The organism is Pseudomonas sp. V98_8, assembly GCF_029967975.1.
In the GTDB taxonomy this organism is placed as follows: domain Bacteria; phylum Pseudomonadota; class Gammaproteobacteria; order Pseudomonadales; family Pseudomonadaceae; genus Aquipseudomonas; species Aquipseudomonas umsongensis.
Genome location: NZ_JASCAE010000005.1, coordinates 114791 through 172461, shown reverse-complemented (window position 1 = coordinate 172461; position 57671 = coordinate 114791). Strand labels below are relative to the sequence as shown.

General features: G+C 60.0%; 51 protein-coding genes and 2 tRNA genes (2 of these 53 running past the window's edge). 36 read left to right on the top strand and 17 right to left on the bottom strand.

All coding sequences use genetic code 11. The features are described 5' to 3' along the window. The 3 genes from QLG10_RS05560 to QLG10_RS05550 form a co-directional block, all read left to right on the top strand. Positions 1–2033: the 3' portion of a methyl-accepting chemotaxis protein gene (locus tag QLG10_RS05560; RefSeq protein ID WP_282486006.1), read on the top strand. The gene continues 106 nt to the left of window position 1, outside the view; 2033 of the gene's 2139 nt are visible here — the last part of the coding sequence; its start codon lies beyond the left edge, outside the window; it ends in the stop codon at positions 2031–2033. Positions 2034–2079: 46 nt separating this feature from the next. Continuing rightward, positions 2080–3426 (top strand): CoA transferase, encoded by a 1347-nt coding sequence (locus QLG10_RS05555; RefSeq protein ID WP_282486004.1) that lies wholly within the window; start codon positions 2080–2082, stop codon positions 3424–3426. Positions 3427–3556: 130 nt separating this feature from the next. Continuing rightward, positions 3557–3874 (top strand): XRE family transcriptional regulator, encoded by a 318-nt coding sequence (locus QLG10_RS05550; RefSeq protein WP_188264686.1) that lies wholly within the window; start codon positions 3557–3559, stop codon positions 3872–3874. A gap of 70 nt (positions 3875–3944) precedes the next feature. On the opposite strand, the gene QLG10_RS05545 is transcribed toward QLG10_RS05550, so the two are convergent. Further along, entirely contained in the window at positions 3945–5003 is a 1059-nt protein-coding gene (locus tag QLG10_RS05545) for an MBL fold metallo-hydrolase (protein WP_282486001.1), read from the bottom strand. Between the two features lie 214 nt (positions 5004–5217). Here QLG10_RS05545 and QLG10_RS05540 point away from each other — a divergent pair, with 214 nt between their 5' ends. The 6 genes from QLG10_RS05540 (at position 5218) to QLG10_RS05515 (ending at position 11137) form a co-directional block, all read left to right on the top strand. Further along, entirely contained in the window at positions 5218–5829 is a 612-nt protein-coding gene (locus QLG10_RS05540; RefSeq protein ID WP_282485999.1) for a TetR/AcrR family transcriptional regulator, read from the top strand. Positions 5830–5952: 123 nt separating this feature from the next. After that, positions 5953–6486, top strand: a complete 534-nt coding sequence (locus QLG10_RS05535) for a DUF1003 domain-containing protein (RefSeq protein ID WP_188264683.1) — start codon at positions 5953–5955, stop codon at positions 6484–6486. A 207-nt stretch (positions 6487–6693) separates the two neighbouring features. Further along, a complete protein-coding gene (locus tag QLG10_RS05530; RefSeq protein ID WP_282485996.1) occupies positions 6694–7821 on the top strand; it encodes a glycerophosphodiester phosphodiesterase in 1128 nt (375 codons plus the stop codon). An 88-nt stretch (positions 7822–7909) separates the two neighbouring features. Then, the gene (locus QLG10_RS05525) at positions 7910–8218 is read left to right on the top strand and encodes a PepSY domain-containing protein (RefSeq protein WP_020797061.1); all 309 of its coding nucleotides are present in this window, start codon (positions 7910–7912) and stop codon (positions 8216–8218) included. Between the two features lie 159 nt (positions 8219–8377). Further along, positions 8378–9400 carry a transporter gene (locus tag QLG10_RS05520; protein ID WP_110749056.1) on the top strand — a complete coding sequence of 341 codons (1023 nt, stop codon included), beginning with the start codon at positions 8378–8380 and terminating at the stop codon, positions 9398–9400. Between the two features lie 123 nt (positions 9401–9523). After that, positions 9524–11137, top strand: coding sequence for an inorganic phosphate transporter (locus QLG10_RS05515; RefSeq protein WP_282485994.1), 1614 nt, complete (start codon positions 9524–9526; stop codon positions 11135–11137). A 132-nt stretch (positions 11138–11269) separates the two neighbouring features. Here the strand turns inward: QLG10_RS05515 and QLG10_RS05510 are convergent, their stop codons facing one another. Continuing rightward, entirely contained in the window at positions 11270–11707 is a 438-nt protein-coding gene (locus QLG10_RS05510; RefSeq protein ID WP_282485992.1) for a multidrug/biocide efflux PACE transporter, read from the bottom strand. An 89-nt stretch (positions 11708–11796) separates the two neighbouring features. Between QLG10_RS05510 and QLG10_RS05505 the strand changes: the two genes are divergently transcribed. Beyond that, positions 11797–12651 carry a LysR family transcriptional regulator gene (locus QLG10_RS05505; protein ID WP_110748806.1) on the top strand — a complete coding sequence of 285 codons (855 nt, stop codon included), beginning with the start codon at positions 11797–11799 and terminating at the stop codon, positions 12649–12651. Positions 12652–12762: 111 nt separating this feature from the next. Here QLG10_RS05505 and QLG10_RS05500 read toward each other — a convergent pair whose 3' ends face one another. The 3 genes from QLG10_RS05500 to QLG10_RS05490 form a co-directional block, all read right to left on the bottom strand. Beyond that, on the bottom strand, positions 12763–13998 hold the full coding sequence (locus tag QLG10_RS05500) for an RNA polymerase sigma factor (RefSeq protein ID WP_282485989.1): 1236 nt from the start codon (positions 13996–13998) through the stop codon (positions 12763–12765). 1 nt (position 13999) lies between these two features. Further along, positions 14000–14344, bottom strand: coding sequence for a YciI family protein (locus tag QLG10_RS05495; protein ID WP_188264677.1), 345 nt, complete (start codon positions 14342–14344; stop codon positions 14000–14002). 66 nt (positions 14345–14410) lie between these two features. Continuing rightward, positions 14411–14836, bottom strand: coding sequence for a nuclear transport factor 2 family protein (locus QLG10_RS05490; RefSeq protein ID WP_110748800.1), 426 nt, complete (start codon positions 14834–14836; stop codon positions 14411–14413). A gap of 141 nt (positions 14837–14977) precedes the next feature. Here QLG10_RS05490 and QLG10_RS05485 point away from each other — a divergent pair, with 141 nt between their 5' ends. Next, positions 14978–15463, top strand: coding sequence for a GNAT family N-acetyltransferase (locus QLG10_RS05485; protein ID WP_110748798.1), 486 nt, complete (start codon positions 14978–14980; stop codon positions 15461–15463). 135 nt (positions 15464–15598) lie between these two features. On the opposite strand, the gene QLG10_RS05480 is transcribed toward QLG10_RS05485, so the two are convergent. From QLG10_RS05480 to QLG10_RS05470, 3 genes are all read right to left on the bottom strand, one after another. After that, on the bottom strand, positions 15599–16087 hold the full coding sequence (locus QLG10_RS05480; protein WP_110748796.1) for an N-acetyltransferase: 489 nt from the start codon (positions 16085–16087) through the stop codon (positions 15599–15601). 99 nt (positions 16088–16186) lie between these two features. Further along, positions 16187–16672 carry a GyrI-like domain-containing protein gene (locus QLG10_RS05475; protein ID WP_110748794.1) on the bottom strand — a complete coding sequence of 162 codons (486 nt, stop codon included), beginning with the start codon at positions 16670–16672 and terminating at the stop codon, positions 16187–16189. A gap of 67 nt (positions 16673–16739) precedes the next feature. After that, positions 16740–17402 carry a LysE family translocator gene (locus tag QLG10_RS05470; RefSeq protein ID WP_282485985.1) on the bottom strand — a complete coding sequence of 221 codons (663 nt, stop codon included), beginning with the start codon at positions 17400–17402 and terminating at the stop codon, positions 16740–16742. Between the two features lie 139 nt (positions 17403–17541). On the opposite strand from QLG10_RS05470, the gene alaC reads away from it, so the two are divergent. Continuing rightward, on the top strand, positions 17542–18759 hold the full coding sequence (gene alaC, locus QLG10_RS05465; RefSeq protein WP_110748790.1) for an alanine transaminase: 1218 nt from the start codon (positions 17542–17544) through the stop codon (positions 18757–18759). Between the two features lie 212 nt (positions 18760–18971). After that, on the top strand, positions 18972–19793 hold the full coding sequence (locus QLG10_RS05460) for an RHS repeat-associated core domain-containing protein (RefSeq protein ID WP_158539236.1): 822 nt from the start codon (positions 18972–18974) through the stop codon (positions 19791–19793). A gap of 150 nt (positions 19794–19943) precedes the next feature. Here QLG10_RS05460 and QLG10_RS05455 read toward each other — a convergent pair whose 3' ends face one another. Then, positions 19944–21296 (bottom strand): GntP family permease, encoded by a 1353-nt coding sequence (locus QLG10_RS05455; protein WP_110748786.1) that lies wholly within the window; start codon positions 21294–21296, stop codon positions 19944–19946. Between the two features lie 83 nt (positions 21297–21379). Next, positions 21380–21913 carry a gluconokinase gene (locus QLG10_RS05450; protein ID WP_110748784.1) on the bottom strand — a complete coding sequence of 178 codons (534 nt, stop codon included), beginning with the start codon at positions 21911–21913 and terminating at the stop codon, positions 21380–21382. Between the two features lie 214 nt (positions 21914–22127). On the opposite strand from QLG10_RS05450, the gene QLG10_RS05445 reads away from it, so the two are divergent. From QLG10_RS05445 to QLG10_RS05435, 3 genes are all read left to right on the top strand, one after another. Beyond that, positions 22128–23159 carry a LacI family DNA-binding transcriptional regulator gene (locus tag QLG10_RS05445; RefSeq protein WP_020797076.1) on the top strand — a complete coding sequence of 344 codons (1032 nt, stop codon included), beginning with the start codon at positions 22128–22130 and terminating at the stop codon, positions 23157–23159. Positions 23160–23511: 352 nt separating this feature from the next. Beyond that, positions 23512–24150, top strand: a complete 639-nt coding sequence (locus tag QLG10_RS05440; RefSeq protein WP_110748780.1) for a glutathione S-transferase — start codon at positions 23512–23514, stop codon at positions 24148–24150. Positions 24151–24322: 172 nt separating this feature from the next. After that, positions 24323–24883: a hypothetical protein gene (locus QLG10_RS05435; protein WP_110748779.1), complete on the top strand. Its 561-nt coding sequence runs from the start codon at positions 24323–24325 to the stop codon at positions 24881–24883. A 126-nt stretch (positions 24884–25009) separates the two neighbouring features. On the opposite strand, the gene QLG10_RS05430 is transcribed toward QLG10_RS05435, so the two are convergent. Continuing rightward, positions 25010–26329 carry a PAS domain-containing methyl-accepting chemotaxis protein gene (locus tag QLG10_RS05430; protein ID WP_110748777.1) on the bottom strand — a complete coding sequence of 440 codons (1320 nt, stop codon included), beginning with the start codon at positions 26327–26329 and terminating at the stop codon, positions 25010–25012. A 671-nt stretch (positions 26330–27000) separates the two neighbouring features. Between QLG10_RS05430 and QLG10_RS05425 the strand changes: the two genes are divergently transcribed. From QLG10_RS05425 to QLG10_RS05390, 8 genes are all read left to right on the top strand, one after another. Continuing rightward, a complete protein-coding gene (locus QLG10_RS05425) occupies positions 27001–29451 on the top strand; it encodes a penicillin acylase family protein (RefSeq protein ID WP_282485971.1) in 2451 nt (816 codons plus the stop codon). A gap of 188 nt (positions 29452–29639) precedes the next feature. Further along, the gene (locus QLG10_RS05420) at positions 29640–30671 is read left to right on the top strand and encodes a ligase-associated DNA damage response exonuclease (RefSeq protein WP_282485969.1); all 1032 of its coding nucleotides are present in this window, start codon (positions 29640–29642) and stop codon (positions 30669–30671) included. Further along, positions 30668–32353: an ATP-dependent DNA ligase gene (locus tag QLG10_RS05415; protein WP_282485967.1), complete on the top strand. Its 1686-nt coding sequence runs from the start codon at positions 30668–30670 to the stop codon at positions 32351–32353. Before QLG10_RS05420 ends, QLG10_RS05415 begins: the two co-directional genes overlap by 4 nt. Positions 32354–32586: 233 nt before the next feature. Next, on the top strand, positions 32587–33369 hold the full coding sequence (locus QLG10_RS05410; RefSeq protein ID WP_008060714.1) for a transporter substrate-binding domain-containing protein: 783 nt from the start codon (positions 32587–32589) through the stop codon (positions 33367–33369). Between the two features lie 56 nt (positions 33370–33425). Continuing rightward, on the top strand, positions 33426–34154 hold the full coding sequence (locus QLG10_RS05405; protein ID WP_110748769.1) for an ABC transporter permease: 729 nt from the start codon (positions 33426–33428) through the stop codon (positions 34152–34154). Then, a complete protein-coding gene (locus tag QLG10_RS05400) occupies positions 34151–34861 on the top strand; it encodes an ABC transporter permease (protein ID WP_020797087.1) in 711 nt (236 codons plus the stop codon). Before QLG10_RS05405 ends, QLG10_RS05400 begins: the two co-directional genes overlap by 4 nt. A gap of 25 nt (positions 34862–34886) precedes the next feature. After that, on the top strand, positions 34887–36005 hold the full coding sequence (locus QLG10_RS05395) for a succinylglutamate desuccinylase/aspartoacylase family protein (RefSeq protein ID WP_110748767.1): 1119 nt from the start codon (positions 34887–34889) through the stop codon (positions 36003–36005). Positions 36006–36018: 13 nt separating this feature from the next. Further along, positions 36019–36783: an ATP-binding cassette domain-containing protein gene (locus tag QLG10_RS05390; RefSeq protein WP_020797089.1), complete on the top strand. Its 765-nt coding sequence runs from the start codon at positions 36019–36021 to the stop codon at positions 36781–36783. A 4-nt stretch (positions 36784–36787) separates the two neighbouring features. Here the strand turns inward: QLG10_RS05390 and QLG10_RS05385 are convergent, their stop codons facing one another. After that, entirely contained in the window at positions 36788–37210 is a 423-nt protein-coding gene (locus QLG10_RS05385) for a hypothetical protein (protein ID WP_223194168.1), read from the bottom strand. A gap of 235 nt (positions 37211–37445) precedes the next feature. Here QLG10_RS05385 and QLG10_RS05380 point away from each other — a divergent pair, with 235 nt between their 5' ends. After that, a complete protein-coding gene (locus QLG10_RS05380) occupies positions 37446–39932 on the top strand; it encodes a ligase-associated DNA damage response DEXH box helicase (protein WP_188264671.1) in 2487 nt (828 codons plus the stop codon). Beyond that, on the top strand, positions 39932–40591 hold the full coding sequence (gene pdeM, locus QLG10_RS05375) for a ligase-associated DNA damage response endonuclease PdeM (RefSeq protein WP_282485958.1): 660 nt from the start codon (positions 39932–39934) through the stop codon (positions 40589–40591). Before QLG10_RS05380 ends, pdeM begins: the two co-directional genes overlap by 1 nt. Positions 40592–40703: 112 nt before the next feature. Here pdeM and QLG10_RS05370 read toward each other — a convergent pair whose 3' ends face one another. Together QLG10_RS05370 and dcd are read right to left on the bottom strand one after the other, a co-directional pair. Beyond that, positions 40704–40913, bottom strand: a complete 210-nt coding sequence (locus tag QLG10_RS05370) for a hypothetical protein (protein WP_008060697.1) — start codon at positions 40911–40913, stop codon at positions 40704–40706. A 107-nt stretch (positions 40914–41020) separates the two neighbouring features. Then, the gene (gene dcd, locus QLG10_RS05365) at positions 41021–41587 is read right to left on the bottom strand and encodes a dCTP deaminase (RefSeq protein WP_007940589.1); all 567 of its coding nucleotides are present in this window, start codon (positions 41585–41587) and stop codon (positions 41021–41023) included. Between the two features lie 353 nt (positions 41588–41940). On the opposite strand from dcd, the gene QLG10_RS05360 reads away from it, so the two are divergent. After that, positions 41941–42150: a cold-shock protein gene (locus QLG10_RS05360; RefSeq protein ID WP_002554837.1), complete on the top strand. Its 210-nt coding sequence runs from the start codon at positions 41941–41943 to the stop codon at positions 42148–42150. 159 nt (positions 42151–42309) lie between these two features. Here the strand turns inward: QLG10_RS05360 and QLG10_RS05355 are convergent, their stop codons facing one another. Next, on the bottom strand, positions 42310–43317 hold the full coding sequence (locus QLG10_RS05355) for a DUF481 domain-containing protein (protein ID WP_110748760.1): 1008 nt from the start codon (positions 43315–43317) through the stop codon (positions 42310–42312). Between the two features lie 142 nt (positions 43318–43459). On the opposite strand from QLG10_RS05355, the gene QLG10_RS05350 reads away from it, so the two are divergent. The 4 genes from QLG10_RS05350 to QLG10_RS05335 all read left to right on the top strand — a co-directional run bounded on the left by QLG10_RS05350 (position 43460) and on the right by QLG10_RS05335 (position 48267). Beyond that, positions 43460–43834, top strand: a complete 375-nt coding sequence (locus QLG10_RS05350; protein WP_223194167.1) for an MGMT family protein — start codon at positions 43460–43462, stop codon at positions 43832–43834. A gap of 44 nt (positions 43835–43878) precedes the next feature. Further along, positions 43879–45438, top strand: a complete 1560-nt coding sequence (locus tag QLG10_RS05345; protein WP_110748756.1) for an AmpG family muropeptide MFS transporter — start codon at positions 43879–43881, stop codon at positions 45436–45438. Positions 45439–45580: 142 nt separating this feature from the next. After that, positions 45581–47296: a proline--tRNA ligase gene (locus tag QLG10_RS05340; RefSeq protein WP_110748754.1), complete on the top strand. Its 1716-nt coding sequence runs from the start codon at positions 45581–45583 to the stop codon at positions 47294–47296. Between the two features lie 17 nt (positions 47297–47313). Then, complete coding sequence (locus QLG10_RS05335; protein ID WP_110748752.1) at positions 47314–48267, top strand: hypothetical protein; 954 nt, start codon at positions 47314–47316, stop codon at positions 48265–48267. 97 nt (positions 48268–48364) lie between these two features. Here the strand turns inward: QLG10_RS05335 and dinB are convergent, their stop codons facing one another. Further along, the gene (gene dinB / locus QLG10_RS05330) at positions 48365–49426 is read right to left on the bottom strand and encodes a DNA polymerase IV (protein ID WP_110748750.1); all 1062 of its coding nucleotides are present in this window, start codon (positions 49424–49426) and stop codon (positions 48365–48367) included. A 297-nt stretch (positions 49427–49723) separates the two neighbouring features. Between dinB and QLG10_RS05325 the strand changes: the two genes are divergently transcribed. From QLG10_RS05325 to QLG10_RS05310, 4 genes are all read left to right on the top strand, one after another. Next, positions 49724–49800, top strand: a tRNA-Met gene (locus QLG10_RS05325). A gap of 232 nt (positions 49801–50032) precedes the next feature. Next, a tRNA-Met gene (locus QLG10_RS05320) sits at positions 50033–50109 on the top strand. A 277-nt stretch (positions 50110–50386) separates the two neighbouring features. Continuing rightward, complete coding sequence (gene mprF / locus QLG10_RS05315) at positions 50387–53029, top strand: bifunctional lysylphosphatidylglycerol flippase/synthetase MprF (RefSeq protein ID WP_110748748.1); 2643 nt, start codon at positions 50387–50389, stop codon at positions 53027–53029. After that, entirely contained in the window at positions 53029–54324 is a 1296-nt protein-coding gene (locus tag QLG10_RS05310) for an AcvB/VirJ family lysyl-phosphatidylglycerol hydrolase (protein WP_282485949.1), read from the top strand. The genes mprF and QLG10_RS05310 overlap by 1 nt, the downstream gene beginning before the upstream one ends. 199 nt (positions 54325–54523) lie before the next feature. On the opposite strand, the gene QLG10_RS05305 is transcribed toward QLG10_RS05310, so the two are convergent. After that, positions 54524–56425, bottom strand: coding sequence for a potassium transporter Kup (locus tag QLG10_RS05305; protein WP_282485947.1), 1902 nt, complete (start codon positions 56423–56425; stop codon positions 54524–54526). Positions 56426–56717: 292 nt separating this feature from the next. Between QLG10_RS05305 and rimO the strand changes: the two genes are divergently transcribed. Continuing rightward, positions 56718–57671 carry the 5' portion of a 30S ribosomal protein S12 methylthiotransferase RimO gene (rimO, locus tag QLG10_RS05300; RefSeq protein ID WP_020796014.1) on the top strand. Its footprint extends 384 nt past the window's final position, so the window shows 954 of its 1338 coding nt (coding positions 1–954); the start codon lies at positions 56718–56720; its stop codon lies off the right edge, out of view.

Sequence of the window (57671 nt, the reverse complement as noted above, 5' to 3'; positions counted from 1 at the left end):
AGAACGATGAACTGGTCAGCGCTTCCAGTAGCAGGATGCTCACCGAGAGCGTGCAGAACCTGCTGCAGGCCAAGGCCGCCGAGCAAGGGGTGCGGGTGCAGAAGACTTTTGCTGAAACCCAGACCGTGGTGACCGCCCTGGCGGACCAGATCAAGGACATGCGCAACATGGCCGCCAAGCGGTCGCTTGAACCCGGCGCCCTGCGTGAGGAGTTGAACCAGAGCCTGAAAACCGCCTTCGAGCGCAACGGCAAAGTGCTGGGCATCTGGCTGGCATTCGAACCCAATGGCCTGGACGGCAAGGACAGTGAGTTCGTCAATGACGCGGCCCGCCAATCCAACGAAGCCGGACGCTTCGCCACTTACTGGAGCCGTGCCGGGGGAGAAGCGCTGAACACGATCATGGTCGAGGAGGACATGACCAAGACCACCCTGAACCTCAGCGGCACGCCCTACAACGTCTGGTACACCTGCCCTCGGGACAGCAAGCGCACCTGCCTGCTCGACCCTTATGCCGATACCGTTGGCGGCAAGGAAGTGTTGATGACCACCATTTCCGTGCCGCTGCTGGTGGATGGCAAGTCCATCGGCGTAGTCGGTATCGACATCGCCCTCGACGCGCTGCAAGCAGCGGCGGTCGACTCCCAGCGTGAGTTGTTCAACAACGCCGGCCACATGCTGATCGTTTCCGGCACCGGTGTGGTGGCGGCGTACAGCGTCGATCCGACGAAGGTAGGCAAGAGCATCGGTGACACCCTCGGTGCGGACGGCAAGGACATCTTGCAATTGCTTGCCAGCGGTGCGCCGAAGATTCTCCAACAAGGCGACCTGATTCGGGCGGTGTACCCGGTCAGTCCGATTGCCGACGCCAAGGCGTGGGCCGTGGTGATCGACCTGCCCAGGCAAGTGCTGCTGGCCGATTCGGTAAAACTGCAAGCGGTACTCGATGACGCCCAGCAGAGCGGCACGATCAAAGCCGTGGGCGTGGCGATCATTGCCGGCCTGATTGGCCTGCTGCTGATGTGGCTGACCGCCTCGGGCGTGACCCGACCGATCAACAGCGTGGCGCAAATGCTCAAGGCGATAGCCAGTGGCGACGGCGACCTGACCCAGCGGCTGAACTACGGCAAGCGGGATGAGCTGGGCGAACTGGTCAACTGGTTCAATCGTTTCCTCGACAAGCTGCAGCCGACCATCGCGCAGATCAAGCAGAGCATCACCGATGCCCGCGGCACCGCCGACCAGTCTTCGGAAATCGCCCGCCAGACCAGCGAAGGCATGCAGGTGCAATTTCGCGAAATCGACCAGGTCGCCACCGCGTCCAATGAAATGAGCGCCACCGCCCACGACGTCGCCAACAGCGCATCGAACGCCGCCAACGCGGCCAAGGGTGCCGATCAGTCGGCCCGCGATGGCATGCAGATCATCGAGCGCAGCACCCGTGACATCAATCAACTGGCCGACGAGGTCAGCAAGGCCGTGACTGAAGTCGAGGCATTGGCGGTCAACAGCGAGCAGATCGGTTCGGTATTGGAAGTCATCCGCAGCATCGCCGAACAAACCAACCTGCTGGCGCTCAACGCAGCGATCGAAGCCGCCCGTGCCGGCGAGAGCGGGCGCGGTTTTGCAGTGGTCGCCGACGAAGTGCGCAACCTGGCCAAGCGCACCCAGGACTCGGTGGAAGAAATTCGCCTGGTGATCGAACGCATCCAGAGCGGCACCCGCGGCGTGGTCGCCACCATGCACTCGAGCCAGACCCAGGCCCACAGCAACGCCGGGCAGATCCAGCAAGCGGTCAAGGCCCTGGGTAAAATCAGCGACGCGGTCACGGTGATCAGCGACATGAACCTGCAGATCGCCAGCGCCGCCGAACAGCAAAGCGCCGTGGCTGAAGAGGTCAACCGCAACGTTTCGGCGATTCGTACCGTCACCGAAACCCTGACCGGACAAGCCACCGAATCGGCGCAGATCAGCAGCCAGCTCAATGCCCTGACCACCCAGCAGATGAAACTGATGGATCAGTTCAGGGTGTAAAGGTTTTTTGATTTATGCTCGGGCTCTCGTTCCGGAGGGCCCGTCGATGACTGATCTGCTCACGTCCATTCAAGCCGAACTCGGCATGCCGCACACCCCTGTTGCGTTCACTTCCAGCGGCGCCCTGCCTTCGGTGTTTGCCGCCACCGACCTGGCTTGCGCCAGCATCGCGGCCGCCGGCCAGGCTGTCAGCGAATTGTTGCACCAGCAAACCGGTCGCTTGCCCGGCCTGGAAGTCGACCGGCGCCTGGCGTCATTCTGGTTCTCCAGTTCGATCCGCCCGCTAGGCTGGAACGTACCACCGCTGTGGGACCCGATCGCCGGTGACTACGCCACCAAAGATGGCTGGATCCGCCTGCACACCAATGCGCCCCATCACCGCGCCGCCGCCGAATCGGTGTTGGGCGCCTGCGTCGACCGCAAGGCGATGGCCAGCAAAGTGGCGCAATGGGCCAAGAGTGATCTGGAACAGGCCGTGGTCGAAGCCGGTGGCTGTGCCGCCGAAATGCGCAGTTGGGACCAGTGGCAGGTCCATGCGCAAGGGCTCGCGGTCAACGCTGAACCGCTGATTCAATTCATCGCCGGCCACAACCGACCCGGCACACCCTGGCAAGGTTCGGTAGCGCGACCACTGGCCGCCATCAAGGTGCTGGACTTGACCCGCGTGCTTGCTGGCCCCGTCGCCAGCCGTTTTCTCGCGGGCCTGGGCGCTGATGTGCTGCGCATCGACCCACCCTCCTGGAACGAGCCGGGCGTAGTGCCGGAAATGACACTGGGCAAGCGTTGCGCACGCCTGGATCTGCACGATAAATCCGATCGATTGGTATTCGAAGGCCTGCTCAAGGACGCCGACGTCCTGCTCCACGGTTACCGCGCCGATGCCCTGGAGCGTCTGGGCTTCGGTGCCGCCGAACGCCAGCAACGGTTCCCTGGCCTGATCGACGTTTGCCTCAACGCCTACGGCTGGAGTGGCCCGTGGCAGAACCGCCGCGGCTTCGACAGCCTGGTGCAGATGAGCTGCGGCATCGCTGACGCGGGTATGCGCCTCACGCAGGCGGAAAAACCGACACCCTTGCCGCTGCAGGCGCTCGATCATGCCACCGGTTATTTGATGGCGGCCAGTGCGATCAGGTTATTGGCAGCACGCTTGAACAGCGGACAGGGTGGTTCGGCGCGATTGTCATTGGCGCGTACGGCAAAACTGTTGATCGATAACGGTCCCGGCAACAACACGCCACTACGGGCCGAGGATGAGCACGATCAGGGCATGCTGGTCGAGCAAACGCCATGGGGCCCGGCGCATCGCTTGCACGTGCCGCTGAAAATCACCGGGACGCCGGTGCAGTGGACGCTCGCGGCATCTGAACTGGGAGCACATCGCGCGCAGTGGTGAGCCCGCAAACTTCCGTCTGGCCATGGGCAGGAAATAGTTAAAATCGAAAAATGCGTTTGATCCGGATCGAAAACAACTGTACAAAAACACAGTACATTTGAAATCAATACTCTCGAGCCCGGAGAACCCCATGGCCTCTCAAGCGATGAAAATCACCCTGGAACGTATCGCCCTCTTCCAGTTCACCCCGGCCCACTGCGCCCAGGCCCGAGCCATGTTGGGCTGGAGCGTGGGAACGTTATCCCGCGAAGCCGGGGTTTCGGTGCAAGCCATTGAGCGCTTCGAGGCGCGGCAGGAGGTGCTGGATGTCACTCGCCTGGCATTGGCGTATCGGCTTGAATCGGAGGGGCTGGTGTTCTTCCCGGGGTTTGCGCCGGGTAGAGGGATGAATGTGCAAGGGTCTACGCCGAATCCGGTGGGGCGGGAAGATTTTGCAATGGTTGAGTAAGGTCGCAGCTTCAATACTGGTGCTACGACCCGATCCATCCAGGAACGCTCGCCTCTTTTTTGTAGCTGCATCACCCGAGGCTTTGTTGATTCTGGTAGAGCTGCTCTTCGACTTCATACCACCACGCAATGCCGCGCTTGGCAGCCAGCACATTGAATGCCTCGCCCATCCGCGGCGTGGTGATCGAGACATTGCGCTCCCACGCCAGGGCCAGGATGCGGTCGAAGGGTTCGTACCAGGCATGCATCGACAAATCGAAGGTGCCGTTGTGAATCGGTAGCAGCCAGCGACCCTTGAGGTCGAGATGGGCTTGCAGGGTTTGCTCAGGCTGCATGTGCACATGGGGCCAGTCGACGTTGTAGGCGCCGGTTTCCATGAGGGTCAGGTCGAAAGGGCCGTATTGTTCGCCGATACGTTTGAAGCCGTCGAAGTAGCCACTGTCGCCACTGAAGAAGATCCGCGTATCGCCATCGATCATCACCCAAGAGGCCCAGAGGGTGCTGTTGCCGTCGAACAGGCCGCGACCGGAAAAGTGCTGCGAGGGGGTGGCAACGAAATGGATGCCCTCGACCTCAGTGCCCTGCCACCAGTCCAGTTGGCGAATTTTGCTGGCGTCGATACCCCACTTGGCCAGGGTGTCGCCCACGCCCAACGGGGTGAGGAAATACTTGGCCTTGTCGGCCAGCTTACGCACAGCGTGATAGTCCAGATGATCGTAGTGATCGTGAGACAGGATCACCGCTTCAATCGGCGGCAACTGGTCGAGGCTGATCGGCGGCTGGTGAAAACGCTTGGGGCCGGCCCATTGCACGGGGGAAGCACGCTCGGCGAACACCGGGTCGGTAATCCAGAATCTGTCCCGCAGCTTGAGCAGTACAGTGGAATGGCCCAGGCGATAGACGCTGTGGTTGGGCGCCGCCATCAATGCCGCTTGCGTCAACGGTTGCACTGGAACAGGCGCCGTCGGGCGGGTGTTGCGTGGTTTGTGAAACATCGCATTCCAGAGGATGCGCAGGGTTTTGCCAAGGCTCAAATGCTTTATCGGCCTATGGTTTTGAAACTGCCCTTGAGCCTGTCGGGAAGCTTCAGGCCTGGAGGTGCCGTTCGCCGGGGGAGTTGATTTGGCCATGAGGAAATGACTCCAGAAAAACCGCTGGTTTCCTGATTTTTCGTTTTGGGACGATAAATGGCCAAGGCACGCACGCATCAGCCGAACACGCTATTTTTACCGGGCAGGATTAACAAAACATTACACTGCACAGTGTAGTTTTAAGGTTGCAGCAAAGCCGTCGACAAGTAAACTGCTGAGTGTAATTTTCCTTTTTTCCTGCCGAAACGTATTTATGACAGCTCCACAGCGCCTCACCGACCGTAAACGCGAAGCCATCATTCAGGCGGCAATTGTCGAATTCCGTGCCAATGGTTTCGACATCACCAGCATGGACAAGATTGCCGCCACCGCCGGGGTGTCCAAGCGCACGGTGTACAACCACTTCCCCAGCAAGGAGGAGTTATTCGCCGAAATCCTCAATCAACTATGGGTACGAATAACCGAGGAACAGGAAGCGCTCTACCGCCCCGACCTGCCCTTGCGAGAACAGATGCGCCAGGTACTGACGGCGAAGCTGCAGATGTTGAGTGATGAAAATCTGCTCGACCTGGCGCGGGTGGCCATAGCCGCCACTATTCATTCTCCCGAGCGCGCGCAAAGTATGGTGACCCGACTGGGTGAGCGCGAAGAAAACCTGACCCTGTGGATTCGCGCCGCCCAGGCCGATGGACGCTTGAAAGCGCTCGACCCGGCGTTTGCCGCGCAACAAGTCTATGGAATGCTCAAGTCCTTTGCCTTTTGGCCGCAGATCTCAATGGGGTTGCCGGGCTTGTCGGCCGAGATGCGGAGCACTGTGGTGGAATCGGCGCTGGACATGTTCCTGGCCTGCTACGAGTTGCAATAAATGACAATTCGACGGGTCTCCGAACGATTGATCGCGCCGTTTTTTACGGGGGAATGTGTTTCAGAATGAAACTCGCGCTGAGGCTATAGTGAATCTCAGTCCTAGCGCCCTGCAGAGAGCATCATGACCTCCTCGAGCAACGAAGCCCCCACCCCCGTCGATCACCTGCGGTTCCATCGCGCACATGCCCATCTGGCGCCAACCTTTGGCAATGACAAGTTTGCCCTGCGTGCCGAAGCCTTTGCGCGGTTCTTCGGCACACCGACTTTTCTGGGTGCGCAAACCCTGATCGTGGTGATCTGGATGTGTCTGAATCTATTTGGTTTCACCCACTTCGACGCCTACCCGTTCATCCTGCTCAACCTGGCTTTCAGCCTGCAAGCGGCCTATGCCGCCCCTTTGATTCTGTTGGCCCAGACCCGCCAGGCCGCACGGGACAAAGCCCAATCCGATGCCGATGCGCAGCACCGCGAAGCACTGGCGATCGCCAACAGTGAACGACAGGCGGAAGCGGCGAAAAACACCGCACAACTGTTGGAGCTGCTTGAGCAAAACACTCGCCTTACGCAAATGACCAAAGCCCTCAGCGAGCGCATCGAGAACCTGACCACAGAATTGCATCAGCATCTCGTGCGCAAGGACGAGACAAAAACGTGATCGGCCTACGGCAACTTCAGCTGGCGCTCCGATAACCTGTGACAGCCTCAGGGCGTGAGGGGGCAAGAAACGCAAAAGCAGCGACAGTGCACAAAAGCGCGGTAAACATCTGCTTTGAACAGGTTTATGTCGGTCTGACGATAGCGCTTGTCCGGTTCACTTGTTAAAAGAGACCTCTTTGAAACCTATCGCGAAAGGATCTCGACCATGCCGGCCACCTTCACCCAAAGCGCCCTGCTCCTGAGTTTGCTGCTAGTCCTGGGCCAAGCCCAAGCCGCCAGCGAACCCGGCCCCGCCGCATTGGCGACCCGCGCGGGCATTCCACACCCGGCGGTGATCGCCCACCGTGGCGCGTCTTTCGATGCACCGGAATCCACCGCGGCCGCCTATAAATTGGCCCGCGACCTGGGCGTCGATTATCTGGAACTGGACCTGCAGCGCAGCAAGGATGGCGTGCTGTTCGCCCTGCATGACAATAATCTGCAACGCACCACCGACGTCGCCAGCAAGTTCCCCGAACGCAAGGACAGCCCGGCCAACGCTTTCACCATGGCCGAGCTGAAAACCCTGGACGCCGGCAGTTGGTTCAACACGGCCTATCCGGATCGCGCGCAGCCTGCGTTTGCCGGCCTGAAAATCCTCACCCTCGATGAAATCATCGACATCGCCCAGGGCAATCCACTGCACAAGCCTGGCCTGTATATCGAAACCAAGGAGCCAAAGCAGTTTCCCGGCATCGAACACGACCTCAAGGAAAAACTCCAGGATCGCGGCTGGCTGAGCCCGGCGGGGTCGAAACTGGCCAAAAGCGCACTGGGCGTTGGCCAGGGCAAAGGCAAGGTGGTGCTGCAAACCTTCGAGAAGAGCAGCCTCGAACTGTTGCAAAAGGAAATGCCGCAGGTGCCGAAGATCCTGTTGCTGTGGGTCGGCGAAGGCAGCATCGAGCCAAAATCGACAGTGAGCTTTGCCGAGTCCGGCGAGAAGGATAAGGCCGCTTACTACGCTAGACAGCAACCGAAAGACCAAGCCGAATTCCAGCGTTGGGTCGACTACGCCAAGTCCCAGGGTGCGATCGGCACAGGCCCGTCCGCTGCACTGACCCACGGTGGCGATCAGAGCTACGCCGACCTGGTGCAGCCGTGGATGAACCAGTACACCCACGATCAGGGCCTGCTGGTGCATGCCTACACTCTTGATGAAGCGGCGGACTTCCAGAAGGTCATGGATGCCGGGGTCGACGGTATTTTCACCAACCGCGCCAGCGAATTGCTCAAGTTCTACAAGCGCCCGGCGACGGCAAGTGTGGCGCAGGTGCTACGCAATAATGGATATTGATCATTCGGTTCAAGGGAATTTAAGCGTGAATTAAGTTGCCACAATTAATCTGATCCCACTTAAACGGCTCACCCAAGGAATGAACCTCATGAGAACCCTGACCGCACTGTTCACCGCTGCCGCCCTGACCTTCACCGCCGGCCTGGCCCAGGCCAAAGACGTGCCCGTCGACCAGATCCCTCAGTTGGTCAAGGATGGCAAGATCAAGCCGCTGGAAGAGCTGAACCAGATCGTAATGAAGCTGCACCCGGGTGCCACGATTACTGACAGCGAGCTGGACAACCACTTCAACGGCTATGAGTACGAAGTCGAGTTGCTCGATGCCAACAAAGTTGAATGGGACGTGGACCTGAATGCCGCCACCGGCGAAGTCCTGAAGAACAAAAAAGACGACTGATGCACACCACAAAAAGCCGCACGATTTCCCCTCGTGCGGCTTTTTTGCGTTTGAGTGGCCGATCTGGCCGAGGTCACAAATTCGTCATCCAGCCTTGCGATGATGCGGCTCACGTGAACCTGTAAAACACGCGACAGGCGCCCCCCCATGCGAGCCCTCATGAACCACAGCATCGATCACAGTCATCGCGATCCGGATCTGTTCGGCCTGCTTTACGGTTTCAGCTTTCGTCCCGGTGAGCGCGGCCAGGAGATCGATTCGGCCAGGGCCTTGCAGTACCTGCAACATCCGCAAGACACCGAGCAATTTCTCTGGCTGCACCTGAACCTCGCCCATGCCGCGTGCGAACGCTGGATGAAGAGCCATCTGGAACTGCCCGACGAGTTTTTCGAGGCCCTGCATGAGGGCTCACGGTCGACGCGCATCGAACATGTGGATTCGGCATTGCTGGCGGTGGTCAACGACGTTGTGTTCAACCTCAGCAGCATGACGTCCTCGGATGTCTCGACCCTGTGGGTCTGCGCCCGCAGTCGCCTGCTCATCAGCGCACGCCTGCAACCGCTGCATTCGGTGGACAAGCTACGTTCGTCGGTAAAGGCCGGTGAATGCTTCCGCTCGCCGCTGGAGTTGCTGGTGCATCTGCTGCGTGACCAGGGCGAAGTGCTGACCCAGATCGTGCGCAAGACCAGCCTGAGCGTGGATCAGGTCGAAGATGAACTGCTGTCCTCGCGCCTGTCGACCAACCGTGCGGAACTGGGGGCCAATCGTCGGGTGCTGGTGCGTCTGCAACGCCTGCTGGCGCTGGAGCCCGGCTCGTTGCTGCGCCTGCTCAATCGCCCGCCGCCCTGGTTGCAGAAGGAAGACGTCAAGGAGTTGCGCAAGTCCACCGAGGAGTTTGCGCTGATCATCAACGACCTCACGGCGCTGGGCGAACGGATCAAGCTGCTGCAGGAGGAAATCGCCGCCAACCTCAACGAACAGAGTAACCGCACCCTGTTCACCCTCACGGTGGTGACGGTGCTGGCCCTGCCGATCAACATCATTGCCGGTTTCTTTGGCATGAACGTGGGTGGGGTGCCGCTCTCACAGGACCCGGAGGGGTTCTGGATTCTGGTGGCGCTGGTTGCGACCTTTACCCTGATTGCAGGACGCTGGGCGTTTCGCAAGCGTCAGGATTTGTAGACGCGAGCGATCTTTCGACGGGTGGTCGCCGCAAAAAAACCAAACCCTGATCCAGCGCAGTTCTCCTGTAATACTTCGCAACGATCATGGGCGACACTCCTACCCTTCCCAGGAATGTCCGGCATGGCCAGCCCCTCCTTTGTTGCCGCCCCGGCGCCCGCCCGTAGCGCCCATCCACATTTCGACAAGAAGCCCGGTGTATTCACCCTGGTGGTGTTTTTTGCAGTACTGAGTATCGGGCTGCTGTTCACCGCCTACAGCCTGATGCACGACGTGAGTGAACTCGGCACGGTGGTGACCACCTGGACGCCATTCCTCCTGCTGGGCGTGGCCTTGCTGATTGCCTTGGGCTTTGAGTTCGTCAACGGTTTCCACGACACCGCCAACGCTGTTGCCACGGTGATCTATACGCACTCGCTGCCACCGAATTTCGCGGTGGTCTGGTCCGGGTTCTTCAACTTCCTCGGGGTGCTGCTGTCCAGTGGCGCGGTGGCGTTCGGCATCATCGCGTTGTTGCCGGTAGAGCTTATCCTGCAAGTCGGTTCCTCGGCCGGATTCGCCATGATCTTCGCCCTGTTGATCGCCGCGATCCTGTGGAACCTCGGTACTTGGTGGCTGGGCTTGCCAGCATCGTCGTCGCACACCCTGATCGGCTCGATCATCGGAGTCGGCGTGGCCAATGCCCTGATGCACGGGCGTGACGGCACCAGCGGTGTGGACTGGGCGCAGGCGACCAAGGTCGGCTACGCCTTGTTGCTCTCGCCACTGGTCGGCTTCGTCTGCGCCGCGCTGTTGCTGTTGGCTTTGAGGGTTTTCGTCAAGAATCGCGCGCTGTACAAGGCGCCCAAGGGCAATACCCCGCCGCCGTGGTGGATTCGCGGCATGTTGATCCTGACCTGCACCGGCGTGTCCTTCGCCCACGGCTCCAATGACGGTCAGAAAGGCATGGGGCTGATCATGCTGATCCTGGTCGGGACCTTGCCGATGGCGTATGCGCTGAACCGCACCATGCCCGCGGATCAGGCGTTGCAGTTCGCCGCGGTGGCTGAAGTGACCCAACAGGCGCTGGTCAAGAGTGCACCGTTGCCGGCTCCGGCCGACCCGCGAGCGATTCTCTCCGATTACGTGCGCAGCAAGGATGTCACGCCGCAACTGATCCCCGCCCTCGCGGCGCTGGCCGGCAACATCGGCAACGAAGTGAAGGGGTATGGTTCGCTGTCCAAAGTGCCGGCCGAGGCCATGGGCAACGTGCGCAACGACATGTACCTGACCAGCGAAACCATTCGCCTGATGGACAAGAACAAGGTCGGTAACTTCGACGCCGACACCACCGGCAAACTGCAGCTGTTCAAGCAGCAAATTGACAACGCCACGCGCTTCATCCCGTTGTGGGTAAAGATCGCCGTGGCGATAGCGCTGGGCCTGGGCACCATGGTCGGCTGGAAGCGTATCGTGGTGACCGTGGGCGAGAAAATCGGCAACACCCACCTGACGTACGCGCAAGGTGCCTCGGCGGAGACCGTGGCCATGCTGACCATCGGTGCCGCCGACCTGTTCGGCTTGCCGGTCTCGACCACCCATGTGCTGTCTTCAGGGGTGGCCGGGACCATGGTCGCCAATGGCGGTGGCTTACAGATGAAGACCATCCGCAATCTGCTGATGGCCTGGGTGTTGACCTTGCCGGCGGCGATTGTGTTGTCGGGCAGTCTCTATTGGCTGTTCACCCAACTGTTTTAACGCCAATCCTTTGTAGGAGCTGGCTTGCCAGCGAAGGCGTCCTCCAGCCTGGCGCTGGTCTTTCGGACGTCTTCGCTGGCAAGCCAGCTCCTACAGAAAACGCGAGCGTATTCAAAAGATGGTATCAGCAGATTACGCGTTGGACGTCGCGCGAATGACCACCCGCTCGCGCACCACGTCATACACCCAGTGGTAAACGTAGGTGTACGGCAGGAAAAACAGCAGCACGCCAATGTCGAGCAGGAACGCCTGCCACAAACTGATGTTCAGCCACCAGACAATCAGCGGTACGCCAAGCGCCACCAACCCGCCTTCGAACAACAGCGCGTGCACCACCCGGACCCAGGCGTTGTGCGCAATGGCGAAACGCTTGAGCACGCGGTCGAACAGGCCGTTGAAAACCACGTTCCAGGCCAGGGCCAATACGGCAATGACAACGGTGACGACGCCCATTTCCACCATCGGTTTATCCATGATCCATGCCAGCAAAGGCGTACAAATCAGGATGGCCAACAGTTCGAAACCAATGGCCTGGAAAATACGTTCGGTAATGGATTTATTGGCGCTCATGGCCTGACTCCTTGAGTGACGATGATTGCCATCATCCGGCTTCAGACCGATACTTCATAACCAATAACCATCGATCAAGGCGATAGTTCATGGCGTCCCAGGAAGTGTTGCAGGCGTTCGTCCAGGCGGCGACCCAAGGCTCATTTTCCGCGGCAGCGCGCAAGCTGGGCCGCAGCCAGTCGACCATCAGCGCCGCCGTCGCCAGCCTGGAGATCGATCTGAACCTGACGCTGTTCGACCGCAGCAGCCGCAAGCCCAGCCTGACCCCGGCCGGGCACGTGATGCTGCAACGGGCCGAAGAGATCCTGGCCGCCACCAGCCGCCTGGAAATGACCGCCAGCCAACTGTCCCAAGGCGTCGAGGCGAAGCTGACCGTGGCGCTCTCGGACACTTATCAATCCGACCGATTCGAAGCCTCGCTCAGTGCGTTCGAACAGCGTTATCCGGACCTGGAGCTCGAATGCCTGATCGCCGAATGCGACGATCTGGTGGCCTTGGTGCAGAGTGGCCGGGCGCAGATAGCCTTCGCCGAAATGCAGGACAGTTATCCACCGGACCTGGTCAATTCGACGGTGGATGAACGCACGGAAATCGCCCTGTTCGTGTCACCCCAACATCCTCTGGCGACGCTGGAACACATCGACCAGGACGTACTGCAACAGCATCGCGAACTGCGCCTGGCGACCATCGTCAATCCGTATGAGAGCCGTGCAAAGGGGCGCGTCTGGTCGGCGCCGAGTTATTTGATGCTGCTGGAAATGGCCCAGGGTGGTTTTGGCTGGGCACCGCTGCCACGCTGGCTGGTAGCACGCTTCGGCCCGGGAACCTTGCAAGAGCTGCAGGTGCGTGGCTGGCCAAAAACGGTGTCGGTGGATGCGCTGTGGTCACGCTTGCATCCGCCGGGGCCGGCTGGGAGTTGGTTGCTGGGCAAGATGCTGGAATAGGGTGTCGCTACTGGCCTCTTCGCGAGCAGGCTCGCTCCCACAAGGGGTTTGTGGTGCACGTCATTCCCTGTGGGAGCGAGCCTGCTCGCGAAGAGGACAGCAAAAATCACATCACTCCAACGACCGCAACCGAGCCTCAATAAACCGCCGCTCCGGTGCTTGCTGCGTCAACTCCAGCGCCCGCTCATAGGCCGCCCGCGCCTGCTCCACCCTGCCCAACTGTCGACAGAACTCCGCCCGCGCCGAATGCGCCAAGTGGTACTCGAGCAGCTCACCACGCGCCAGAATCCCCTCGACCAGCGTCAGCCCTGCCATCGGTCCATCGCGCCTGGAGATCGCCGCCGCCCGATTCAATTCGATCACCGGAGACGGCCACGCCCGCAGCAACACCTCATACAGCCCGACGATCTGCGCCCAGTCGGTTTCCTCGATCGACGGCGCTTCGGCGTGCACCGCCGCAATCGCCGCTTGCAGGCAATACGGACCAAATAGTCGGGAGCCCAATGCCCGCTCCACCAGCGCACAGCCTTCGGCAATCATTTGCGCGTCCCACAGCGTGCGGTCCTGGTCGTCCAGCAAAATCAGGTCGCCGTCCGCGCAGGTCCTGGCCAGGCGCCGAGACTCGTGTAACAACATCAGGGCCAGCAAGCCCACGACCTCCGGCTCCGGCAGCAACTCCATCAACAAACGCCCCAGGCGGATCGCTTCACGGGTCAAGTCTTCGCGGGTCACTTGCGCACCGACGGACGCCGAATAGCCTTCGTTGAACACCAGGTAAATCACCCGCAGCACGCTGTCGAGGCGCTCGGGCAGTTCCGCAAGGGATGGCACCTGATAAGGGATTTTCGCATCACGGATTTTCGCCTTGGCGCGCACGATGCGCTGGGCGATGGTGGCCGGTGCCGATAGAAAAGCCCGGGCGATTTCTTCCGTGGTCAGGTCGCAGACTTCGCGCAGGGTCAACGGCACCTGCGCGTCAGGCGCCAATGCCGGGTGGCAACAGGTGAAGATCAGGCGCAGGCGATCGTCTTCCACGTCTTCGTCACTCCAGTCGGCCTGCTCCAGCGCCTCCAGCTGCGCGACCAGCAGCGGTCGGGACGCGGCAAAACGTGCGCGCCGGCGCAGCACATCGATGGCCTTGAAGCGCCCGGTGGAGACCAGCCAGGCGCGCGGATTATCCGGCACACCGTCCTGCTGCCAGCGTTCGACCGCTACGAAAAACGCCTCATGCAATGCCTCTTCGGCCAGATCGAAATCGCCGAGCAGGCGAATCAGGGTCGCAAGAATGCGTCGCGACTCCTGGCGATAAACCTGCTCGACCCTGGCCTGTACCGACAGCCCCGGCATCTTAAGGATTCAACTGTCGGACGGGGCGCACTTCGACACTGCCGACCCGCGCCGCCGGGATGTTCCCGGCAATCTGGAGGGCTTCGTTGAGGTCCTTGGCATCGATCAGGTAAAAGCCGGCCAACTGCTCCTTGGTTTCGGCGAACGGGCCGTCGGTGATCGACATCTTGCCGTTGCGCATGCGCACCGTGGTGGCGGTCTGCACCGACTCCAGGGCCTCGGCGGCGACCATCCGGCCGCTGCCCTGGACAGCCTCGGCATAGGCCAGGCACTCCTCGTCCTTGGGGCTCTCGGGCAGCGAATGCAGCAAGTGCTCATCGCTGTAGACCAGGCATAAATACTTCATCGCACTCTCCTGATTGGACGGATAACTATGGCTGCAGTTGGGTGGTCTTGTGTCGCGAACCGACGATCAGGGTTGCAGGTTGAACAAGGTCGTGCCGCTCGTCATGTCGAACGGGGCCGACCAGTGTTCGTGGACGATGCGCCATTGCCCGGCTTCGCGCCGATAGCAGGCGGTCACGCGCATCCAGCAGGCCTGGGTTTCGCCCTGCTCGTTAGTGCCGCCGCAATGGGCCAGCCAATGGGCGAAGGCGATGTGCTCATCGGCCACGATGTTCATGTGGTCGAAGTCGAATGTATGCTGGCCCTGGCACATTTCCATGCACTCCAGCCAATGCGCGCGGTAGGCGGCCTTGCCGCGAAATTGCAGGGCCTTGACCGCGTCGTAGGAGACGATGTCGTCGGCGTACAGGGCCATGATTTTCTCGACGTCCTTCGAGATGACCGCTTCACGGTAGGTGGCGATCAGGGTCTGGATTTCGTGGGTATCGCTCATGGTGGTTCTCCGTGGTTTTTAGAGTGAAGACACCCTTAGTCGACTGGCGATCCGCCAGATCGACAGTCGAAATAAAAATAATCCATGAACGCAAACTCGCTAGAATCCAAGACTCATTTCTGTTGGAAAAAGGACACTCCAGTGACAGCCCGACTCGTACCTTACGAAAGCCTGAACGCGCTGCAGCGCCAGCAGGTCGAGGCGATCGAAGTGCATCCGGAACAAACCAGGTTTTCAGGCGACATTCACGGTGCGTTACACACCCTGTTGTCCAGGCCCGGCCCCGGCGTCAAGGGATTTGCCCTGCTGGCTGATGCGGTGCCCGTGGCCTTCCTGCTGCTCAAACGCCCACCGGTATTGCCCGCCTGGGCCAACGAACACAGCGCTACACTGCACGCTTTGCAAGTGGATCAACGCGTTCAGGGCAAAGGTTATGGCAAGGCTTGCCTGCAAGCGCTGCCAGAGGTGGCGCGCCTGGCGTGGCCGGAAATCAGGGGATTGGAATTGTCGGTGGATGCCGACAACAACGCCGCCATTGCGTTGTATGCCAAGTATGGTTTCGTCGACAGCGGCGAGGCGTACAAGGGCCGGATCGGCTATGAGCGGCGGATGGGGCTGCTGTTCTGACCGGCACACACGCCCCCCTGTAGGAGCGAGCACGCTCGCGATGGAGGTCAACGATGACGCGGGAAACCTGACGCCCCGCGGTGCCCTCTGGTTTTTCGCGAGCAGGCTCGCTCCTACAACGATTCTGCGTCGGGTTTAGAGGTTCAGCACCATCTCATGCCAAGCCATGCCGCCATGGTCGGACGCCGACGGCTTGATGTAGGCAAAACCAAAGCCCGCATACAAAGGAATATGTCGTTCCTTGCACATCAGGTTGATGCTGACCTTGCCCATCGCACGCATACGTTCGATGAACTCGCCCATCAAGCGCTTCGCCAGGCCCTGCCCCTGATAGTCCGGGTGCACGACCACCGACATGATCACCACGTGCGGGCCTGCCGGATCGTGGCCAATCAGTTCCTTGAACGCTTCGTCGGACATTTCCACCTGGAACGCCGCTCCGGAATTGATGAATCCGGCGACCACTCCATCCACTTCAGCGACGATGAAGCCCTCAGGCCAGGTGGCGATGCGGGTGGCTATTTTTTCGCGGGTGGCGGCTTCGTCGCCTTCATAAGCCAGGGTTTCGATGGCGTAGCAGCGGTCCAGATCAGCGGGCGTGACGTGGCGGATGACGGTGTTCATGGCGAGTCGCAAATCAGTTGGAAAGGACGAGGATCATAAAGCAGCGTCGATAGGACATCGAGAGACGAATCGTTTTTGATCCGCCTCCCGACACAGGGGTCATGCCTTGATCGGCAACCAGAGTTCCAGCTTGCCGGTCTTGAGCCTGGGGTTGAAGTCTTCGCTGTAGCGCTCGAATTCCGGGGCGTTCAGCAGCTCGCGCCCGGACTGCGGAAGCCACGTGCCATGGATGTACTGGAAGGTCTGCGGCAAAGACTCCAGCGGCCCCTTGTGTTCGAACACCACATACTGCTGAGGCTGGATCTCGACCCAGCGGTAGGTGTCCGGCAAATCATCGAGCTTGCTGATCTCGACACCCGCGATGTAATCAAAGCCGCCCTTGTCATCGAAATTGCAGCAGACGCCGTAGGTCACTTCGCCCTTTTGCCCTGGAACATTGCCAATATGAGGAATGAATTTTTCCCAGAGTTCGGGAATGTCTTTTACGGTTTGCTGGGTGAAGTGTCCGCCAAGCCCTGCGATCAGCAGGAAGTGTCCATGTTCGAAGCGGGGTTCCGTCACTTCGACGCTTGTTTGTTCATCCATGACTCGACTCCTGGAAGGTAAAAGTGGGTTCGGCTGGGAGTATAGAAGCCAAACCCGATTCGCCCAGCTACAGCGCGTGCAAGGGCTCGACGGCACCTGCGCCGACAAACTCGTTGTAACCCGATAGAATCACGTACACCGCGAAATAGCAGAAGATCGCCGCCGATGCCAGGTAGGAGTAACGCAGCAGCTTGTCGCCGAGCAACTTGCCGCCGTGGCTCGCTGCGAAACATAGTCCGGCGGACCACAGCAAGCCAGCGCAGAGAAACCCGCCAAGAAACAGCGCGGAGCTGAGCGGACCGCAGCCACCGGAACGGGCGATCAACGTGCCACCCACTGCGGCGAACCAGAGAATCGCGCTCGGCGACGACATGGCGAGAAAAATCCCACGGAAAAACTCTTTGCGATGGGAGTTATGTCCCACCTCGGCGGTTTCGGCCAACAGCGCCTCATGGTGGATAGCCGAGTAAATCATCTTCGCCGCGAAATAGACCAATAGCGCCGAACCGCCGATCCACAGCACCCAGCGCACGGTTTCGTATTGCAGCAAAACCGTCATGCCGGCCAGCGCCAGCACGGCGTAGATCAGGTCACCGACGCAGGTGCCCAAGCCCAGGGCGAAGCCTTGAAAATAGCCGCGCTGCATCGCCAACGTGATCATCGCGATATTGGCGACGCCGATGTCCAGGCACAGCGAAAGGCTCAACAAGAAGCCACTGGTAAATTCCATCAAACCCTTTCCTTTGGAAAAATTTGTTTACGTTGAGGCTGGACAGTCTGCCATAGCTGATCGTACATTCCGCCACAGGCCACCGCAGTGGCCAGCGTCGCTCGGACGGTTCCGGGCGCTTACGTTATCCGAGGCAACAATGGCCGAACAAGGTTCGCCGCGCCGCTTTGCGCGCATCGATCGACTCCCCCCCTACGTTTTCAACATCACTGCCGAGCTGAAGATGGCCGCCCGTCGTCGTGGCGAAGACATCATCGACTTGAGCATGGGCAACCCCGACGGCGCCACCCCGCCACACATCGTCGAAAAACTGGTCACTGTCGCCCAGCGCGCAGACACCCATGGCTACTCCACGTCCAAGGGTATTCCGCGCCTGCGCCGAGCCATTTCCAATTGGTACAAGGAGCGCTACGAGGTCGACATCGACCCGGAAAGCGAGGCCATTGTCACCATCGGTTCCAAGGAAGGCCTGGCACACTTGATGTTGGCCACCCTCGACCAGGGCGACACCGTGCTGGTACCCAACCCGAGCTACCCGATCCACATCTACGGTGCCGTAATTGCCGGCGCCCAGGTGCGTTCGGTGCCGCTGGTGCCGGGCGTGGATTTCTTCGCTGAACTGGAACGAGCCATTCGCGGTTCGATCCCGAAACCGAAGATGATGATCCTTGGTTTCCCGTCCAACCCCACCGCCCAATGCGTGGAGCTGGATTTCTTCGAACGGGTGATCGCCCTCGCCAAGCAGTACGACGTGCTGGTGGTGCATGACCTGGCCTACGCCGACATCGTCTACGACGGCTGGAAAGCCCCGTCGATCATGCAGGTACCCGGCGCAAAGGACATCGCCGTCGAATTCTTCACCCTGTCCAAGAGCTACAACATGGCGGGCTGGCGTATCGGTTTCATGGTCGGCAATCCGGAACTGGTCAACGCCCTGGCGCGGATCAAGAGCTACCACGACTATGGCACTTTCACCCCGCTGCAAGTGGCGGCCATTGCGGCACTTGAAGGCGATCAGCAATGTGTGCGCGATATCGCCGAACAGTATCGGCAGCGCCGTAACGTGCTGGTCAAAGGCTTGCATGAATTGGGCTGGATGGTGGAAAACCCGAAAGCGTCGATGTACGTCTGGGCCAAGATTCCCGAGGCCTATGCGCACCTGGGCTCGCTGGAGTTCGCCAAGAAACTGCTGGCCGAGGCCAAGGTCTGCGTCTCGCCGGGTGTTGGTTTTGGTGAGTATGGGGATGATCACGTGCGCTTTGCGCTGATCGAAAACCAGGACCGGATTCGTCAGGCCGTACGCGGGATTCGCACAATGTTCCGGGCGGATGGTCTAGGCACCAAAACCAACGCCTGACACAAAAAACAGTGGGAGCGGGCTTGCTCGCGAATGCGGTGCATCAGTCACCATGGATGTGTTTGACACAACGCTTTGGCGAGCAAGCCCGCTCTCACATTTGGCTTTGTATTGCACTCTCGCTACCTGGTAGTTCTGTCAGTTCCCGGCTCAGGGACAACGTGAAATGCTGGAGACCTTTATTGACTTGTAGTCATACGAAGAGGTTCTTCATGTCCCCATCCAATCCGTCCAATCACAGACCTCGTCTTCGGCAACACACCGTGCTGTTAGCGAGCGACAGCAAAAGCTCTGTACTCGCCGAAGTGGCTGGTTGTATCAATCACATGGCGTATTTCCCCTATGGTCAGCAGTCTGCCCAGCAGAAGGTCATGACGCACGTGGGTTTTAACGGCGAACTGCGCGAGGCGAGGACTGACTGGTATTTTTTGGGGAATGGTTACCGCGTCTACAATCCGCGATTGATGCATTTTCATAGCCCGGACAAATTCAGTCCATTCGGGAAGGGTGGATTAAATGCCTATGCGTACTGTGGGTGCGAGCCGGTGATGCGAACGGATCCGACAGGAGAGGGTTGGGTTTTTAAAGCATTTGCGTTCTTCAATGAGCTTTTTTCTGGTGTCGGTCCAACTGGCGCAAGTACGAGCCGATCCGCCACCCTAGTCAAACCGGCTGAAAAAAAGGGATGGTTTTTGGGTGCAATGGAGGATGCAATGAAAAACAGCCAAGCGCCTTTCCATACGCCCAGTCGTAAGGTCCCATTAGGGAAGTCGCGCAGACCCAATGCCGAGAGGCATTATCCTCCCTCGTATTCCCATGGCATAAGCAATACGCCTGAAACAAGACAAGCAAATGAAGTAACTGGCGCACAGAATCCGACTGTGTCTCGCAACACGTCGGTTTCCAGCTTCAGCTCTGGCTACAGTTGGACTTCCGATTATGAGAGTCGACTTGAGGCCCTGAAGAGAGGTGACGCCCCTCCCCCTCAACAAACCAAACCATCAGGTAAAGCGCGGGAATTGCGAAATGCTTAAGGAGGGTAGGCTAGTCAGATTATAAAACGTCCGACACCGAACCTTTAGGACCACTTCAGCTTGCTGACGATCGCCGACTCGGTTATGACGTTCAACCAAGTCGCCTGCATCGCCAGCAAGCCGGCTCCTACAAAATCCGTGCGGTATTGCTTATACGAACAACGACAACAACAGGATAAAGCCCAACCCCACCACCGACAGGATGGTTTCCATCGCCGTCCAGGTCTTGAAGGTTTCGGCCACGGTCATGTTGAAGTACTGCTTCACCAGCCAAAAACCGGCGTCGTTCACGTGAGACAGGATCAAGGAACCGGCACCGGTGGCCAGCACCAGCAGCTCACGGTTCACACCCGGAATCATCCCCACCACCGGCACCACGATGCCCGCGCCAGTAATGGTTGCAACGGTCGCCGAACCGGTGGCAATACGAATCACCGCCGCCACCAGCCACGCCAGCAGGATCGGCGAAATCTGCGCGGCCACCGCCATGTGGCCGATCACGTCACCCACGCCGCTGGTCACCAGCATCTGCTTGAAGCCACCACCGGCACCGATGATCAGGATGATCGCGGCAGTCGGTGCGAGGCTCGCGTCCAGCCATTTGAGCATCTGTTGCGAACCGATGCCCTGCTTGTAGCCGAAGGTGTACAGCGACAGCAGCAACGCCAGCAGCAGCGCCGAGATCGGGTGACCGATCAGGTCCATGAAAGTGCGGAAGAAGTTGCCGTCCGGCAGCACCACATCGGCAAAGGTTTTCAGCAGCATCAGGAACACTGGCGACAACACGGTGACCAGGGTGATGCCGAAGCTCGGCAGATCGCCAGCATCCGATTCACGCGCCAGTTGGTCCACCAGTTCCTGATTCGGATGACCGGGAATGTGCTTGGCGATGAACGTACCGAAGATCGGGCCGGCAATGATCGCTGTCGGCAGCGCAACGATCAGGCCGTACAGAATGGTTTTACCGATGTCGGCACCGAACACGCCGATGGCCAGCAACGGACCCGGGTGCGGCGGCACCAGGCCATGCACCGCGGACAGACCGGCCAGCAGCGGGATACCGATCTTGATGATCGACACGCCAGTGCGGCGGGCAACGATGAACACCAGCGGAATCAACAGTACGAAGCCGATTTCGAAGAACAGCGGGATGCCCACCAGGAAGGCAGCGAACATCATTGCCCACTGCACCTTGTCCTTGCCGAAGGCGCGGATCAGGGTCTGGGCGATCTGGTCCGCCCCGCCCGACTCGGCCATCATTTTTCCGAGCATGGTCCCCAGCGCCAGGATGATCCCGACGAAACCGAGCACGCCACCAAAGCCGTCCTGGAACGCCTTGATGATGGTGCCGATCGGCATGCCTGAGGTCAGCCCGAGGAAAGCGGCGGCGATGATCAGGGCAATGAAAGGGTGGAGCTTGAACTTGGTGATCAGGACGATAAGTCCGATCACCGTGACCACTGCGTCAAGCAGCAGAAACGTCTCGTGGGACATGCCAAACATTAGGGGTGTCTCCTGGTTGTTGTTGTTATTAAAGCGGGTAATTCGAAAGCCATAAGGACAGCGCTATCTCTACAAGCAAAAAATTAACTGGCGCGCTTCAAGCCATGCTCGAGCCACCAGAGGTGTGCCTGGACAGCCAGTTCGTCAACGCTGTGGATCGAGGCATTGAGCGCCAGTGTCAGTGGCTCGCCCTTGGGAGACTCGAGGGTGGCGAACTGACTTTCGATCAAGGTTGCCGGCATGAAATGGCCCGGCCGATGGGAGACGCGTTCGGCGGCGACTTCCGGGGTCAGCTCCAGGAACACAAAACCCAGGCCTGGCAAGGCACTGCGCAGTTGTTCGCGATAGATGTGCTTGAGCGCCGAGCAGGTCAGCACCGGGCGCTGGCCCAGGGCATCGATGCGGCGCAACTCATCGCACAGGCTGTCGAGCCAGCCGGCACGGTCTTCATCGTTCAGGGGAATTCCCGCGCTCATCTTTTCGATATTGGCGGCAGGATGGAAAGAGTCGCCTTCAATGGCAGTGGCGCCGCTCAGTTGGCACAGGGCTTCGCTGACGCACGTCTTGCCGCAACCGGCAACGCCCATGATGACCAGGGCGGTGATGGGATGATTCATGTAACACCTCAGCGCGCAGACAGCGCTACCTTTGCAAGCTATGACACTCGATCAAAAGTAGAAGTTGCCGACGCCTTCTTGTCATTTTTGTGGGTTGCAGCATGTTTGTCCCAACGCCAAAAAGCGAGGATCAGGCGAACCCCCACTTACGCATTTGCAGCTGCATCGAGACAGCGCTACCTTAGTGCCTTGAATTTTGTTTGGCAAGCCGTCGATGACTTCAACTAAAAACGATAAAAATACCCGCACCACTGGCCGCCCAACCCTGAACGAAGTGGCACGCCTGGCCGGCGTCAGTCCGATTACCGCTTCGCGCGCCTTGCGCGGGGTCAGCACGGTGGCCACCGAACTGGTGGAAAAAGTCCAGAAAGCCGCGCTGGAACTCAACTACGTGGTCAACCCCGCGGCCCGTGCCTTGGCTTCGGCGCAGAGCCATTCGGTGGTGGTGTTGGTGCCGTCCTTGTCCAACCTGCTGTTCATCGACACCCTGGAAGCCATTCATCAGGTGTTGCGCCCCAAGGGCTTCGAGGTGCTGATCGGCAACTTCCATTACTCGCGCGACGAAGAAGAAAACCTGCTGCGCAACTACATGGCCTATCAGCCCCGTGGCCTGCTGCTGACCGGTTTCGACCGCACCGAAAGTTCGCGACGGATGATCGAGGCCAGCAACATCCCGTGCGTGTACATGATGGAGCTCGACAGTGCTGCCGGGCTCAATTGCGTCGGCTTCTCGCAATTGGCTGCCGGCGAAACGGCGGCCGAGCATTTACTCTCGCGTGGGCGCAAGCGCCTGGCCTACATCGGTGCGCAATTGGACCAACGCACTCTGTTGCGCGGTGAAGGTTTTCGCAAAGCCCTGAAAAAGGCCGGCCTGTATGACCCCGACCTGGAAGTGCTGACCCCGCGCGCCTCGTCCGTCGGCTTGGGCGGCGAGCTGTTTCTGCAACTGCTGGCCAGTCACCCCGATGTCGATGCGATTTTCTTCGGCAACGACGACCTGGCTCAGGGCGCCTTGCTTGAGGCCATGCGCTGCGGGATCAAGATTCCCGAACAGGTGGCGATTCTTGGCTTCAACGATTTGCCGATGTCGGAGCACATGGTCCCGCGCCTGAGCAGCATCAACACGCCGCGCGAAGCCATCGGCCGTCGTGCGGCGGAGCAGATGCTGACGCTGATGGCTGGCAACACAGTGGCAAAACCTGTGCAGGACATGGGGTTTGAGCTGAAGGTACGCGAGAGTACTTGAGTCCGGTACTTCCCCCCGCTATGAAACGATAGCGCCGCGAAACCGGATGCCTCATGGCGACCAGGCCTACGAGGCAATCCGGGCCCGCAGCTGTATTTCGAAACACATTTCGTCCTGCGCTTCACGCAGAAATGAATGCTACGCCAGCAAGGACACAGGCTTGGTTAGTCGGCCCAAGACCGTGTTCGATCTGCCTGGTCGCAGATCCGACACGCCGTACCGTCAAGCGGTGCGACGCCCACGCCTTGGGATTTCAACTAGTCTTGAATGTGTTTCTCATCCCGCTGAGTGCTCTCTGTGGCTGAAAAACTGTTAATTTCCTGAAGCGCACATACGCTAACGGAGTAGCACAATGGAACACACACTGAAGATTCTGGGAAAAGCCTCGTCGATCAACGTCAGAAAGGTCCTGTGGACCTGTGAGGAGTTGGGCCTTTCCTACGAACGCGAGGATTGGGGCAGCGGTTTTGCCTCGACCCACAGCCCTGAGTTTCTCCGGTACAACCCCAACGCGCAGGTGCCGGTGATCATCGATGAGGCCGGTGTACTGTGGGAATCCAACACCATATGCCGCTACCTCTGCGCCAGGCACCAGCATCACCACACGGAGCTGCTACCCAGCGAACCGGCCGCCCGTGCGCGGGTGGAACAGTGGATGGATTGGCAAGCCACCGATCTCAATTCATCCTGGAGTTATGCGTTCATGGCGCTGGTGCGCAAGGATCCGGAATACCAGGATACGCATCGCATTGACATCAGCGTGCGCGGTTGGAACCAGAAAATGGCCATCCTCGAACATCAGCTCGCAACCACCAAGGCGTATGTCGCCGGGGCAAAATTCACCGTGGCCGACATTGTCATCGGACTCTCGGTCAACCGTTGGCTGATGACGCCCATGGAGCGTCCCGACTATTCGGCCGTCGACGAGTATTTCAAACGCCTGGCGCAACACCCGGGGTTTCTCAAACACTGCTGTAACGGCTTGCCTTGAGCCACTTCCGATAGCGGTCGACCGCTGCCGCCCGGCGGCAAGGCCTGACCGCAAACCCACCTTGCCTATCGGGGTTAATTCATTCTAACAATTTGATTTAATTGATATTTTATCTACGGGCATACTGTTTGCTGAAGCACTGCACCGCCAATACCTACAAGGTCCGCTTATCATGTTGGTCAGTGCAAAATTAAACCTGGTAACCCCCCTTCCCAAACGCCCCGGTGAGGATCCGACCGCGGAAGCCGCCGCCGGCCTGCAAAGCGTCATGACGCAGGCCTTGCAGAACAACCTGCAGGCGCAAACCACGCAAACCAGCACCCAGGTCGAGGAATCCGCCACGCATCTGGCCACGCAACAGGTGAATGAAGCCACTCGCATCAGCGATAACGTCGACGAAGCGTTCGCCAAGACCCGCGTTGGCCTACAGGCAACCTCCGCGCCGCTGCCTGAGGACGTAAAAGACAGGATCGGCGATGCTTCGGCGACAGCCGACTTCAAAGACTACATGAGCAAGACCCCGGAACAGCGCATGCGCGATGCGATCCTGCAAGAGATGGGATTGAGCCAGGAGGAGATCGATCAGATGCCACCGGAGAAACAACAAGCCATCGGCGAAGAAATAGCCCAGCGCGTGCGGGAGAAGGCGCAGATGGCTGCAGCCGAGAAAGACCAGCGCAAGGGTGAACACACCAGTATCGAGGGTGTGGACAAGCTCATCGCCTCGCTGTGATGGTTGTTGTAGGAGCGAGCATGCTCGCGATGAACCCGAGAATGACGCGGGGCGCCAGGATCCCAGCGTCATCGTTGACGACCATCGCGAGCAGAGCTCGCTCCTACAGGGAAATCAAGGGGGTGATCAGTTCAACTGCAAAGTCGAGTTGAACTGACTGATCGCGTCCACCACATGGCGCGATCCCTGCTGGATTTCCAGGATCACTTCCCCCGCCTCGTTCGCCAGCTCCACGCCCAGCCCGGTTCGACTCAGGCTCGACTGCATGCTCGATACCGCACTCAATGACAGGTCGTGGTTCTTGCGCACCACATCGACAATTTCCAGGGTGGCCTGGCTGGTGCGTGCGGCAAGGCTGCGCACTTCATCGGCCACCACGGCAAACCCTCGCCCGTGCTCGCCGGCACGGGCCGCTTCGATGGCGGCGTTGAGCGCCAGCAAGTTGGTCTGATCGGCAATCCCGCGGATGGTCTGGACGATGGTGCCGATGATGTCGGACTGTTGGTTCACCGCATCGATGCTCAGCGCCGCCTGGTTCAAGTCCCTGGAGATATCCTGGATGATCTGCACCGTTTGCTGCACCACCTCGGAGCCCTTGCGCGCGCAGGCGTCGTTTTGCACCGAGGTACTGTGAGCCGAATCCGCGGCGGTTTGCAGGGTCGTCATTTGTTGGGTGATGTCGCTGGCGAACTTGACCACTTTGTAAAGGCGGCCCTTGGCGTCGAATAACGGATTATAGGAAGCTTCCAGGTATATCGTCTGGCCCTGCTTGTTCTTGCGCTCGAAACGATGCGAGTGATATTCGCCTCGGTTCAGCGAGGCCCAGAAATTCCTGTAGCCCTGGGATTCCGCTTCGGCACGATGACAGAACATGCTGTGATGCTGACCGACGATTTCATGGAGCGAGTACTGGGTGGTTTTCAGGAAGTTTTCGTTTGCGCTGATCACTCGGCCTTCGGGGGTGAATTCGATCACCGCCATGGAGCGACCAATCGCGGCGAGCCGGCTTTCGTTTTCGTGTTCCTTGATGACCCGGGCAGAAATGTCGGTGGCCACCTTGATCACGCTGCGTACCTGCCGGTCCGGCCCCAGCACCGGCATGTAGCTGGCTTCGAGCCAGATCTCCTTGCCGCTTTTGTCCAAGCGCAGAAAGGTTCCGCTGATCGGTTCGCCCCGCGCCAGGTCTCGCCACAACCTGGCGTACTCCTCACTGCGGTAAAACGCCTCTTCACAGAATATCCGGTGATGTTTGCCGCGTACTTCGTCGGCGCTGTAACCCATGACCTTGCAAAAATTCTCGTTGGCATCGAGGACCGTGCCATCGGGACTGAATTCAATCATCGCCATCGACCGGCTGACGGCAGCCAGCTTGGCGTTGGCCTCAGTCAGCGCGCAGCTGAAACGTTCGATTTCCAGCAGGTCAGCCTTGTGATGCAGGTTAAACATGGTCGTACCACCTATACGCGTTTATGAAAGTTGCTGGTCTTTCAAATCCACCACTACGTTCAATAGAACAGGTACACGCATCCCTCCAAAAAGGAGGAATGAACAGGTGATAGGTGATGTTCGATCGGAGGAAGTCCTTATCGCAACACTCCCATCAAGACATCCATCTCTTGATAGCCCGGCGTCGGGCCAGCCCTAACGTGCTCATAAGCGAACTCCATTTCCAGACAACTTCCTGCAAGTGTGTCGGTGCCTTGAATTGCGCACTCTGGCAGCTTGGCTCGATGATCCAATGCCGACGATAACGGTCGGCATGGCTAGTTAGCGTCAGCATAGACATCGGTCTTCGGCTTGCAAGGCCACTAGTCGGCCAGCATCGAGGACAAAATCGGTTCAGCGCGCCTCCGGGGGGGCACACGTAACCTTAATCACAGGTGCGATCTGACTGGCCTGCGTCGCCAGGCACGCTGAACCCCTTCAGCGCGAGCGCAAAACAAGCGTCGCGTCAGCACAATGGATTGGCTACTGTCAGAAATAACTGGCTCGACCGATGGCACCATCGGGCCGATTGTTGAAATAACCCCGCATCCCGCTTGCGCGGCCCCCTCCTGCTCACTAACGTAGCGCCTTTATTGCGCGCCGCCGCCTTTACCCCCCGCAGGAGCTTTGCCATGGCCTCGCCAGCCCTTTCACATTTTCTACCCCGGTTCGGCGTTGCCGCAGCAGTGACGGGTGTCTTGAGCCTGACCGGTTGTCAGAGCTTCAATGCCCAGGACACCCTCCCGCCCATCTCCGGCGTACAGCCGCTCAAAGGCCTGGCGCAGAACGTTTCGGTTCGGCGCAATGCCATGGGCATGCCGTTGATCGAAAGCAGCACCTTCCACGACGCACTGTTCTCCCTCGGCTATGTCCACGCCAGTGACCGCATCACCCAGATGGTCACCCTGCGCTTGCTCGCCCAGGGTCGATTGGCCGAGATGCAGGGAGCGGACCTGTTGGACGCCGACCGCTATATGCGCGCGGTCAACCTGAAGAAAAGCGCTGGCGAGTTGTACAAGGCCTCCTCACCGCGACTCAAGCGCTTCTTCGAAGTCTATGCCCGCGGGGTCAACGCCTATCTGTTCCGCTACCGCGACAAGCTGCCTGCCGACCTCGCTGCCACCGGGTACAAGCCTGAGTACTGGAAGCCGGAAGACTCGGCACTGATTTTCTGCCTGCTGAACTTCAGTCAGTCAGCCAACCTGCCCGAGGAAATTGCCTCGCTGGTGCTGGCCCAGAGCCTCAACACCGACAAATTGCCGTGGCTGACCCCTTCGGCCCCGGATGAAAAACTGCCACTGGCCGAAAGTGAAAAACTGCAAGGCATCAAGCTCAGCGGGCAAGTACCGGGGCTGGCCGAGATCAGCAAGGCCACCGGCCAGTTGTCCGAGCTTAATCTGCTGGGCGCCACCTCATCGAACAACTGGGCCATTGCGCCGCAGCGCAGCCGCAGCGGTAAAAGCCTGCTGGCCAGCGACAGCCACGGGCCGGTGGGGGTACCGGCACTGTTTAGCTACGTGCAGATCCGCACATCGAAGTACCAGGCTTCCGGTGTGACCCTCGCCGGGTTGCCGATGATCCTGGGAGGCTTCAATGGCAAAGTCGCCTGGAGCATGACCAGCGTCATGGGCGACAACCAGGACCTGTTCCTGGAAAAAATCAAACGCCAGGGTAATGGGCTGTCCTACGAAACCGCTGGCAAGTGGCAGTCGGCGATCGTGCGCAACGAAACCTACTTCGTCAAAGGCCAGCGGCCGATTCGCGAAGCGATATTCGAAACCCGCCACGGCCCCCTGCTCAACAGTGCCCAGGGCCTGGCGCAGGGCAGCGGGTTCGGCCTGGCCTTGCAAACGCCGAACTTTACCGACGACAAGAGCCTGGACGCCTTCTTTGACCTGTCCCGGGCGCAGAATGTCGAGAAAGCCTCGGACGCCAGCCGCGAGATTCGCGCCATTGCCTTGAACCTGGTGTTTGCCGATGCCAGCCACATTGGCTGGCAAGTCACCGGCCGCTATCCAAACCGCCGCGAAGGCGAAGGCCTGTTGCCCTCGCCTGGTTGGGAGGGACGTTACGATTGGGACGGTTACGCCGACCCGATGCTGCACCCCTACGATCAGGACCCGGCCCAAGGCTGGCTCGGCACCGCCAACCAGCGGGTCATCCCCCATGGCTATGGCATGCAGCTATCCAACTCCTGGTCGGCACCGGAACGTGGCGAGCGCCTGGCCGAACTGGCCGGCGCGGGCAAGCACGACACCCGTAGCCTGATCGCCATGCAGTACGACCAGACCACCACCTTCGCCGCCAAACTGAAGAAAATGTTCGAAGCACCGGGGATGTCACTGCCGCTCAAGCAGGCCATCGAGGCCTTGCCCATGGCGGATCGCGGCAAGGCACGCGAGGCCCTGACCCGCTTGATGGCATTTGACGGCAAACTCAGCCCGACCTCCGCCGATGCGGCGATCTACCAGTTGTTCCTGCAGGAAAGCACCCGGCAGATTTTCCTCGATGAATTGGGGCCACAAGGCAGCCCGGCGTGGCAAGCCTTCATCGCCAATGGCAGCTTGTCTTACGCGGCGCAGGCCGATCACTTGCTGGGGCGCGAAGACAGCCCATTCTGGGATGATGTGCACACTGCGCAGAAAGAAGACAAACCGGCGATCCTCGCCCGCAGCCTGGCGGCGGCGATCACCGCTGGCGACAGTCAGTTGGGTGGCGATCATAAAGCCTGGCAGTGGGGCAAACTTCACCGCTATGAGTGGAAGAACGCCAGCGGCCAGACCGTGCGAGGTCCGCAGCCAGCCGGCGGCGACCACACCACCCTCAACACGGCCGCCTATGCCGTGGGCCAAGACTTCAACACCACACGGGTGCCGGCCATGCGCCTTATCGTCGACTTCGGCCAGCCCGAACCACTGATGGGCCAGATCGCCACCGGCCAGTCCGGCAACCCGGCCAGCCCGAACTACCTCAACGGTATCGAGCCATCGCTGAAGGGGCAGTACCAAAGCTTGCCGATGCATCCGGAGAATTTTGACCGGGTGTATGGAACCAAGCGCCTGACCCTGACACCTGGAAAATAACCACATTCCCTGTAGGAGCTGCCGCAGGCTGCGATCTTTTGATCTTGATCTTTGAAAAAACAAGGTCAAAAGATCGCAGCCTGCGGCAGCTCCTACAGGGGGTAGGTTGTTTACCCGGGAATTCCCGATAGAACTTCTTCGCCCGCGCCAGCCTCCTAGCTAACAAGCCCCTCCACCTGGATAACAACGTGGACCTTGTCATCGCGCGCCCCGAAGGCTTGTACTGTCCTCCAGGCGATTTCTACATCGATCCGTGGCGGCCGGTCGAGCGTTCGGTCATCACCCACGCCCATGGCGACCACGCCCGCACCGGCAACCAGCATTATCTGGCGGCAGCACCTGGTGAAGGGATACTGCGGGCGCGACTGGGCCAGGACATCGACCTGCAAACCCTGGCGTATGGCGAGCGGTTGCTGCATCACGGCGTCACCCTGAGTTTCCACCCCGCCGGCCACGTACTCGGGTCGGCCCAGGTGCGCCTGGAATATGGCGGGCAGGTCTGGGTGGCGTCAGGTGACTACAAGATCGAACCCGACGGCACCTGCGCGCCGTTCGAACCGGTGCGCTGTCACACCTTCATCACCGAGTCGACCTTCGGCCTGCCGATCTATCGCTGGCAGCCCCAGGCGCAGGTCTTTGCCGAGATCAATCAGTGGTGGCAGGCCAATGCCGAGCAAGACAAAGCCAGCGTGCTGTTCTGTTATTCCTTCGGCAAGGCCCAGCGCATTCTCCATGGCATCGATGCCAGCCTCGGGCCGATCCTGACGCATGGCGCGGTGGAGCCGCTGAACCGTGTCTATCGCGAGGCCGGCATAGACCTGCCGCCAACGCTCTACGCGGGCGACTTCCAAAAGAGCGATCCGATTCTGCGCAAAGCGCTGGTCATCGCTCCGCCTTCGGCCGGTGGCAGCACCTGGATGCGTCGTTTCGGCGACTACAGCGACGGTTTCGCCAGCGGCTGGATGCGCTTGCGCGGAACGCGTCGGCGACGCGGGGTGGATCGCGGTTTCGTATTGTCCGATCACGCAGACTGGCCGGGTTTGCTCTGGGCAATCGAACAGACTGGCGCTGAGCGGGTAATGGTCACGCACGGCTCCGTCGCGGTATTGGTGCGCCACCTGCGTGAACAAGGCCTCGATGCCCAGGGCTTTCGCACCGAGTACGGTGACGATGAGGAGGCATCGAGCGCCGAAGCCGAGAGCATCGAGGCGCTGCCATGAAGGATTTCGCCCAGCTGTACGCCGAACTCGACGCCACGACATCGAGCAACGCCAAGCTGGCGGCCATGCAAGATTATTTTGCTCAGGCCGCCCCGGAAGATGCCGCGTGGGCGGTGTACTTTCTGTCCGGAGGACGCCCCAGGCAATTGGTGCCGGTGCGCGTCCTGCGGGAATTGGCAGTCGCGTATTCCGGGCTTTCGGCATGGCTGTTCGAAGAAAGCTACCAGGCGGTGGGCGACCTGGCGGAAACGATTTCCCTGGTGTTGCCCGAATCGCCTTATCGCTCCAGCGACGGCTTGGCGGTGTGGATCGAAGAAAAACTGCTGCCATTGCGTGGCGAATCCCCGCAGGTGCTCGCCGAACGCCTGCCCGCTCTCTGGTCACAACTGGACCGCCCCAGCCTTATGTTGTGCATCAAGTTGATCACCGGCAGTTTTCGCGTGGGTGTCTCGAAGTTGCTGGTGACCCGAGCCCTGGCCTCCATGACTGGCCTGGACAGCAAGCGCGTGGCCCAGCGAATGGTCGGCTACACCGACTTGTCCAACCGCCCCACGGCCGCCAGCTACCTGAAGTTGATCGCCGCGCAATCTCCCGACGAACATGCGCAACGCGGCGGCCAACCGTATCCGTTTTTCCTCGCCCACGCCCTGGCACAACCGGTCGAACAATTCGAAGCGCTGCTCGGTGCCGCCAGCCAGTGGCAGGTCGAATGGAAGTGGGATGGCATCCGCGCCCAGATTGTCAAACGCGAAGGACGCCTGTGGATCTGGTCGCGCGGTGAAGAATTGGTCACCGATCGCTTTCCTGAATTTGACAGTCTGATCCACTGCTTGCCCGACGGCACCGTGATCGACGGCGAGATCGTCGCCTGGAAAGCCGCTCACACGGGGACCGAAGATGCCTTCGATCCGCCCACGGATTCCCCTGCCGTACAACCTTTCGCCCTGTTGCAGCAGCGGATCGGCCGGAAAAACCTCACCCGCAAGATTCTCAATGAGGTGCCGGTGGTCATCCTCGCGTACGACTTGCTGGAATGGCAAGGCGAGGACTGGCGCAATCAGCCGCAGAACCGGCGGCGCAGTCAATTGGAGGAGCTGATCACCCAAGCAAACAATCCTCTGCTGCTCGCTTCGCCCTTGTTGACCGGCGAAGACTGGTTCGACCTCGCCCGCCAGCGGGAAGCATCGCGCCGGCTCGGGGTCGAAGGCATGATGCTCAAGGCTCGGGACGCGCTCTACGGCGTCGGTCGCACCAAGGACATGGGGGTCTGGTGGAAATGGAAAGTCGACCCGTTCAGTGTCGACGCGGTGCTGATTTATGCGCAGCGCGGCCATGGCCGCCGCGCCAGTCTCTACAGCGATTACACGTTCGCCGTCTGGGACGCGCCACCCGACGCCAGCGAGCGCGCGCTGGTGCCGTTTGCCAAGGCCTATTCAGGGTTGACCGATGAACAAATGCGCCAGGTCGACAACATCGTGCGCAAAACCACGGTAGAAAAGTTCGGCCCGGTGATCAGCGTCAAGCCGAGCCTGGTGTTTGAACTGGGTTTCGAGGGCATCGCCTTGTCCAAACGCCACAAAAGCGGGATTGCGGTGCGGTTTCCGCGGATGCTGCGCTGGCGCCAGGACAAATCGGTCGAAGAGGCTGATCATCTGGGAACGTTGCAGGACTTACTTGGTTAACCCGCTACGTGGAATTTAAGGCGGTCCCGTGGTGAGGCCTCGCTTCAGAAAAGTGCAGGCTTTTCACGACGCCCATTTTCGTGCACTAATCCCCTCCTGCAATTTCCCGAACACCTTTTAAACGCTTGTTCGGCACTCTGGTTCGGAAATTGCTACTTTCATTAGGGCTTACGCTTACCAGTAACAATAATTCTGCGCCACAAGCGCTCATATTGGTTCTTAGGGATTGAATAATGAAAAAAGCATTGCTGACCCTTTCTGCACTGGCGTTGTGCGTGGCAGCCGGTTCCGCGCTGGCAAAGGAATACAAGGAATTGCGTTTTGGTGTTGACCCTTCCTACGCGCCTTTCGAGTCGAAAGCGGCCGACGGCAACCTGGTAGGCTTCGACATCGATCTGGGGAACGCGATCTGCGCTGAGCTGAAGGTCAAGTGCAAATGGGTCGAAAGCGACTTCGACGGCATGATTCCAGGCCTCAAGGCCAATAAATTCGACGGCGTGATCTCTTCGATGACCGTCACCCCGGCCCGCGAAAAAGTCATCGACTTCTCCAGCGAACTGTTCTCCGGCCCAACCGCCTACGTGTCCAAGAAAGGTTCTGGCGTGACGGCCGACGTCGCATCGCTGAAAGGCAAGACCGTAGGCTACGAGCAAGGCACCATCCAGGAAGCCTACGCGAAAGCCGTCCTGGACAAGGCAGGCGTTAAAACCCAGGCCTATCAGAACCAGGACCAGGTGTATTCCGACCTGACTTCCGGTCGTCTCGACGCCGGGATCCAGGACATGCTGCAAGCCGAACTGGGCTTCCTGAAGTCGCCAAATGGTGCCGATTACGAAATCAGCAAGCCGGTCGACAGCGAACTGCTGCCCGCCAAGACAGCAATCGGCATTAAGAAAGGTAACACCGAGCTGAAAGCACTTTTGGATAAAGGTATCAAAGCGTTACACGATGATGGCACCTACGCCACTATTCAAAAGAAACACTTCGGCGATCTGAACCTGTACAGCGGCAAGTAATGCCCGGCGCCCATCTCGCGATGGGCGCTTTTTTCATCCGATCAGGTTGCTGATTTATGTTCGAAAACCTCTTAAACACTCTGGGGCTCTCCGCCTTCAGCCTCAAGGGCTTTGGCCCGCTGCTGATGGAAGGTACCTGGATGACCATCAAGTTATCGGCGATGTCGCTGCTGGTGGCCGTATTGCTCGGTCTACTCGGCGCCAGTGCCAAGCTGTCGAAAATCAAACTGCTACGCCTGCTTGCACAGTGCTACACCACGCTGATTCGCGGGGTGCCAGACCTGGTGCTGATGCTGCTGATCTTCTACAGCCTGCAAACCTGGCTGACGTCGCTCACCGATTACATGGAATGGGAATACATCGAGATCAACCCGTTCAGCGCCGGGGTACTGACCCTGGGTTTCATCTACGGCGCCTACTTCACCGAAACCTTCCGCGGCGCGATCCTCGCCGTGCCTCGCGGGCAGGTCGAAGCGGCCACGGCCTACGGACTCAAGCGTGGCCAGCGGTTTCGTATCGTGGTGTTTCCGCAAATGATGCGCTATGCCCTGCCGGGTATCGGCAACAACTGGATGGTCATGCTCAAGGCCACTGCACTGGTGTCGATCATCGGCCTCGCCGACCTGGTCAAGGCGGCCCAGGATGCGGGTAAAAGCAGCTATCAGCTGTTCTACTTCCTGGTGCTCGCCGCCCTGATCTACCTGGCGATCACCAGCGCCTCCAACGTCATTCTGCGCTGGCTCGAACGCCGCTATGCCGCGGGTACCCGGGAGGCCGTGCGATGATCGAACTCCTGCAGGAATACTGGAAAGCCTTCCTCTACACCGACGGTCAGAACATCACCGGCCTGGCCATGACCCTGTGGTTGCTCAGTGCATCGATATTCATCGGCTTCATCGTCTCGATTCCGCTGTCGATCGCCCGGGTTTCACCGCACTTCTACATTCGCTGGCCGGTGCAGTTCTACACCTACCTGTTTCGCGGCACACCTTTGTATATCCAGCTGCTGATCTGCTACACCGGGATCTACAGCCTGGCCGCCGTGCGCGCGCAACCCTTGCTCGACAGCTTCTTTCGCGATGCGATGAACTGCACCATCCTGGCGTTCGCCCTGAACACCTGCGCCTACACCACGGAGATCTTCGCCGGGGCGATCCGCAGCATGGCCCACGGTGAAGTCGAAGCCGCCAAGGCCTACGGCCTGACAGGCTGGAAGCTGTATGCCTACGTGATCATGCCTTCGGCCCTGCGTCGCTCGCTGCCGTACTACAGCAACGAAGTGATCCTGATGCTGCATTCGACCACCGTGGCGTTCACTGCGACTATCCCGGACATCCTGAAAGTCGCTCGGGACGCCAACTCGGCGACCTTCCTGACCTTCCAGTCGTTTGGGATCGCCGCGCTGATCTACCTGACCGTCACCTTTGCGCTGGTCGGCCTGTTCCGCCTCGCCGAACGCCGATGGCTGGCCTTCCTCGGGCCGACTCACTAGGACCCCGCTTCGGGAAACACGACAAATGCGCCACCAGATACATGACTTGCTGGCCCCGCTGCCGGGGACTGCACGACAGATCCACAGTTTTCACTTCGGGCCGCAACCGGCCAACGGCAAGATCTACATCCAGTCGTCCCTGCACGCCGATGAAATGCCCGGCATGCTGGTGGCGTGGCACCTCAAGCAACGCCTGGCGGAGTTGGAAGCCGCCGGCCGGCTGCGCAGCGAAATCGTCCTGGTACCCGTGGCGAACCCGCCGGGCCTGGAGCAAGTGCTGATGGATGTACCGCTGGGGCGCTATGAGCTCGAAAGCGGGCAGAACTTCAACCGCTGGTTCATCGATTTGAGCGAAGAGGTGGGCAACGCGATCGAAGGCCAACTCGGCGACGACCCGCAGCGCAACCTCGAACTGATCCGCAACAACCTGCGCCAGGCATTGGCGCGGCAGACCGCCAGCACCCAGCTGCAATCCCAGCGCCTGACCCTGCAACGGCTGGCCTGCGATGCCGACATGGTGCTGGACCTGCATTGTGACTTCGAAGCAGTGGCGCACCTGTACACCACGCCCGAAGCCTGGCCGCAGGTCGAGCCGCTGGCTCGCTACATCGGTTCACAAGCCAGCCTGTTGGCCACCGATTCCGGTGGCCAGTCATTCGATGAATGCTTCACGCTGCTCTGGTGGCAATTGAAGGAGCGCTTCGGCGAGCACTTCGATATTCCGCTGGGGAGCTTTTCAGTCACCGTCGAGCTGCGCGGCCAGGGCGACGTCAACCACCCGCTGGCCAGCCAGGACAGCCAGGCGCTGATCGACTATCTGATTCACTTCGGCGCGATTGCCGGTGAGTCGGCGCCGATGCCCGACCTGCCCTACCCGGCCACCCCCCTGGCCGGAGTGGAACCCGTGGCGACGCCTGTTGGCGGGCTGCTGGTGTTCAGTGCGCTGCCGGGGCAATACCTGGAAGCCGGGCAACTGATCGCCGAAATCATTGACCCCATCAGCGACCGTGTCACGCCTGTCCATTGCACTGCCGCCGGCCTGATGTACGCCCGCTCGCTGCGCCGCATGGCCACCGCCGGCATGGTGATCGCCCACGTCGCGGGCGCCGAAGCCTATCGCAGCGGCTACCTACTTTCGCCTTGAGGATGCATGCTCCATGTACAAACTGACCATTGAAGGCCTGCATAAAAGCTATGGCGACCATGAGGTGCTCAAGGGCGTTTCGCTCAAGGCCAACACGGGCGATGTCATCAGCCTGATCGGTGCCAGCGGCTCCGGAAAAAGTACCTTCCTGCGCTGCATCAACTTCCTCGAACAGCCCAACGATGGGGCCATGAGCCTCGACGGTCAGGCAATCCGCATGATCAAGGATCGTCATGGCATGCACGTGGCCGATGCCGATGAACTGCAACGAATCCGTACCCGCCTGGCCATGGTGTTCCAGCATTTCAACTTGTGGAGCCACATGACGGTGCTGGAAAACATCACCATGGCCCCGCGCCGGGTGCTGGGCTGCAGCAAGCAGGAAGCCGAAGACCGCGCCCGACGTTACCTCGACAAGGTCGGGCTGGCAGCACGCGTAGCGGATCAATACCCGGCATTCCTTTCCGGTGGCCAGCAACAACGGGTGGCGATTGCTCGCGCGTTGGCCATGGAACCGGAAGTGATGCTGTTTGATGAACCAACCTCGGCGCTCGACCCGGAACTGGTGGGAGAAGTGCTCAAGGTGATCCAGGGCCTGGCTGAAGAAGGCCGGACCATGATCATGGTCACCCATGAAATGAGCTTCGCGCGCAAAGTGTCGAGCCAGGTGTTGTTCCTGCACCAGGGCCTGGTGGAGGAAGAAGGTGCGCCGGAGGATGTGCTGGGCAACCCGAAGAGCGAGCGTCTGAAACAGTTCCTCAGCGGCAACTTGAAATAAGCGTTCATCCCCTGAAACGGGAGCCAGGCTGACTGGCTTCCGTCACTTGACTGGCTTCATGCTCAAGCCTGAAGCTGCCGTTTTCCACCTCGATGCCGTCGGCATCCAGGCCGCGGAAACTTCCGGCAAACTGTGCGTCGCCTCCCACCGTCAATTCAAGCGCGCCTCGATACAGCTCCGCTTCCGAGCTGCCCGTCACATGAATGATCATCGGGGAGCGTTCACTCAATCCCAGATGAAACCTGCCGCTGTCGATACCCTGCGGCAGATAGAGATAAAACGCCTTGTCCGGACCATCGCTCGCGCCAAGGCAGTGCAAGCCCGGCTGTTCGAAATAGTCGAGCGTTGGCGCTGCCCGAAACGCGAGGAGCTTCCCACTCTCCGTGATCAAATCGGCGCGCAAATGCCCTGCACGAACTGACTTCATCTGAATGTTCCTTTTCATATTCATGATCGACGACTCGCTGTCGGCCTTGGCAAGACGCGCAGGGCGAACAGCGCAGCGATAAAACCACGACCCATCGGCCAATAGGTTTCAACGACAAACACAGTTATTTCCGAATATGAGAAATGCTCGGCGAAGACCGCACGCATCAGTCATTAAACCTTTCGGGTTGCGCCGTGGTCAGTCAAAGAACACTCTCAGAGCGCACGCCGCCGGTATGGGAACCACCACCGACTTCGCCAAACGCTGGTTCACCGCTCGCGGCTGGAAGCCGTTCACCTTTCAGAAACAGGTGTGGGCAGCCGTTGAACAAGGACAATCCGGTCTGTTGCACGCCAGCACCGGCGCCGGCAAAACCTATGCGGTCTGGTTCGGCGCACTCAATCGCTTCGCACGCTCTGCACCTGCGGTTGAAACACCACGCAAACGAAAACCCGTAGCCGATCCCCTGACCGTTCTCTGGATAACCCCGATGCGCGCCCTGGCTGCCGACACCGCCCGCGCACTGCAGGTGCCGCTGCTCGACTTGCAGATACCCTGGAGCGTCGGCCTGCGCACGGGCGATACCAGCAGCAGCGAACGTGCACGCCAGAGCCGACGCTTGCCTACCGCGCTGATCACCACCCCGGAAAGCCTGACGTTGATGCTCGCTCGAGCGGATGCACACACAGCACTCTCTACCTTGCGCATGGTCGTGGTCGACGAATGGCACGAATTGCTCGGCAACAAGCGCGGCGTGCAACTGCAACTTGCGCTCGCCCGCCTGCGCCGCTGGAACCCGCAATTGATCGTGTGGGGCGTTTCCGCGACGCTGGGCAATCAGGACCACGCCGCGCAGGTATTAATCCCACAGGGCGGCTGTATCAGCGTTCAAGGCCAGACGGATAAAAAACTGCAGGTTGATACGCTGCTGCCGCCCGCGATCGAACGCTTTCCATGGGCCGGGCATATCGGCCTGAAAATGTTGCCGCAGGTCGTCGCGCAACTGGATGACAGCGCCAGCAGCCTGGTTTTCACCAATACGCGTGCGCAATCGGAAATCTGGTATCAAGCGTTACTTGAAGCCCGACCGGACTGGGCGGGGGTGATCGCGCTGCATCACAGTTCGCTGTCCCGCGAAACCCGTGACTGGGTGGAACGCGCCCTAAAGGAAGGTCACCTCAAAGCCGTGGTCTGCACCTCCAGCCTGGATCTGGGCGTGGATTTCCTGCCAGTGGAGCGGGTGCTGCAAATTGGCTCGGCCAAAGGCGTGGCCCGCCTGATGCAGCGCGCCGGGCGTTCCGGGCATGCGCCGGGACGCGTTTCCCGGGTGACGCTGGTGCCGACGCACAGCCTGGAGCTGATCGAAGCCGCAGCGGCACAGGACGCGGTGGCCCAGCGTCGGGTCGAACCTCGAATATCACCGCATAAACCCTTGGATGTGCTGGTCCAGCATCTGGTCAGCATGGCACTGGGTGGCGGGTTTGTGCCCGATCAGTTGTTTGATGAGGTACGCGCCGCCTGGGCTTATCGTGATCTCACGGAGGCGGATTGGACCTGGGCGCTGGCTTTCGTACGTCATGGCGGGCTTTCCCTGACAGCCTATCCGGATTACCGCCGGGTCGAGCCGGATGAACAGGGAATCTGGCGTGTACCCGATGCACGATTGGCCCGCCGCCACCGCATGAGCATCGGCACGATTGTCAGCGATGCGAGCATCCAGTTGAAATTCTGGAGCAAGGGCGGCGGTGGCAAACAACTGGGCAGTGTTGAAGAAGGTTTCATCGCGCGACTCAAGCCGGGCGATGGTTTTCTGTTTGCCGGGCGGCTGCTGGAGTTGGTACGCGTGGAAAACATGACCGCCTATGTCAAACGCAGCACCGTAAGGAAAGCCGCGGTGCCGCGGTGGAATGGCGGTCGCATGCCCCTTTCCAATGAGCTGGCGCAAGCGGTGGTCACGCGCTTCAGTGAGGCGGCGCGCGGCGAGTTCAGCGGCCCGCAAATGCAGGCATTGCGCCCGCTGCTGGAGGTTCAGCAACGCTGGTCTGGCTTGCCAACGTCGCAATCGTTGCTGGCCGAGGCGTTGAAGTCCCGTGAGGGCTGGCATCTGTTCCTGTATCCCTTCGCCGGCCGCCAGGTGCATCTGGGCCTGGGCAGCTTGCTGGCGTGGCGAGTCAGTCAGCAGCAGGCCGTGACGTTTTCCATCGCGGTCAATGATTACGGGCTGGAATTGCTGAGCGCCACCCCGGTGGACTGGGTGCAAGCCCTGAGTCCGGGCTTGCTGAGTCCAGACAATCTGCTCAGGGACGTACTCGCCAGCCTGAATGCCGGAGAGCTGGCCTTGCGGCGCTTTCGGGAAATCGCCCGGATCGCCGGACTGGTGTTCGCCGGTTACCCCGGTGCCGCGAAAAGCACACGCCAGGTTCAAGCCTCGAGCGGGTTGTTTTACGAAGTGTTCAAACAGTACGACGCGGGCAATTTGCTATTGGCTCAGGCCGCAGAAGAAGTCCTGCGCGAGGAACTGGATATTCATCGCCTGGAACAGACGTTGGCGCACATCAGTCAGCTGCGTCTCGACCTGCATCAAGTCAAACGTCCTACACCCCTCGGGTTTCCGCTGCTGGTGGAACGTATGAGAGAGAGTATGAGTTCGGAAAAACTCGCCGACCGCATCCGACGCATGGTCAGCGACCTCGAGAAAACCGCCGGAACAGGGAAAGCCTGATGAGTACGCCCTACCCCGTGCGACTGGCCGGCGAGGAGCTTTGGCTGCTGCCGGAAAAAGCCCTCTACTGGCCTGCTCAGCAAGCGTTGTTGATCGCCGACGTGCACTTCGGCAAGGCCGCCGCTTACCGAAGCCTTGGCCAACCAGTCCCCCAGGGCACCACCCGCCGCAACATCGCCGTGCTCGACGGACTGCTGGCCACCCTGCCCTGCCGACAGCTGATTTTCCTCGGCGATTTTCTTCACGGACCGGGTTCCCATGCCCGCGCCACGCTGCAAGCATTGACTGACTGGCGAACACGCAATGCCAAGCTGGCCATGACGCTGATTCGCGGCAACCATGACAAGCGTGCCGGGGACCCGCCGGCCTCGCTGAACATTCGAGTGGTCCCTGAGCCTTTGCTGCTGGGGCCGTTCGCTTTGCAGCACGAACCCCTGCCGCATGCGGATCGACATGTGCTCGCCGGTCATGTGCATCCGGTTTATCGACTCAACGGTCGGGGTCGGACAAGCCTGCGGCTGCCATGTTTCAGGCTGGGCGGGGACATCAGCCTGCTACCGGCCTTCGGGGCGTTTACCGGAGGTTATCGGGTGGAACAGGACGACGACTGTAGGATTTTCGTCATCGGCGACGACGAAATCTGGCCGGTGTCCCTGTAGGAGCGAGCATGCTCGCGATGGACGTTAACGATTATGCGGGCTTTCTGGAAAAACTCAGCGCCCTCACGTTCTTCGCGAGCTTGCTCGCTCCTACAGAAGAAGACAGCGGGTCTCAGGCAACTGGCGCGGGAGGCGGCTCATCCGGCAGGGTCGGTTCACCGGGTTCGGTCGGTTGTTCGTTGGGCGTATCTGGATCAGGTTGGCCGGGGATGCCCCCCGCCATGCTGACGGGCGGATGTGCCAACAAGGACCAGGCCAGGACGCCAACCTGATTGGGCTCAAGCCTTGCCAGTTCGGCACTTATTCGTGGATCGATCTTCATAAAGCACTCCTGGGCGATGGCCCGATCCGCCTTACGCGAATCGGAACAGTACATTCCATAGAGTGTACGCTCGCCCAGGAATTCCCAAGGTTCGTCGGACGGCTGACTCAGGTGCGCGGCAGGGTGACGCCACGTTGGCCCTGATACTTGCCGCCACGGTCCTTGTAGGAGACTTCGCACTCTTCGTCGGATTCGAGGAACAGCATCTGCGCGACGCCTTCATTCGCGTAGATTTTCGCCGGCAGGTTGGTCGTGTTGGAGAACTCCAGGGTCACGTGACCTTCCCACTCAGGCTCGAGCGGCGTGACGTTGACGATGATGCCACAGCGCGCGTAGGTGCTTTTACCCAGGCAAATGGTCAATACATTGCGCGGGATGCGGAAGTATTCGACGGTGCTGGCCAAGGCGAAGGAGTTCGGCGGAATAATGCACACGTCGCTATGGATGTCGACGAAGCTGCCGGCATCGAAGTTTTTCGGGTCGACGATCGCCGAGTTGATGTTGGTGAACACCTTGAAGTGATTGGTGCAACGTACATCGTAGCCGTAGCTGGACACGCCGTAGGAGATCACGCGACTGTCATCGCTGCCGCGCATCTGGCGCTCGACGAAAGGCTCGATCATGCCGTGTTCCTGCGCCATGCGGCGAATCCACTTGTCCGATTTGATGCTCATGGCGGGTGTCCTGAATAGCGAGGTCGAAAAAATCTGTCCGGCATCTTACCGGGCGCGCCGCCGGGTTCAAAGTCCGCGCTGCAATTCTCGCCAAACAGCCAGGAATTACCTGCACTGGCGACGAAGCGTCACACCGTCGATCCTTAAAACAAAGAAACCTTCGCAAGAAGCATTGGCACGTTCCGGAAAAAGGGTTAAGGTGGCGCCACTGTGCTGCTTGTGTCACTGAGAATCTCTACACGATATGTTGAATTTCGATCCAACCATCTACAAGAATTTTTCCTGCTCTTTGCACTCAGTCTCGGCCAGGGTTCTTCCTGAGTCGCAGTTATCTTTGTTCAAGGAGTTACACCATGTCTAATCGCCAAACCGGTACCGTTAAGTGGTTCAACGATGAAAAAGGCTTCGGCTTCATCACTCCACAATCCGGTGACGACCTGTTCGTTCACTTCAAAGCTATCCAATCCGACGGCTTCAAAAGCCTGAAAGAAGGCCAACAGGTTTCTTTCATCGCTACCCGCGGTCAGAAAGGCATGCAAGCTGAAGAAGTTCAAGTTATCTAACTTGTACTTGCTTTAGTAAAAGGCCCCGCCCTCAAAAGCGGGGCTTTTTTGTGCCTGCAGGTTTTTCGCAGGCCAAAAAAGATCGCAGCCTGCAGCAGCTCCTCCGGATGTACATCAATCCTCTGTAGGAGCTGCCACAGGCTGCGATCTTTTTGCGTCTTACCAGGTCACGCCAAATCCGGCTGTGTAGCGGGTCTTGTCCAGGTCGGCATCGTCAGTTCCGTCGATAATATCTCGCTCGGCCTTGAGGTTCAGCGACGCCCAGTCCGTGACCTTGTAACGCAGGCCCATTTCGGCATCCAGTGCATACTCAGCCACGCCCGAAAACGGCTTGCCCACCTCGCCATTGGTGAAGAACTCCACTTTCTTGCCAATCAGGTAACGGTTGTAGTCCCACTTCATTGCGGCAGAGTAGAAGTTTTCCTTACTGCCATCGCTGAATTGGTAATCAGTGCGGTTGATCAGAGAGCCCAGGGAGAATGCCCCCAGCTCGTCATCCCAGAATTGATAACCTGGGCCGGTACCGACAGTACGCTGGCGGGAGAGGTCTTCAACCTTGTCACGCTTGTACACCAGGCGACCTTGCCAAAACCATTTTTCCGTCAGGAAACGGTCTAGCGAGTATTCAGCCCGCCAATTGTCCGTAGTGACCACGTCATCCTGGAATTCGCGGTTGTACTCGCCTTCCGCAATATGCCTCCATCGACCATGGCGCGCCGTCGTCTTGAAGTCGATGTCGTAGTCGTCGGTATCCTTGTCAGCCCGCTGATAATCCAGCGCTGCATCGATATTGCCTTTCCACACCAGATCCTCGACCACAGGCTTGGGCTTGAGGATTTGCTGGACGCTCGCCAGCTCGACAGTCTTGGGTGCCTCGCCGTTTTCCAGGGTTACCTTGCCATCTTGCGCCGCGTGCAGTGACTTGGCCTTCTCGCCGGTGTAGGCATCCTGCTTGACCAACAGCTCCTGATCGCTTTCCAGGGTCTTGACCTGCTTCCAGTCGATCGGCACGGCACCGGCGTATTCTGTCTGGACCAACAGCTTGCCACCGTCGAACAGGATGATCTTGCCGCTCAGCTTGTCACCGTTCTTCAACCAGACGGTGTCCGCGAGCAAGGGAGTGGAAGCACTGACGACAGCGAGGCATAGCAAAGTTCTGGACAACATAAGCAAATACAGGCTCAGGTTCGCGAAAAAAAGTCGGCATTATCCTCAGGAATAAGACCCTAGCAATGAGGGACCCAACTTTTTCTATTGAGTTCATTTCTCAATTGGCAATCCAGCATTTACGCTACAGGCGGTACTGCTAATGACTTCAGGAACTGCGAACGTGATCGAGCTGACCGAAAAACCCGAGAGTGCCGCGCAAATCCGACGCACGGCGCTGTACCTGACGCTCGCGCAAGTACCCGAAGGCAAGGTCGTGAGCTATGGTCAACTCGCCGAACTGGCGGGACTGGGGCGCGCCGCTCGCTGGGTCGGCAGGACATTGAGCCAACTGCCCGGCGACAGCAAATTGCCCTGGCACCGCGTACTCGGTGCCGGCGGACGCCTGAGCCTGCCCGCAGGCAGCCCTTCCGGGGACGAACAGCGCGCGCGACTGCGCATGGAGGGCATCAGTATCCAGAACAATCGTGTTGATATTCAGCGTCATGGGTGGCGCCCGGTAGAGCACAGCGGTTAGAGTGCGCGCTTTGTTTTCGTATTTCTTGAGGCAGACTCCAGCCCATGCCCCGTAAAACCTGGCGCGCCGCGCTTGCTGCCTATGCCAGCCCTTCGACGCTCGTACTGTTATTGCTGGGTTTCGCCGCCGGCTTGCCCTACATGCTGGTGTTCTCGACGCTCTCGGTCTGGTTGCGTGAAGCCGGTGTGGCACGCGAAACCATCGGTTATGCAAGCTTGATCGGACTGGCATATGCCTTCAAATGGGTCTGGTCCCCCCTGCTCGACCAATGGCGCCTGCCGTTGCTCGGCAAACTCGGCCGACGACGTTCCTGGCTGGTGCTGTCGCAAGCGCTGGTCATTCTCGGCCTGGTCGGGATGGGTTTCTGCGACCCGCAAAAGCATTTGTCCTGGCTGATCGCCATCGCAGTGGTCGTCGCCTTCGCCTCGGCGACGCAAGACATTGCAGTGGACGCCTATCGCCTGGAAATCGCCGAAGACAGTCGCCAGGCGGCGCTCGCCGCCAGCTATATGTCCGGCTATCGCATCGCAGCACTGCTGGCCACGGCCGGTGCGCTGTTCTTCGCCGAAGGCTTCGGTTCGACCGGCTTCAACTACAAGCATTCGGCATGGGCTGGCACTTACCTGCTGTTCGGCGCCTTGATGGTGCCGGCGCTGCTCACCTCGCTGTTCATGCGTGAACCTGCGGTGCCTCTGCGCACGCAATTGCAGGCCGGGCGCTACAGCTTCGTGCATCAACTGGCCTCGGTGTTCGTCCTGATCGTGCTGCTGGTGTCGGTGCCGGCCATGTTTACCCAGCTCTATAACACCGACTTTGCCAGCGTGCTGTTCGAAGGCGTGAGCCTGCTCGACCTGCTGCTCGAAGACCGCGCGTTCCTGCGCGCGATCCTCTACACCACACTCACCGCCCTGTGCCTGTCGGCCATGGGCCGCCGCGGCCTGGCTCCCGTGCTGACGCCGGTCAACGACTTCATTCTGCGTTATCGCTGGCAAGCGCTGCTGCTGCTGGGGCTGATCGCCACCTACCGGATGTCCGATACGGTGATGGGCGTGATGGCGAATGTGTTCTACATCGACCAGGGGTTCACCAAGGACCAGATCGCCAGCGTCAGCAAGATCTTCGGCCTGATCATGACCCTGGTGGGCGCCGGCATGGGCGGCCTGCTGATCGTGCGCTTTGGCATCTTGCCGATCCTGTTCATTGGCGGGGCTGCGTCGGCGGGCACCAATATATTGTTCCTGTTGCTCGCCGACATGGGCGCCAACCTCAACATGCTGGTCCTCACCATTTCCCTGGACAACTTCAGTTCAGGCCTGGCGACCTCGGCGTTCGTTGCCTACCTGTCGAGCCTGACCAACCTCAAGTTCTCCGCCACGCAATACGCCCTGCTCAGCTCGATCATGCTTTTGCTGCCGCGCCTGATCGGCGGCTATTCAGGCGTCATGGTAGAGAAGTTCGGCTATCACAACTTTTTCCTGATTACCGCCCTGCTGGGGGTTCCGACGCTCCTGCTGATCGCCTTGCACTGGTTCCAGGAGAACCGTCGCGCCGGTCCGACACCGAAACCTGAGCCGGCGCCTACCCAGGTCGTGGAAGAATCGTAGGGAACACGCGCAAAAATCCTACAGAGGACGGGGTCAATCCCGTCCTCCTGCCACCGCACCGACCGCACGCCTGTACGACAGCGGAACTCGCCCGTACAATGCTCCGTCATTTCTCGTCATCAGCAATCGATAACGGCCAACCATGCGCACCAGTCAATTTTTGCTTGCCACACAGAAAGAAACGCCTTCCGACGCGGTCGTGATCAGCCATCAGCTGATGCTGCGCGCCGGCATGATCCGCAAACTCGCCTCGGGCCTGTACACCTGGCTGCCGATGGGCTTGCGAGTGATGCGCAAGGTCGAAGCCGTCGTTCGCGAAGAAATGAACGCCGCCGGTTCGCTCGAAGTGTTGATGCCGAGCACTCAACCGGCTGAGCTGTGGCAGGAATCCGGGCGCTGGGAAGAGTACGGCCCTGAATTGCTGCGCTTCAAGGATCGCCACGGGCGCGATTTCTGCGCCGGCCCGACCCACGAAGAAGTCATCACCGACCTGATGCGCAACGAGTTGAGCAGCTACAAGCAGCTGCCAATCAACCTGTATCAGATCCAGACCAAATTCCGTGATGAGATCCGTCCACGCTTCGGTTTGATGCGCGGTCGCGAATTCATCATGAAGGACGCCTACTCGTTCCACGCCGACCAGCCATCGCTGCAGGTCACGTACGACCGCATGCACCAGGCGTACTGCAACGTGTTTACCCGCCTGGGCCTGAAGTTCCGCCCGGTTGAAGCCGACAACGGCTCCATCGGCGGCGCCGGCTCCCACGAGTTCCACGTACTGGCCGAATCCGGCGAAGACGATATCGTCTTCAGCAACGGTTCCGACTACGCGGCGAACATCGAGAAAGCCGAAGCCGTGCCGCGAGAGACTTCCCGTCCGGCACCGACGCAAGAGCTGCGCCTGGTCGACACGCCAGAGACCAAGACCATTGCCGCGCTGGTGGAAAAATTCAATCTGCCGATTGAAAAGACCATCAAGACCCTGGTGGTGCACGCTGAAGAGAAAGGCAAGCTGATTGCCCTGATCATCCGTGGCGACCACGAGCTGAACGAAATCAAGGCCGCCAACCAGCCTGGCGTCGCCAGCCCGCTGGTCATGGCCTCCGAAGCCGAACTGCGCGACGCCATTGGCGCTGGCGCCGGTTCCCTGGGCCCGCTGAACCTGCCGCTGCCGATCATCATCGACCGTTCCGTCGAGTTGATGAGCGACTTCGGCATCGGTGCCAACATCGACGACAAGCATTACTTCGGCGTGAACTGGGAACGCGACCTGCCCGTGCCGACCGTGGCCGACTTGCGTAACGTGGTCAGCGGCGACCCGAGCCCGGACGGCAAGGGCACCCTGGAAATCAAGCGCGGCATCGAAGTCGGGCACATCTTCCAGCTGGGCAACAAGTACAGCAAGGCGATGAAGTGCGAAGTGCTGGGCGAGAACGGCAAGCCGGTCACCCTGGAAATGGGCTGCTACGGCATCGGCGTCTCCCGCGTGGTTGCGGCTGCCATCGAGCAGAACAACGACGACAAGGGCATCATCTGGAGCGACACCCTGGCGCCTTTCCAGATTGCCCTGGTACCCCTGCGCTACGAGACCGACCTGGTTCGCGAAGCCACCGACAAGCTGTATGCAGAACTGACTGCGGCAGGCTTTGAAGTGTTGCTGGACGACCGCGACAAGAAAACCAGCCCGGGCATCAAGTTCGCGGACATGGAGCTGATCGGCATTCCTCACCGGATCGTGGTCAGTGACCGCGGCCTTGCCGAAGGCAACCTGGAATACAAGAGCCGTACCGAGGCCGAGCCGCAAGCGCTGCCGGTCGCCGACGTGCTGCCTTTCCTTCAGGCCCGTATCCGCCGCTGAAACCAGATAGAGACGTCATGTTCAAGCGAAACACCTTAGGCCTCGGTGGTGCCGCCCTGTGCGGCACCCTGCTGGTCAGCGGCTGTGCCAATCACATGTCACAACGCAGCGAGCACGAGGAACGCATCGAGCGCAAACTGCTTGATCACAGCCTGCAGATCGATGTGGGCGAGCCCAAGGTGCTTGAGCTGCCTCAACGCCGGGTGAAAATCCACGAGCAGAAGACTTTCGAAGTCACCGAGTTCGAGGTTACCCGCCATTACGATCGCTACACGCCGTACCAACCCTGGCGGGAGGTCTATGAGATCCCGTTGGGTGCGGTCGCGGTGGTGGCCGGGGTCGGCGCCAATGTGGCCAACGTGTTTGCCTTGGGCAATCTGCCAGACAGCATGACCAGGGACTGGTTCAGCTACGGCTTCGCCGGGCTCAACCCGTTCATGAACGTGCAGTCCCATGGTCGCGCCCAGCAGAACCTGGCGGGCATCGACGAAGTGCAGCTCGACAAGCGCACGGAGTACTCGAGCCTGCCCTGGAGCGAGCGCCCGGTCGAAGTCAAGGCTGGCAAGGAAACCTTCGAGCTGAGCACCGACAAGAACGGCGTGTTGCGCCTGAACCTGTTGGACAGCCCGTTCGCCGAACATGACCTCAATCACCTGAGCAAGCTGCAGATCAACGTCCAGGACGCCAAGGACGATGTGCACAGCGACTCGTCGCTGGCATTGAGCAGCACCTTGCGTGGCAAGTTGCTCGAAGCCCACGGCTTGATTTACGACGACCTTGAAGATGACGAAGTGAGCCAGTGGGTTCACCGGGTCAAGCGCCTTTCGGAACTGGGCCTGGAGGAAGAAGCCACCGAGCTTGAACAGAGCCTGATCGAACTGACTCGCAACGACCCGGAGCTGCAGACCGAATTCCTCAAGTCCTTGACCAAGGATGCCGGGCGGCTGGTGGCGGATCCGGGACCCAATTAAGGCCTTTTAAAAGATCGCAGCCTTCGGCAGCTCCTACAGGGGAACGCGCGCTCAGGTAGGAGCTGCCGAAGGCTGCGATCTTTTGACGTTAAGGTTGTTAACGCTCAAACAACTCCATCTGCTCAAACCCGCCCCGCAAATCCTCCAGCCTCACCCCTACGCCCAACAACCGCACCGGCTTACCACCACGGTTGAACGCCTGCGTCAGCAACAACTGATAACTGCCCAAATCCCGCCCCGCCCCTGCCTGCTCCAGCGTGGTCTGGGTGAAATCATGGAACTTCACCTTGACGAAGGGCTTACCCGGCCGATAACTGCTATCGATTCGCGCCATGCGGGATGCGAGGGTATCCAGCAGCTCCGGCAGTTTTTCCAGGCAACTGCGCAGGTCCGGCAAGTCGACGTCGTAGGTGTTTTCGACACTGATGGACTGGCGGCGACTGTCGTTATGGACCAAGCGGTCATCGATCCCACGTGCCAGGCTCCAGAGTCGCTCGCCAAAGCTGCCGAATTCGCGCACCAAAGCCAACTTGTCCCACTCGCGCAGCTGTGAGCAGTCGACAATACCGAGCTTGCCCAGCCTTTCGGCAGTGACTTTACCGACCCCGTGCAGCTTGCTCACCGGCAAGCCACTGACAAACGCCTCGACCTGATCCGGGGTGATTACAAATAATCCGTTGGGCTTTTTCCAGTCGCTGGCAATCTTGGCCAGAAACTTGTTGGGGGCCACGCCGGCGGAGACGGTGATATGCAACTGATGGGAAACGCGCCGGCGAATGTCCTGGGCAATTCGCGTCGCACTGCCGCCAAAATGCGCGCTGTCCGACACATCAAGGTAAGCCTCGTCCAGGGAAAGCGGCTCAATGATCTCGGTGTAGTCGCGAAAGATCGTGTGAATTTCCCTGGATGCCTCTCTATAGGCGTCCATGCGCGGCTTGACGATCGTCAGGTCCGGACACAGCTTCAATGCATGCCCCGAAGACATGGCTGAGCGCACGCCGTAAGCCCGGGCTTCATAGTTGCAGGTGGCGATCACCCCACGCCGGTCCGCCGAGCCGCCGACCGCCAGGGGCTTTCCAGCCAAGCGCGGGTCGTCCCGCATCTCGATGGCGGCGTAGAAGCAATCACAATCGACGTGGATGATTTTTCGCTGGGTCATTTCAACGCGGTGTTCATGGAGTAGAAATAGCGTCACGCGATGTAGGAAAAACAGTATCTCACTGACAACTGTATATAGCACCAGTACCTTGACGGTTCTTTTCAGTCACAGGTGAATCGCCATAAATTTATTTTCTCAATCGAAAAGTTACCTTTAATAGAGCCCCAGGCCTTGCCAGGCCTGCCTCTCAGGCCGATCGAGCGTACCGATTTGCAGCTAAGCGATTGAACAGGAACAGGTTTTATCAAAATTGCAGGTTGACACCCCCGCGCATTTCTATAGAATTGCCAACACAGACGCGGGATGGAGCAGTCTGGTAGCTCGTCGGGCTCATAACCCGAAGGTCGTCGGTTCAAATCCGGCTCCCGCAACCAAACATCAAAAAAGGCTACTCGAAAGAGTGGCCTTTTTTGTGCGCGTCAGTTTTGTCCCAAGGCCCCCTCCCCCCCTCATGGCCGCCTGCAGCTCGTCGACATGAGAAATCGTTGTGATTCCGAAACTTACGCCCCTGCGCCTGCTGTTTTGCCCCTTCTCACACTTATTTGCTTCATTTCTGGATTAACGGTTGACACCCCAGCGATTCTCTATAGAATGCCGCCACACAGACGCGGGATGGAGCAGTCTGGTAGCTCGTCGGGCTCATAACCCGAAGGTCGTCGGTTCAAATCCGGCTCCCGCAACCAAACATCAAAAAAGGCTACTCGAAAGAGTGGCCTTTTTTGTATCTGTAGAAAAAGTCCTTTCGCAACAATGATCTGTCACTGTGTGGTGAGCCCTGCGGGTCACCGATGCGCTGAGTTCCGACTATGCTCAATCGCACATTGCACCCCCTACGACTGAAGACGAACTGTCACCGGGACTCGGTGCCAGGCGTTAATATTCGTGATTATTTTTTTCTACAGGGATTGGTAACTTGGCTGGATACCCCCATCCTGTCGCGCACAATCCAAGAGGTGATTGATGCGCGCCAACTCGTCTGATCCACAAGACACCGTCACAGCGACCCAACCGATCAAGGCGCAGCGGCTGCACTTGCTTGACTTGATCAGTAAATACCGCCAACCCATCGGCCTGGCGGTTACCCTGCTGCTGTTCACCATTGCGCTGATCGCCTGCCGTCACTTGTTGAGCGAACTCGACCTGGACGCTTTGCACGACTCGATCCTCGAGGTTCCGCAACCGGCACTGCTGGGTGCGCTGGGCGCTACCGTCGCGGGTTTCATCATTCTGCTGGGATACGAATGGTCGGCCAGCCGCTACGCAGGCGTCAGTCTGGCACCGCGAACCCTGGCACTGGGCGGCTTCACCGCCTTCGCGATCGGCAATGCCATCGGTCTTTCGATGCTGTCCGGCGGCTCGGTCCGCTACCGCCTGTATGCGCGCCATGGCCTGGGGGCCACTGAAGTCGCACGCATGACGCTGTTCGCCAGCCTCTCGCTCGGCTGCGCCCTGCCACCGCTTGCCGCGCTGGCGACACTCAGTGACCTGTCCGAAGCCTCCGCCGCCCTAAGGCTTTCGCCCGTTCTGCTGGGCAGCATCGCGACCGCTGTGTTGTTGCTGTTCTCGGTACTGGCCATCGGCATCTACCGTCGGCGCCTGCCGGAACAACCGTACGCCGATAATCTCCTGGTGCAGATCGGCCGCCGCACCTTGCGCCTGCCCGGGCGCCGCCTGACGTTTCTGCAACTGGTCATTACCGCACTCGACGTGGCCGCCGCCGCCACGGTGCTCTATTTGTTGCTGCCCGAAGCGCCGCCGTTTGGCGCGTTTCTCCTGGTTTACCTGCTGGCCCTGGCCGCTGGCGTGCTCAGCCATGTTCCGGGCGGGGTCGGCGTGTTCGAAGCGATCTTGCTCGCGGCCTTCTCCGACAAACTCGGTGCCGCGCCGCTGGCCGCCGCCCTGCTGCTCTACCGCTTGATCTATGTGGTGCTGCCGATGCTGGTGGCCTGCCTGTTTCTGTTGATCAGCGAAGGCCAGCGCCTGTTTCAGACGCGCCAGACCTTGCGCGCCGCCTCAGGCCTGGCCGCGCCGATATTGGCGGTGCTGGTGTTCCTGTCCGGCGTTGTATTGCTGTTCTCCGGCGCGACCCCGGAAATCGACACACGCCTTGAACATATCGGCTTTCTGATCCCGCACCGCCTGGTCGATGCTTCGCACTTTGGCGCCAGCCTGATCGGCGTGTTGTGCCTGTTGCTGGCCCAGGGCCTGCGTCGTCGACTGTCGGCTGCCTGGATGCTGACCACCATATTGCTGCTGGTTGGCGCCCTGCTCTCCCTGCTCAAGGGCTTCGACTGGGAGGAAGCCAGCCTGATGGTGCTGACGGCGAGCCTGCTGGGGGTGTTCCGGCGTTCCTTCTATCGCCCCAGTCGCCTGACCGAAGTGCCGTTCTCCCCGTTATACCTGGTGGCCAGCGTGTGCGTACTCGGCGCCTCGATGTGGCTGCTGTTGTTCGCGTACCAGGACGTGCCGTACAGCCATCAACTCTGGTGGCAGTTCACCCTCGATGCCGATGCCCCCCGTGGCTTGCGCTCGCTGCTCGGCGCGGCGGTCCTGCTGGTGGTGGTGTCCCTGACCTGGTTGCTACGGACCGCTCGCCCGGTCATCCACCTGCCGACAGCCGATGAACTGGAGCGCGCAAGCAAGATCCTCATGGCATCCGCGCAACCGGATGGCGGCCTGGCCTTGACCGGCGACAAGGCGCTGCTGTTCCACCCCAACGACGAAGCGTTCCTGATGTACGCCCGCCGCGGCCGCAGCCTTGTAGCACTGTATGACCCGATCGGTCCCGGCCAGCAACGGGCGGAAATGATCTGGCAGTTCCGCGACCTGTGCGACATCCATCACGCCCGCCCCGTGTTCTATCAAGTGCGTGCGGAGAACCTGCCGTACTACATGGACATCGGCCTGACCGCGATCAAGCTCGGCGAAGAAGCCAGGGTCGACCTCAAGCGCTTTGACCTCGAGGCCAAGGGCAAAGAGATGAAGGACCTGCGCTACACCTGGAACCGTGGCACCCGCGATGGCCTGTCGCTGGAAATCCATGAACCGGGCCAGGCGCCCATGGATGAGCTCAAGGTGATTTCAGATGCCTGGCTGACCGGCAAGAACGTGCGCGAGAAAGGCTTCTCCCTTGGCCGCTTCAGCGACGATTACCTCAAGCACTTTCGCATTGCCGTGATCCGTTTCGAAGGGCGCCCGGTGGCGTTCGCCAACCTGCTCGAGACCTACAGCCATGACCTGGCCAGCCTCGACCTGATGCGCGCGCACCCGGACGCCCCCAAGCTGACCATGGAGTTCATGATGGTCGGCCTGATCCAACATTATAAGAGTCACGGATACGCGCGTTTCAGCCTGGGCATGGTGCCGTTGTCGGGGTTGCAACCCCGTCGGGGTGCACCCTTGACCCAGCGCCTGGGCTCGATGGTCTTCCGCCGTGGTGAGCAGCTCTATAACTTCCAAGGCTTGCGCCGTTTCAAAGACAAGTTCCAGCCTGACTGGGAACCCCGTTATATGGCCGTGCCCGCCGGACTCGATCCGCTGGTGGCCTTGGCCGACACTGCCGCCCTGATCGCGGGCGGCTTGACTGGATTGGTGAAACGCTGATGATTCAACGCTCCCTGCGCTATGTACTGGGCACCCTGGTAGTGGTGGCCCTGATTCTCGGTGGTGGCTACTGGTACCTCAAACGCCCGGCACCGGAACCGACCCTCGAACTGCTGACCCCGACCGATGGCGCGGCGATGACCCGCGTGATTCCCGGCACCACGCCAAAGGCCCAGGTACTGGTGGCGGTCAACGAAGACCAGAAACTCAGCGACAAGCAATTGCTGACCCTGAGCCGCAGCGGTGCCGCGCAGATCGTCCAGGTGATCCTGCCCAAGGACTGCCTGCTGCAAAGCCGTGCCCTGCAGTCGGGCTTGCGGGAACTCAACGGCCCGGCGACCCTGGTCAGCGGGATCGGCCCGGGCGCGGTGCTGGCCTGGCGCTGGTTGTCCGAACAGAAGAACGACAAGGCACAGGCCGTGTCGGTTGACCTGGCCCTGGAAAAGCCCGGTTGCACCCATCTGCTGCCAAAGAGCGCCTCCCATGGCCACTGGCTGGTGGCATGGAACGACAACCCGGACGACACCAGCGCCGGTTTCGTACGTGACCAGCCCAACGCCGAGACCAGCATCAGCGACTACGACATCAACTTGCCGCAAGTGCTGAACAACGAGCTGCGCAAACTGCTGGTCGGTGGCGACAAGGACGCCGGTGGCTTGCAGATTCCAGTGGTTGAAGTGCCCGCAGGCCAGGCCAAGGACACCGTCACCTTGTTCCTCTCTGGTGACGGCGGCTGGCGTGACCTGGACCGCGACGTCGCCGGTGAAATGGCCAAGATTGGCTACCCGGTGGTCGGTATCGACACCCTGCGCTACTACTGGCAGCACAAGAGCCCCGAGCAAAGCGCCCTGGACCTCGCCGAGCTGATGCAGCACTACCGGCAGAAATGGGGCACCAAGCGCTTCATCCTGACCGGCTACTCGTTTGGCGCCGATGTGCTGCCAGCCATCTACAACCGCCTGGCAGAGTCCGAGCAGCAACGCGTCGACGCCATTATCCTGTTGGCCTTTGCTCGCACCGGCAGCTTCGAAATCGAAGTCGAAGGCTGGCTCGGCAACGCTGGCAAGGAAGCCGCCACCGGCCCGGAAATGGCCAAGCTGCCCGCTGCGAAAGTGGTGTGCATCTACGGTGAAGAAGAAGTCGACGAAAGCGGCTGCACCGACAAGAGCGCGGTGGGCGAAGCCATCAAGCTGCCTGGCGGTCACCACTTCGACGAGAACTACCCGGCCCTCGCGCAGCGGTTGGTGGATGTGATCCAGAAGCGGCAAGTGCAGGAAACCGAAGCCCAGGAATAATCCTGGCCGCACTGAACCACTGTGGGAGCGAGCCTGCTCGCGAAGACGGTGGATCAGGCGGCATTGATGCTGGATGCGCCATCTTCTTCGCGAGCAGGCTCGCTCCCACAAGGGACTGGCACAGTATTCGGATTGCACCCGACCACGAAAAAGCCCCCGCAGCCATAAGGCTGACGGGGGCTTTTTGATGACGCAGAGGTTACATCTCCACCTGCGTCCCCAGCTCAATCACCCGATTCAGCGGCAGGTTGAAGAAGCGCAGGTTGCTGTTGGCGTTTTTCAACATGAAGGCGAACAGCGCCTCACGCCAGCGGGCCATGCCTTCGAGCTTGGAGGCGATGACTGTCTCGCGGCTGAGGAAGTAGGTCGTGCGCATCGGACTGAAATCCAGGTCCTCCAGATGACACAGCTTCAGCGCTTGCGGCACGTCCGGTTCGTCGACGAAGCCAAAGTGCAGGATCACCCGGAAGAAACCCTCGCCGTAGGAGTCGACCTCAAAGCGTCGCGACGGCGGCACGCGCGGAATATCCTCATACACCACCGTCAACAGCACCACTTGCTCGTGCAGCACCTGGTTATGCAACAGATTGTGCAACAGGGCGTGAGGCACGGCATCTGGCCGCGCGGTGAGGAATACGGCGGTGCCCTGAACGCGATGCGGTGGTTGTACGGCGATACTGCTGATGAAAATCGGCAGCGGCAGTCCACCTTCGTCCAGACGCTCCACCAGCAGTTGCTTGCCTCGCTTCCAGGTGGTCATCAATACGAACAGCGCAATACCGGCAATCACCGGGAAGGCACCGCCCTGGACGATTTTCGGCACGTTGGCGGCGAAGTACAGACCGTCTACCAGCAGGAAGCCCAACAACACCGGTACCGCCAGAATCGGTGGCCACTTCCACAGCAGCAACATGACCGCCGAGACCAGGATGGTGGTCATGAGCATGGTTCCGGTCACCGCCACGCCGTAGGCCGACGCCAGGGCGCCGGAAGACTCGAAGCCCAGAACCAACAGCACCACACCCACCATCAGCGCCCAGTTGACGGTGCCAATGTAGATTTGGCCCTGCTCGGCGCTGGACGTGTGCTGGGTATGCATACGCGGGATATAGCCGAGCTGGATGGCCTGGCGGGTCAGGGAGAACGCTCCGGAAATCACCGCTTGCGAAGCGATGACCGTGGCCAGTGTCGATAACCCGACCAGTGGGATCAGCGCCCAGCTTGGCGCCAGCAGGTAGAACGGGTTGCGCGCAGCTTCCGGATCACCGAGCAGCAAGGCGCCCTGGCCGAAATAGTTCAGCACCAGCGCTGGCAGCACGAGAATGAACCACGCACGGGCAATCGGCTTGCGGCCGAAGTGGCCCATGTCGGCATACAGCGCTTCGGCACCGGTCAGTGCCAGCACCACCGCACCAAGGATCGCCACGCCCATCCCTGGGTGCACGACGAAGAAACGCACGCCCCACGCCGGGTTCATCGCCTGCAGCACCTCCGGGTGCTGGATGATCCCATGCACACCCAATGCCCCCAGCACCACGAACCAGGTGACCATGATCGGGCCGAACAGAATGCCGATGCGCGCGGTGCCGTGACGTTGAATCAGGAACAACCCCACCAGCACGATCAGCGACAGCGGCACCACCCAATGGTCGATACCCTCGAACGCCAGCCCCAGGCCTTCAATCGCCGAGAGTACGGAAATCGCCGGGGTGATCATGCTGTCACCGTAAAACAGCGCTGCACCGATCAGTCCGCAGACCACCAACAGCGTGCGCAATTTCGCATGCCCTGCCGCCGCCCGCCGAGCCAGCGCGGTCAAGGCCATGATCCCACCTTCGCCCTGGTTGTCAGCACGCAGGACAAACATCATGTACTTGATCGACACGACCCAGATCAGCGACCAGAAGATCAGCGCCAGTATCCCCAACACGCCGTCATGGTTGACCGGTACGCCATAACCGCCGGAAAACACTTCCTTTAGGGTGTAAAGCGGGCTCGTGCCGATATCGCCGTAAACCACCCCGACCGCCGCGACCAGCATGCCGATTGGCTTGGCCGCCGAATGTTCGGCACCCGCTGCCTGACTACTTGCCTGACCCATCCACCACTCCTACTACCCAGAACCGGGCTTCTATGAAGAAGCACTATGCTTTGTCATGCAGCATGCGCTGTTTTACTTGCTGTTACAGACGTTTTATTGACTGTAAAAAATCGGTAAAGCCCAACGGCGCGAAGCATAGCGCAGCACTCGTCGTATTTCCCTGCATAAAGCTGGTCAAGTGAACGTCTCATCGCTAGAATTGCGCACTTTTTGATCAGAGGCGCAGCTCAAGCGCCCCTCCGTCAGTTTTGCCCAGTTCGGCAAGCGGCGTCACAAAACACCGAGGTTAGACATGTCCACCACTCCTGCGCCGGCCAATCCCAAGGTTGGCTTCGTATCCCTGGGTTGCCCCAAAGCACTGGTCGACTCTGAGCGCATCCTCACCCAGCTGCGCATGGAAGGCTATGACGTCGTGTCCACCTACCAGGACGCCGATGTCGTGGTGGTCAATACCTGCGGCTTCATCGACTCGGCCAAGGCCGAGTCCCTGGAAGTGATCGGCGAAGCCATCAAGGAAAATGGCAAGGTCATCGTGACCGGCTGCATGGGCGTCGAAGAAGGCAACATCCGCAACGTACACCCGAGCGTGTTGGCCGTCACCGGTCCGCAGCAGTACGAACAGGTGGTCAACGCCGTGCACGAAGTCGTGCCGCCACGCCAGGACCACAACCCGCTGATCGACCTGGTGCCGCCACAAGGCATCAAGCTGACCCCGCGCCACTACGCCTACCTGAAGATTTCCGAAGGCTGCAACCACAGCTGTAGCTTCTGCATCATCCCGTCGATGCGCGGCAAGCTGGTTAGCCGCCCGGTCGGTGACGTACTCGACGAGGCCCAGCGCCTGGTCAAGTCCGGCGTCAAGGAGCTGCTGGTAATCTCCCAGGACACCAGCGCCTATGGTGTCGACGTCAAGTACCGCACCGGATTCTGGAACGGCGCGCCGGTGAAAACCCGCATGACCGAACTCTGCGAAGCCCTGAGCACCCTCGGTGTCTGGGTACGCCTGCACTACGTCTACCCGTACCCGCACGTTGACGAACTGATCCCGCTGATGGCCGCCGGCAAGATCCTGCCGTACCTGGACATCCCGTTCCAGCACGCCAGCCCGAAAGTGCTGAAGGCGATGAAACGCCCGGCGTTCGAAGACAAGACCCTGGCGCGAATCAAGAACTGGCGCGAAATCTGCCCGGACCTGATCATCCGTTCGACGTTCATCGTCGGCTTCCCCGGCGAGACCGAAGAAGAC

Excerpts from the sequence above, each read along its gene's own strand:
- QLG10_RS05340 (WP_110748754.1), top strand. The coding sequence starts at position 45,581 with ATGCGCACCAGTCAATTTTTGCTTGCCACACAGAAAGAAACGCCTTCC.
- QLG10_RS05525 (WP_020797061.1), top strand. The coding sequence starts at position 7,910 with ATGAGAACCCTGACCGCACTGTTCACCGCTGCCGCCCTGACCTTCACC.
- alaC (WP_110748790.1), top strand. The coding sequence starts at position 17,542 with ATGGCCGAACAAGGTTCGCCGCGCCGCTTTGCGCGCATCGATCGACTC.
- QLG10_RS05395 (WP_110748767.1), top strand. The coding sequence starts at position 34,887 with ATGCGCCACCAGATACATGACTTGCTGGCCCCGCTGCCGGGGACTGCA.
- dcd (WP_007940589.1), bottom strand. The coding sequence starts at position 41,587 with ATGAGCATCAAATCGGACAAGTGGATTCGCCGCATGGCGCAGGAACAC.
- QLG10_RS05545 (WP_282486001.1), bottom strand. The coding sequence starts at position 5,003 with ATGGCCAAATCAACTCCCCCGGCGAACGGCACCTCCAGGCCTGAAGCT.
- QLG10_RS05355 (WP_110748760.1), bottom strand. The coding sequence starts at position 43,317 with ATGTTGTCCAGAACTTTGCTATGCCTCGCTGTCGTCAGTGCTTCCACT.
- QLG10_RS05400 (WP_020797087.1), top strand. The coding sequence starts at position 34,151 with ATGATCGAACTCCTGCAGGAATACTGGAAAGCCTTCCTCTACACCGAC.
- QLG10_RS05305 (WP_282485947.1), bottom strand. The coding sequence starts at position 56,425 with ATGGGTCAGGCAAGTAGTCAGGCAGCGGGTGCCGAACATTCGGCGGCC.
- dinB (WP_110748750.1), bottom strand. The coding sequence starts at position 49,426 with ATGACCCAGCGAAAAATCATCCACGTCGATTGTGATTGCTTCTACGCC.
- QLG10_RS05335 (WP_110748752.1), top strand. The coding sequence starts at position 47,314 with ATGTTCAAGCGAAACACCTTAGGCCTCGGTGGTGCCGCCCTGTGCGGC.
- QLG10_RS05405 (WP_110748769.1), top strand. The coding sequence starts at position 33,426 with ATGTTCGAAAACCTCTTAAACACTCTGGGGCTCTCCGCCTTCAGCCTC.
- QLG10_RS05435 (WP_110748779.1), top strand. The coding sequence starts at position 24,323 with ATGTTGGTCAGTGCAAAATTAAACCTGGTAACCCCCCTTCCCAAACGC.
- QLG10_RS05540 (WP_282485999.1), top strand. The coding sequence starts at position 5,218 with ATGACAGCTCCACAGCGCCTCACCGACCGTAAACGCGAAGCCATCATT.
- QLG10_RS05385 (WP_223194168.1), bottom strand. The coding sequence starts at position 37,210 with ATGAAGTCAGTTCGTGCAGGGCATTTGCGCGCCGATTTGATCACGGAG.
- QLG10_RS05550 (WP_188264686.1), top strand. The coding sequence starts at position 3,557 with ATGGCCTCTCAAGCGATGAAAATCACCCTGGAACGTATCGCCCTCTTC.
- QLG10_RS05470 (WP_282485985.1), bottom strand. The coding sequence starts at position 17,402 with ATGGAATTTACCAGTGGCTTCTTGTTGAGCCTTTCGCTGTGCCTGGAC.
- QLG10_RS05510 (WP_282485992.1), bottom strand. The coding sequence starts at position 11,707 with ATGAGCGCCAATAAATCCATTACCGAACGTATTTTCCAGGCCATTGGT.
- QLG10_RS05480 (WP_110748796.1), bottom strand. The coding sequence starts at position 16,087 with ATGAACACCGTCATCCGCCACGTCACGCCCGCTGATCTGGACCGCTGC.
- QLG10_RS05425 (WP_282485971.1), top strand. The coding sequence starts at position 27,001 with ATGGCCTCGCCAGCCCTTTCACATTTTCTACCCCGGTTCGGCGTTGCC.
- QLG10_RS05345 (WP_110748756.1), top strand. The coding sequence starts at position 43,879 with ATGCCCCGTAAAACCTGGCGCGCCGCGCTTGCTGCCTATGCCAGCCCT.
- QLG10_RS05520 (WP_110749056.1), top strand. The coding sequence starts at position 8,378 with ATGAACCACAGCATCGATCACAGTCATCGCGATCCGGATCTGTTCGGC.
- QLG10_RS05415 (WP_282485967.1), top strand. The coding sequence starts at position 30,668 with ATGAAGGATTTCGCCCAGCTGTACGCCGAACTCGACGCCACGACATCG.
- QLG10_RS05310 (WP_282485949.1), top strand. The coding sequence starts at position 53,029 with ATGATTCAACGCTCCCTGCGCTATGTACTGGGCACCCTGGTAGTGGTG.
- pdeM (WP_282485958.1), top strand. The coding sequence starts at position 39,932 with ATGAGTACGCCCTACCCCGTGCGACTGGCCGGCGAGGAGCTTTGGCTG.
- QLG10_RS05495 (WP_188264677.1), bottom strand. The coding sequence starts at position 14,344 with ATGAAGTATTTATGCCTGGTCTACAGCGATGAGCACTTGCTGCATTCG.
- QLG10_RS05450 (WP_110748784.1), bottom strand. The coding sequence starts at position 21,913 with ATGAATCATCCCATCACCGCCCTGGTCATCATGGGCGTTGCCGGTTGC.
- QLG10_RS05445 (WP_020797076.1), top strand. The coding sequence starts at position 22,128 with ATGACTTCAACTAAAAACGATAAAAATACCCGCACCACTGGCCGCCCA.
- QLG10_RS05505 (WP_110748806.1), top strand. The coding sequence starts at position 11,797 with ATGGCGTCCCAGGAAGTGTTGCAGGCGTTCGTCCAGGCGGCGACCCAA.
- QLG10_RS05515 (WP_282485994.1), top strand. The coding sequence starts at position 9,524 with ATGGCCAGCCCCTCCTTTGTTGCCGCCCCGGCGCCCGCCCGTAGCGCC.
- QLG10_RS05475 (WP_110748794.1), bottom strand. The coding sequence starts at position 16,672 with ATGGATGAACAAACAAGCGTCGAAGTGACGGAACCCCGCTTCGAACAT.
- QLG10_RS05535 (WP_188264683.1), top strand. The coding sequence starts at position 5,953 with ATGACCTCCTCGAGCAACGAAGCCCCCACCCCCGTCGATCACCTGCGG.
- QLG10_RS05460 (WP_158539236.1), top strand. The coding sequence starts at position 18,972 with ATGTCCCCATCCAATCCGTCCAATCACAGACCTCGTCTTCGGCAACAC.
- QLG10_RS05490 (WP_110748800.1), bottom strand. The coding sequence starts at position 14,836 with ATGAGCGATACCCACGAAATCCAGACCCTGATCGCCACCTACCGTGAA.
- QLG10_RS05455 (WP_110748786.1), bottom strand. The coding sequence starts at position 21,296 with ATGTTTGGCATGTCCCACGAGACGTTTCTGCTGCTTGACGCAGTGGTC.
- mprF (WP_110748748.1), top strand. The coding sequence starts at position 50,387 with ATGCGCGCCAACTCGTCTGATCCACAAGACACCGTCACAGCGACCCAA.
- QLG10_RS05530 (WP_282485996.1), top strand. The coding sequence starts at position 6,694 with ATGCCGGCCACCTTCACCCAAAGCGCCCTGCTCCTGAGTTTGCTGCTA.
- QLG10_RS05500 (WP_282485989.1), bottom strand. The coding sequence starts at position 13,998 with ATGCCGGGGCTGTCGGTACAGGCCAGGGTCGAGCAGGTTTATCGCCAG.
- QLG10_RS05350 (WP_223194167.1), top strand. The coding sequence starts at position 43,460 with ATGACTTCAGGAACTGCGAACGTGATCGAGCTGACCGAAAAACCCGAG.
- QLG10_RS05380 (WP_188264671.1), top strand. The coding sequence starts at position 37,446 with ATGGGAACCACCACCGACTTCGCCAAACGCTGGTTCACCGCTCGCGGC.
- QLG10_RS05360 (WP_002554837.1), top strand. The coding sequence starts at position 41,941 with ATGTCTAATCGCCAAACCGGTACCGTTAAGTGGTTCAACGATGAAAAA.
- QLG10_RS05390 (WP_020797089.1), top strand. The coding sequence starts at position 36,019 with ATGTACAAACTGACCATTGAAGGCCTGCATAAAAGCTATGGCGACCAT.
- QLG10_RS05410 (WP_008060714.1), top strand. The coding sequence starts at position 32,587 with ATGAAAAAAGCATTGCTGACCCTTTCTGCACTGGCGTTGTGCGTGGCA.
- QLG10_RS05555 (WP_282486004.1), top strand. The coding sequence starts at position 2,080 with ATGACTGATCTGCTCACGTCCATTCAAGCCGAACTCGGCATGCCGCAC.
- QLG10_RS05430 (WP_110748777.1), bottom strand. The coding sequence starts at position 26,329 with ATGTTTAACCTGCATCACAAGGCTGACCTGCTGGAAATCGAACGTTTC.
- QLG10_RS05370 (WP_008060697.1), bottom strand. The coding sequence starts at position 40,913 with ATGAAGATCGATCCACGAATAAGTGCCGAACTGGCAAGGCTTGAGCCC.
- QLG10_RS05440 (WP_110748780.1), top strand. The coding sequence starts at position 23,512 with ATGGAACACACACTGAAGATTCTGGGAAAAGCCTCGTCGATCAACGTC.